Here is a 57671-nt window from a genome sequence, read left to right as displayed (position 1 = left end):
AGTTAGACCTCCTTGCCAAAGCCAACGATATACCGTTAATTGTTGATAATGCTTACGGGCTACCCTTCCCTGACATTATTTTTGCTGACGTTGCACCGATGTGGAATGACAACACCGTGTTATGCATGAGCCTATCTAAGCTTGGCCTACCCGGTTTACGCTGCGGTATTGTGATTGCCTCTGAAGAGATCACACGAGCGCTCACCAATATTAATGGCGTGATCAATTTAGCGCCCGGCAGTGTCGGCCCTTTAATTGGTCATGAGCTCATTAAATCTGAGCAGCTGTTAGCATTGAGTGCCGATGTCATCAAACCCTTTTATCAGCGTCGCAGTCAGTTTGCTCTGACACGTTTGCAGCAGCAAATCCCAGACCCACGTTTTCGCGTTCATAAACCTGAGGGCGCTATCTTCTTGTGGCTTTGGTTTGATGAGTTACCAATAACCAGTCAAACCCTTTATCAACGCCTCAAGCAACGTGGCGTATTGATTGTACCTGGTGAGTATTTCTTTATCGGCATCGATGACCCCAATTGGCCCCACCGTACACAATGCTTACGCATGAACTATGCCCAGGATGAAGACGTGCTAACCGCAGGAATTGATATCATTGCTGAAGAAGTTAACCGCGCCTATCGTGAAGGCTAACTGTTTCACGTGAAACACGAGCCGAACAGCATGAGCGTCGGCTCGTTGCCTAAGCCTTATCTAAGCTATCACGACGACTCCCCACCCTCATTGTAATTTTCAGCCCGCACAACGTGTTTGAAAATTGTCCCATTCATCCAATATGCTGCCAAAATCCCAGCCCAGATAACTCAGTACAACGGTGCAGATTTAAATCTGTACGGTGTCACGTTTAGCGACTAATTGGCGCTATACCACAACACTAACCATCGAAAAGCTACCACCGTAAAGCAGACGACGTTTCACATGAAACACTCTCTTCACGAAGAGCACTTCGCTGTGACAGCAGCGAACCGACTCTGTCACTGCTATATTTCTAATCACTTAGCAGAACGCAAAAAAACGCCCACTCGAGGTGGGCGCTATGACTCAGTACAACGGCACTATTTACAATGACAAGAATACCATGCCAGCGTGTTACTCTTTATTTTCAATCAGCTCACCACTGCCAATACTAATTTTCCGTGGTTTCATCTCTTCTGGAATTTCGCGTTCCAAATCGATGTGCAATAACCCATTCTCCATATTGGCACCCACCACATTGACGTGATCGGCTAACTGGAACTTACGCTCAAAATTACGATCGGCAATACCTTGATAGAGGAAATGACGTTCGTTATTCAACGCTGCTGCTTTATTGCCTTTTACTATTAGGGTGTTTTGTTGCTGAGTGATATCCAACTGAGCTTCAGCAAAACCGGCTACCGCCATGGTAATCCGATAGTGATTCTCATCCTGCTGCTCAATGTTGTAAGGTGGGTAGCCACCGTTAGCATTTGGCGCATTGTTTTCGACCAAGTTGAACAGGCGATCAAAGCCAATTGCACTGCGATATAGCGGGGAAAAATCGATGTTACGCATAGTTATCATCCTTCTTAGAAGCAATAATGTTTAAGGTTGAGTGCACCCGCTCGACGTGAACAGTATGAGATGACCCCTCAGGCATCATCCTCACTCATTATCAGATCTAAGGTTTAAATTTTGCTTTCCAACCCCTAACACGCGTTTTTTATATAAAAAAAACGCCGCATAATGCGGCGTCTTATAACTGACTTAATAATTCAATCTATACGTCAAGATTGGCAACGTTCAGTGCATTAGACTCAATAAACTGACGACGCGGTTCAACGTGGTCGCCCATCAAGGTCGTAAACAGCTCATCAGCCGCCACTGCATCGTGCACGGTTACTTGCATCATACGACGGCTTTCAGGATCCATGGTGGTTTCCCAAAGCTGCTCTGGGTTCATCTCTCCTAGCCCTTTATAGCGCTGTAGAGAGAAGCCACGACGCGATTCTTTACCTAGCCAAGCTAACGCTTCAGCAAAGCTCTTCACTGGCTGTCTGCGCTCACCACGCTGCACATAAGCCGTTTCTTCTAGCAAACCGTTAAGGGTTTCACCCAGTTGTGCCAGTTTGTTGTACTCTTTCGAGTGCAAGAAATCGAACGAGATTACATATTCGTAATTTACGCCGTGTGTACGTACGGTGATTTTTGGAACTCGTACGTCATTCTCTTCGTCGCGAATCAGCTCGAAGTCATACTCGCTCTCACCCGATTGCTTGTCATTCAGGCCAGCAACCAAGGCCTCAGTCCACTGCTCCAATTCGGCTTCGTTGCCTAACATGGACTCAATCAAACGTGGCGCGTGAGTCAGTTCGTTCAATAGCAAACTAGGATAACGACGGCTTAGGCGTTCAATCAGCTTCAACGTGCTGTTGTATTGCTTAACGATATCTTCTAACGCTATCCCCGAAATCGCAGGCGCACCCTCTTCGGTATATAACGCCGCATTGTCTAACGCTAATGCGATTTGGTACAGCGCCATATCTTCATCATCTTTGATGTACTGCTCTTGCTTGCCCTTTTTCACTTTATACAGTGGTGGCTGAGCAATGTAGATGTGACCGCGCTCAATCAGCTCTGGCATTTGACGATAGAAAAAGGTCAATAGCAGAGTACGAATGTGCGAACCATCGACATCGGCATCGGTCATGATAATGATATTGTGATAGCGCAACTTGTCAGGGTTATACTCATCACGTCCAATCCCACAGCCCATGGCTGTAATCAAAGTCGCGACCTCTTGTGAAGAGAGCATCTTATCGAAGCGGGCTTTTTCTACGTTTAGAATCTTACCTTTCAATGGCAAGATAGCCTGATTCTTACGGTTACGTCCTTGCTTCGCTGATCCGCCTGCAGAATCACCCTCCACTATGTAGAGTTCAGACAAGGCAGGATCTTTTTCCTGACAGTCAGCAAGTTTACCCGGTAGTCCCGCTAAATCGAGCGCTCCTTTACGACGCGTCATCTCACGCGCTTTACGCGCAGCGTCACGTGCTCGAGCCGCATCAATAATTTTTGAGCAGACAATTTTCGCATCACCTGGGTTTTCTAACAAAAACTCGCTGAGTTTTTCACCCATTGCCGATTCAACGGCTGATTTCACTTCACTAGACACTAGCTTATCTTTAGTCTGGCTAGAGAACTTAGGATCCGGCACTTTTACCGATACAACGGCTGTCAAACCTTCACGTGCATCATCACCTGAGGTCGTGGTCTTCTCTTTCTTCGAATAGCCTTCTTTATCCATGAAGTTATTCAAAGTACGAGTCAACGCACCACGGAAGCCTGCCAAGTGCGTTCCACCGTCGCGTTGTGGAATGTTATTCGTAAAGCAATAGATGCTCTCTTGATAACTATCACTCCACTGCATAGCCACTTCTACTGCGATGCCATCTTCTCGTTCGAAATTAAAGTGGAACGCTTTCGGGTGAATCGGCGTCTTATTGCGGTTTAAGTGTTGAACAAAGGCTTGGATACCGCCTTCATACATGAAGTGATCTTCTTTTCCATTTTCACGCTTATCAATTAAACGAATCGACACGCCTGAATTCAGAAACGATAGCTCACGCAGTCGCTTGGCCAAAATATCATATTGGAAAACAACATTAGTAAACGTCTCTTCGCTCGGCCAGAAGCGAATAATTGTGCCTTGCTTGCTCGTTTCACTAACAACAGCAAGCGGCGCTTGGGGCTCACCATGATGATAAGTTTGTTGGTGTGTTTTACCTTGGCGATGAACAGTAAGTTCAACTTTTTCAGACAGGGCGTTAACAACTGACACCCCAACGCCGTGCAAACCACCAGACACTTTATATGAGTTATCATCAAACTTACCACCAGCGTGCAGAACGGTCATGATAACCTCTGCTGCAGACACGCCCTCTTCTGGGTGAATTTCAGTTGGGATACCACGTCCATCATCACTGACAGAAACCGAGTTATCCTCATGAATCGTTACCACGATATCTTCACAATGGCCAGCAAGAGCTTCGTCAATTGAGTTATCAACGACCTCAAAAACCATATGGTGTAAGCCTGTACCATCATCGGTATCACCGATATACATCCCTGGGCGCTTACGTACCGCATCAAGGCCTTTTAGTACCTTGATACTTGATGAATCATAATTGTTGGACATTGAGTTACTCTCGCTATATTTATCCTGCGGTTATTTTACCGTTTTCCACATAAAACATCTTGCCATTTTCGTTGTTCATCTCCGCAATTTGCGCTGGGTTTATTGCACTAATAAACACCTGAGCATCAGTTTGCGACAGACAACGAGCCAACAAGCCGCGCTTCTCACTGTCGAGCTCGGACGCGAAGTCATCGATCAGGTATAAACACTGTTTTCCGGTCTGCTCAGTAAGATGAATCCCCTGAGCTAAACGCAGTGCACATACCATGAGTTTTAACTGCCCGCGCGACAGCACGTCTTCTACCGGTATTGTACCTATCTTAAGCCGCAAGTCTGCTTTATGAGCACCACTGACGGTATAACCTAACTGGCTGTCTCGCTCAAAATTATCAGCAAGAAGCTGTCGATAGTCACTAGCTTTATCCCAACCCCGGTAATAGCTGAGACGAATATCAAACTCTGGTAAGAAGTCCTGGCAAATCTGTAACGCCTTGACTGATATAGCGCTGACATAAGCCTGTCGCCACACATCAATTTGCTCACATAACATTGCTAGTTCGTTGTCCCAATAAGCGACATCACGATAACTGCGTGCACGCTTTAATTGGGCATTGCGTTGCCGCGTTAGTCGCTTTAAACGACTCCACGCGGTATAAAATTCGGGATGAAGATGAAAAACGCCCCAATCAATGAATGCGCGACGAAATTTAGGGCCACCAGTCAATAACTCAAACCCTTCTGGGGTAATCAGTTGCATCGGTAGCACTTGGGCCAATTGCGCCAACTTCTGATTAGCTTGGCCGGCTATTTTTACGTCCGTCTCGCCATCGCGAGATTTACTGATCCCAACCGGAAGCACGGTAGTGTCCGCTGCGGCTATACGACCATGCACAAACAAGGCGGGTTGCTCGTAACGAATAACCCGCTTAGTTAAATGGCTACGGAACGAACGGCCATGTCCTAGAAAGTGCACCGCTTCAAGCAGACTGGTTTTACCGCTTCCATTGGTGCCAATTAAATAATTAAAACTACGACTGAGCGTTAAGTCGCAATCAGCAAGATTACGAAAATCTTTAATGATTAAACGTTCTAGAAACATGTCAGACCAATTATAGCCTGATCGGCATCACTACGTAGCTAGCGTCGTCATTAGCAACGTCTTCTACGAGCGCACTGGCGTTCGCGTCTGTCATTAATATCTTCACTTGATCACACTTCAATGTGTTTAATACATCTAGCACGTAACTCACATTAAAGCCGATTTCAATGATGTCACCTTGATAGTCGACATCGAGGAATTCTTCCGCTTCTTCTTGCTCAGGGTTATTGGCAGAAATTCGCATCTGCCCCTGCTCTAAATTAACTCGCACACCACGGAACTTCTCGTTCGACAAAATGGCCGCACGAGAGAAAGCTTGTTTTAGTTCGTCACAATCGGCAATCAAGGTCTTGTTACTACTTTGTGGCATCACACGACGATAATCAGGAAAGCGGCCATCAACCAACTTTGAGGTAAACACAAAGCCATTGACCGTTGTACGAATGTTAGCACCGCCAATCTGTAACAAGACACGCTCTTCAGACGCTTCTAATAAGCGCACCAATTCTTGCACCCCTTTACGTGGCACTATCACTTGTTTTGCACTCATCGCTTGCTCAAGTGTCGCCTGACAGACCGCCATACGGTGTCCATCGGTTGCCACTGTGCGCACCACATTACCATCGGTCTCAAACAACATGCCGTTAAGATAATAGCGGACATCCTGATTCGCCATTGAGAACTGTGTGCTCTCAATTAAGTGGCGTAATGACGCTTGAGACAACGAAAATTCGACGTCACTTTGCCAATCTTCGATATTCGGAAAGTCGCCCGCGGGGAGCGTCGCCAAAGAGTAACGACTACGACCGGAACGAATGATCAATCGCTCTCCTTCGAGCGTCAACGTAATGTTGGCAGTGTCTGGTAACCCCCGAATAATATCGAGAAATTTCCGTGATGGGACGGTGGTAGCACCTGCGATAAACTCACTTTCTAGCTGCACCTGCCCAATAAGCTCCACTTCCATATCAGTGCCAGTCAAAGACAACAACCCCTGTGGGCTGACCTCAACAAGTACATTACCAAGAATGGGTAAGGCCGGACGCCCCCCTAATGCACCAGACACTTGCTGTAAGGGTTTTAATAATCGCGAGCGCTCAATGGATAATTTCATATTATGATGACAAGGTCCGAATCAAGTTAGAATAATCTTCTTTAATATCATGGCTTTCTTCCCGTAGCTGTTCGATTTTACGACAGGCATGCAATACTGTTGTATGGTCTCTTCCGCCAAACGCATCGCCAATTTCTGGCAAACTATGGTTAGTGAGCTCTTTCGCCAGCGCCATCGCCAATTGACGTGGACGCGCCACCGAACGAGAACGGCGTTTTGACAGCAAATCAGCCAACTTAATTTTATAGTACTCAGCCACGGTTTTCTGAATATTATCAATCGTGACAAGCTTTTCTTGCAGCGCCAACAAATCACGTAACGCTTCACGGACAAAATCAATGGTAATCGCTCGCCCGGTAAAGTTGGCGTTGGCGATCACACGGTTCAGCGCCCCTTCCAACTCACGCACATTCGATCGTAAGCGCTTAGCAATAAAGAACGCCACTTCATCGGCTAAACGGATATTATGATCTTCCGCCTTCTTCATCAAAATAGCGACACGTGTTTCTAACTCTGGCGGCTCAATCGCCACGGTAAGTCCCCAGCCAAATCGGGATTTCAGACGATCCTCTACCCCATTAATCTCTTTCGGGTAACGATCCGAAGTTAAAATGATCTGCTGATTACCTTCCAGCAATGCATTAAAAGTATGGAAAAACTCTTCCTGTGAACGCTCTTTATTTGCAAAAAATTGAATATCATCGATCAACAACGCATCAACACTGCGGTAATAACGCTTAAATTCTTCAATTTGGTTATTTTGCAATGCCTTAACCATATCTTGCACAAAACGCTCAGAGTGCATATAAATAACTCGAGCATTCTGCTTACGCGCCATAATGGCGTTACCAACAGCATGCAATAAGTGCGTTTTACCTAAGCCTGTACCGCCGTATAAAAATAGCGGGTTATAAGCGGCACCTGGATTATCAGCCACTTGACGTGCTGCGGCCAATCCAAGCTGGTTTGATTTACCCTCAACAAAGTTATTAAACTGGTGCTTAGGGTTAACATTTGAACGGTAGTTGGCCGCTGGCTGCACCGGTGAAGGCGCAGGCTCCCATGGCTTACGAACAGGCTCATTCTGCACCGTAGCAGGTTGTGCAGAGGGGCTTGTAGCAGGCTTTGGCGCAGGAGCGACAGGTCGGCTCCCCACCTCAAATCGCAGCATCGGAACATTGTTACCGCAAAATTCATGCAGCAAACGGTTAATATTATTTAAGTACTTATCTCTTACCCAATCGAGTACAAATCGATTCGGTGCAAACAGGGTTAGCGTATTTTCGTTGAGCTCAGCCTGTAACGGGCGAACCCACATACTGAATTCGGTCGCTGGTAGCTCTTCCTGTAAGCGTTCCAGACACTGGTTCCACAGCGAAGATGACACGTCTCACTCCACAATATTGATTCTGCTACTAAGGGGGATCGATTTTACCTGTGCCGCTGCCGGATCGCCAGCACAAGATCATGTTAACGGTGAATAAGATCGAAGTTATTCACAACGATCCCACAAACAAGCCGCAGATCAACACAGGAATTCAGCCAGTTAATCCCATAACCATCCACATTTCCACAGCTTATAAAGGTGTCAATGCAACACGCATTTAGTTATTAGCCATAACCGAATAGTATTTATTATCAAACCGCTCAACAGCGTAAACTCGCTCTACAACATTATCCTCTTATAACCAAGGAGATTGTAAAATGAACAACTGGGTTACACGCATAATTGCAGTCGTCGTATTTAGTCTTACTGCTAGCGCGAGTTTTGCGGCGACAGATGTAAAAGTCGGCATGTCTGGACGCTACTTTCCGTTCACGTTTGTGAAGCAAGGCGTATTACAAGGATTTGAAGTCGACCTTTGGAACGAAATTGCCGACCGCAATGATTATAAGGTGGAATTTGTTACCGCTAATTTTTCCGGTCTATTTGGCCTGTTAGAAACGCAACGGATTGATACCATTTCAAATCAGATAACAATGACGGCAGAACGCCAAGCCAAATACTTGTTTTCTGAACCGTATGTGATTGATGGTGCACAAATCACCGTGCGTAAAGGAAATGATGCGATTCAAACACTTGATGACCTTAAAGGTAAAACCGTCGCGGTAAACTTAGGCTCAAACTTTGAACACATCTTACGCCAACAGCCTTTTGCGGCTGACATAGATATCAAAACCTACGACACTGGTATTGAGCATGATGTGGCACTAGGCCGTGCCGATGCGTTTGTCATGGATCGCCTTTCTGCCCTGCAACTGATTCAAGAATCAGGCTTACCGTTACAGTTGGCAGGTGAACCATTCGAGACCATCCACAATGCTTGGCCATTTGCTAACAATGCTCGTGGACAGCAATTGCAACAAGAAGTGAACACCACACTACAAGCGATGCGTGAAGATGGCACACTGAGCAAAATCGCCACCAAGTGGTTTGGCGCCGATATCACCCAATAATCCTTACCATCCATCCCCGCCATGCCACTAGGCTGGCGGGTTCTTCGTTTAATCCTATGCTGTACAGTAAGTAATGACTTACTAATGATGAGTTATCTAACCATGGCTTTTGATTTTCACTACATGCTATCGCTGCTTCCCGTGCTACTTCGTTACCTATCAACAACGATGGAAATGGCATTATGGGGCTTGGTCTTCTCTCTTATTTTGGCATTAACGTTAGCCGTCATCCGTGTATATCGGCTCTGGGGATTGAATGCCTTAACTCAGCTCTATATCAGCTTCTTTCGTGGCACACCGTTACTCGTCCAGCTCTTCTTACTTTATTACGGCTTACCGCAGATCATGCCTATTTTTATCGGTATGAATGCATTCACTGCTGCTGTCATCGGCCTCACCTTACATTTTGCGGCGTATATGGCTGAGTCTATTCGTGCTGCGATTATCGGCATCGACTCAAGTCAACGCGAAGCGGCACTCTCTATCGGAATGACAGAGAACCAAGCCATGCGCCGCGTCATTCTACCGCAGGCAGCACGTGTTGCCCTGCCTTCATTAATGAACTATTTCATTGATATGATTAAATCAACGTCTCTCGCCTTTACGCTAGGTGTGGCTGAAATTATGGCCACGGCGCAAATGGAAGCCTCCTCGAGTTTTAAGTTTTTTGAAGCATTTTTAGCCGTCGCCCTTATCTACTGGGGCATGGTCGTCGTCCTAACACGACTACAACTTTGGGCTGAGCAACATATGAATAAGGCGTACCAACGATGATTAAATTGACACAATTAACTAAACGGTTTGGCGACCAAACCATTTTCTCCAACATTGATTTAGCGATTGAGCAGGGGGAAATTGTTGTCATTATTGGTCCATCTGGTACTGGAAAATCGACCCTCTTGCGTAGTATTAATCAACTAGAGCAAGCGGATGGCGGCATCATAGAGCTAGATAACCTCCAAGTTGATACCATTCGTGCCAGCAACAAAGAGAAACTCGCATTACGCCGAAAAACGGCTTTTGTGTTTCAAAATTATGCCCTTTTTGCTCACAAAACGGCGGCTGAGAATATTGCCGAGGGCTTGATCACCGTACATGGCTGGCAAAAATCGGCTGCGATGCAAAAAGCACACACAATCTTGAGTGATATTGGCTTGGCAGACAAAGCAGACAGTTACCCGGCAGCATTGTCAGGTGGGCAACAACAACGTGTCGGGATTGGACGCGCGATGGCTCTGCAACCTGAATTGCTCTTATTTGATGAACCGACCTCAGCGCTCGATCCTGAGTGGGTAGGCGAGGTGCTACAACTGATGAAAAAATTAGCCACAGCCCATCAAACCATGCTGGTGGTCACACATGAGATGCAATTTGCACGAGAAGTGGCTGATCGTGTTATTTTTATGTCTGATGGGGGAATCGTCGAACAGGGCAAACCTGAACAACTGTTCAAAAGTCCGCAAGATCCTCGTTTACAACGCTTTTTACGCCAAGTAGGGATCCAATAAGATCATCAGAATGATCTTGCACTTCTCTTTCGGCTACGTATAATTCGCCACCCAGTGTAAGGAATACGCATCAATCATTGACTCTTGTGTGACCAATGATTACAATTCCGCCTCTTTTGATATGCGGTTTGTGTGCAAATTGTCACTACACTGGGTATCAAAACTTAAAAACTGATCAGTAAATTTTTTAAGGTACAACCATGAAACGCACTTTCCAACCTTCTGTTCTTAAGCGCAAGCGCTCTCACGGCTTCCGTGCACGCATGGCGACAAAGAACGGTCGTAAATTGATTAACGCACGTCGTGCTAAAGGTCGTAAGCGTCTAGCTTGCTAATAATCCCAGAGATTATTTGTGAGTAACTTCGCTTTCCTTCGGGAGTTACGTCTGTTAACTCCCGAACATTACCAACATGTCTTCCAGCAAGCTCATCGTGCTGGCTCTCCCCACTTAACTATTCTGGCTCGAAAAAACACTCTTGGACATCCTCGTCTTGGACTTGCCGTGCCAAAAAAACAGATAAAAACTGCTGTTGACCGTAATCGTTTCAAGCGTGTTGTGCGTGAGAGCTTTCGTTTGCGTCAAAATCAATTACCAGCCAAAGATTTTATCGTAATAGCTAAGAAAAGTGCCAATGAGCTTAGTAACGAAGAATTAAATGCAGTGTTGGACAAATTATGGCATCGCCTGTCTCGCCCTTCGCGTGGCTAATCCTCGGGTTAGTTCGCTTCTATCAGCTTGCAATTAGTCCGCTGCTCGGACCACGCTGCCGCTTTACCCCAACTTGCTCTGAATATGCTATTGAAGCAATTAAATTGCACGGAGGGTTAAAAGGGAGTTGGTTCGCAGCCAAACGTCTATTAAGATGTCATCCTTTAAACAACGGGGGTTTTGACCCCGTTCCGCCAATAAAGCCAAAAAACAGAGATCAATAACGATGGATTCCCAACGCAATATTCTGTTGATTGCCCTACTTTTTGTCTCTTTCTTGCTGTATCAGCAATGGAATGTAGACAGCAACCCTCAGCCACAGGGTGTAGCGCAAACACAAATTAGTGGTGATGTGCCAACTCAGGGTGATGATGCAAGTTTAGCCAATGATGGCGAGACCTCTAATCAACTTATCACCATAACCACCAATGCACTGCAGCTCACTATCGATACGCTTGGTGGTGATATCATCGCCGCTGACTTATTAAAGTACGATGCCGAACTTGAGTCAGATGATCCATTCGTATTACTACAAAATTCACCTTCACATTCATTCGTGGCACAAAGTGGTTTGATCGGTAGTCATGGTGTGGATACCAATACTGGTCGAGCGCAGTATTCTGTCACTCAAGACGCCTTCACCTTAACAGATGGTGATAATGAGCTACGTGTGCCGATGTCACTGACCCAAAATGGCATCACTTACACCAAAACATTCATTGTTCAGCGCGACAGTTACGCCGTTGACGTCGAATACACCATCGATAACCAATCAATGGATATTGCCAACGTACAAATGTACGCACAGTTACGCCAAGACATGGAAAACCCAGACGGCAAAAGCCGTGGCATGGGCATGTCAGCCTACCGTGGCGCTGCTTACTCAAGCGATGATACGAAATATAAGAAATACAGCTTTGACGATATGGCGAAGCGTAATTTGAATATGACCATCACTGAAGGCTGGGCTGCCATGCTACAACATTACTTCACTGTCGCTTGGATTCCTCGCAGTGAAGACAGCTCAAACTTATTTACACGTGTTGCCAATGGCCAAGGCTATGTTGGTCTTCGTATGCCAGCAATCAGCATTTCTCCTGATTCTACTGCCACAATGACAGCCACCCTATGGGCCGGCCCTAAATTGCAAAAAGAGATGCAAGCTGTCGCTAAGAACTTAGATCTTACCGTTGATTATGGTTGGTTATGGTTCCTAGCAAGTCCGATTCATAAGCTGTTGTCGTTCATTCAAAGCATCGTGGTGAACTGGGGTCTCGCGATCATTGTTCTAACCTGTATGATTCGTGGTGCGATGTACCCGCTAACGAAAGCGCAGTACACCTCAATGGCTAAAATGCGTATGCTGCAGCCTAAGCTGCAAGAGATGCGTGAGCGCTTTGGCGATGACCGTCAGCGCATGAGCCAAGCGATGATGGAGTTGTACAAAGAAGAGAAAGTAAACCCACTCGGTGGCTGTTTACCTATCTTACTGCAGATGCCTATCTTCATCTCGTTCTACTGGGCGTTGATGGAATCAGTGCAGCTACGTCACTCTGAGTTCTTCTTGTGGATTAACGATCTATCTGCACAAGACCCGTATTACATTTTGCCGCTTCTAATGGGTGGCTCTATGTTTATGATTCAGAAGATGAGCCCAACGACCGTTACGGATCCAATGCAGCAGAAAATCATGACCTTTATGCCGGTTATGTTCACCTTCTTCTTCCTATGGTTCCCATCAGGTCTTGTTCTTTACTGGCTAACCTCGAACATTGTCACCTTGATTCAGCAAACGCTAATCTACCGTGCTCTGGAAAAGAAAGGCCTGCATAGCAGCAAGTAATCAGCGCAAGCAACACTGACAAATAAAAGGCGGCGATAGCCGCCTTTTTTATTTGTTGTACAATATAAGTCATTTGATCCCTTATAAGTTGAAACCGGATATACATCATGAGCCAAGCTATTGATACTATCGTTGCTCAAGCAACACCTCCCGGCCGTGGTGGCGTCGGCATTATTCGCGTCTCAGGTCCGCTAGCCAACCAAGTCGCCCTATCTGTGGCTGGCCGAGCACTACGCCCTCGCTATGCTGAATATCTGCCTTTTAAAGCAGAAGATGGCAGCACCCTCGATCAAGGCATCGCACTGTATTTTAAGGGGCCACACTCATTTACCGGTGAAGATGTTCTCGAATTACAAGGCCATGGTGGACCCGTGGTTATGGATATGCTCATCAAGCGTATCTTAATGATTGACGGTGTGAGAACCGCTAAACCGGGCGAGTTCTCTGAACGCGCATTTATGAACGATAAGCTCGACCTAGCCCAAGCAGAAGCGATTGCTGACCTTATTGATGCCAGCAGCGAAGAAGCGGCTAAATCGGCGTTGAAATCATTGCAAGGCGCCTTTTCTGACAAAATCCACACCTTAGTTGAACAACTGACTCACTTGCGAATCTATGTCGAAGCGGCTATCGACTTTCCAGAAGAAGAGATTGATTTTCTCTCTGATGGCAAAGTGAGTGGTGACTTACATACCATCATTGAGCAACTCCAAGCGGTTCGTCGGGAAGCCAACCAAGGTGCCTTGATGCGTGAAGGAATGAAAGTCGTCATCGCCGGACGCCCTAATGCTGGTAAATCGAGCCTATTAAATGCCCTTTCAGGCAAAGACAGCGCCATTGTCACTGACATTGCTGGCACCACCCGTGATGTTCTGCGTGAACATATTCATATTGATGGCATGCCACTGCATATTATTGATACAGCGGGCTTACGCGAAGCGTCCGATGAAGTTGAACGTATTGGAATAGAGCGAGCATGGGAAGAGATAGTTCAGGCCGATCGTGTCCTGTTTATGCTCGATGGCACCACGACAGAAGCGACCGACCCAAAACTCATTTGGCCTGAATTTGTCGATCGCCTGCCAGAAGGCCTCGGTATCACTGTCATCCGCAACAAAGCAGAACTAACCGGTGAAGAGATCGGCATCTGCCACGCCAGTCACCCGACACTGATTCGTCTTTCTGCTCGCACAGGTGACGGGGTTGATAGCCTAAAACAGCACCTAAAAGAGTGCATGGGCTTTACTGGTACCACAGAGGGGGGCTTTATGGCACGTCGCCGTCATCTAGAAGCACTGGAACAAGCAGCTGTGCATCTCGACATTGGTCAACAACAACTCGAAGGCTATATGGCAGGAGAAATTCTTGCTGAAGAATTGCGCATAGCACAACAACACCTTAGTGAAATCACTGGTGAATTTAGCTCAGATGATCTTCTCGGTAGGATCTTTACGTCTTTTTGTATCGGCAAATAAATCGGCGCATGACCAATATTAGCCCTCAGCACTGTCTGGGGGCTTTTTTTTATCCCTCCACCCTTACCTCTATAAATGCTCTTTGATGCGCGTACAATAAGAGCCAGACTCATAGAAAGGACTATCTCGATGCATCTACATCTCATTACAGGCAGCACACTTGGTGCTGCGGAATACGTTGCTGATCACATCAATGATCTTTTAGAACAACACAATATCAGCGCAACCATCCACAATCAGCCAGATCTTTCTCAACTCGATCCAAATGCCCCATGGCTGCTAATTTGTTCAACTCACGGCGCTGGTGAATTACCTGACAATATCCAACCATTTTATTCACAACTACAACAACGCACCGATTTACGTCCCCTCCGCTATGGTGTTATCGGCTTAGGTGACTCCAATTACGACACCTTTTGTGCCGCTGCCTATCAGTTAGATGAGGTCCTTATTCAAGGCAAAGCTGCACGAATACTCCCCCAACTCAACATTGATGTTAGCCAACATCCAGTGCCTGAGGAGCAGGTTGAACCATGGTTATCCACTTTTCTATCTGCGCTTTGTGAATAACTAATACATGTAAAGTGTAAACATATCTATCCAAATGCCGTTTTTCATCTGTGGATAAGTATAGTTAAAACCAGTGATCAACCTATAGTTATCCATTGAATAGGTTTAGGTGTATTCTTGGCCTGTGCATAAGTAGCCATTTTGATCCCAGTTTATACGGAGTTAGATCCATACGTTCGCACAGGAAACGATCCTCCATAACAGCATGATCATGTTGATCATTTAACACTTATCCACACGATCGGGCGATCCTAATAAAAGATCTAATAGAAGATCTATCTAAAAGATCTTATATATATTTAAGTAGCCATGGATCAAAACTAATGATCCTTGAACGTTTCTCAAATGTGCAGAAAAGGGCTAAAATACGCCTCTTTGCAATCATCCATCTTTGGTCAGAGTTAAACCTAAGGTCATTCCATGTTTTATCAAGATTCATTTGATGTCATTGTTGTCGGCGGAGGCCATGCTGGCACAGAAGCTGCGTTGGCAGCTGCACGTATGGGTCAACAGACACTGTTGTTAACCCACAATATTGATACCTTAGGGCAAATGTCCTGTAATCCAGCCATTGGTGGCATTGGCAAAGGGCATCTCGTCAAAGAGGTCGATGCACTGGGCGGTCTAATGGCGAAAGCCATCGACAAGGGTGGCATTCAATTCCGAACCTTGAATGCATCAAAAGGGCCAGCCGTTCGAGCAACTCGCGCTCAGGCTGACCGTTTATTGTACAAAGCCGCAGTACGTGAAACGTTAGAAAATCAACCGAACTTGACGTTATTCCAACAGTCCGTGGATGATTTGATCGTCGAGCAGGATCGCGTGACTGGTGTGGTAACGGAGATGGGTCTCAAGTTCCGAGGCAAAACCGTAGTTCTGACTGTGGGGACGTTCTTAGGTGGACGTATTCACATTGGGTTGGAAAACTATCATGGTGGCCGTGCCGGCGATCCTCCGTCCATTGCACTTGCTCAGCGTTTACGTGAATTGCCGTTGCGTGTTGAACGTCTTAAAACCGGCACACCACCTCGGATTGATGCACGTACCGTAGACTTTAGTCAGCTAGAAGTTCAGCATGGCGATAATCCAACACCGGTCTTTTCGTTCATGGGATCGCGACAGGATCATCCTCGCCAGATCCCGTGTTTTATTACTCATACCAATGAGCGTACCCATGATGTGATCCGCAATAACTTGGATCGCAGCCCGATGTACGCTGGTGTGATTGAAGGGATTGGACCACGCTACTGTCCATCGATCGAAGACAAAGTGATGCGCTTCGCCGATAAGAGCAGCCACCAGATATTCATCGAACCTGAAGGGTTAACCACCCATGAACTCTATCCAAATGGCATCTCAACCAGCTTGCCATTTGATGTACAGATGAAAATCGTGCAGTCAATGCAAGGTTTTGAAAATGCAAAAATTATTCGTCCTGGTTATGCGATAGAGTATGATTTTTTTGATCCACGAGATTTAAAATCCACCTTCGAGAACAAATTTATAGCTGGTTTGTTCTTTGCTGGACAAATCAACGGGACAACCGGTTACGAAGAGGCCGCAGCTCAAGGACTAATGGCGGGCATGAATGCTGCGTTGCAAGCACAGGGCAAAGAAGGTTGGTGTCCACGTCGTGATCAAGCTTACATGGGTGTGCTAATCGATGATCTTTCCACGATGGGGACCAAAGAACCTTATCGCATGTTTACATCACGTGCGGAGTATCGTTTGTTACTGCGTGAAGACAATGCAGATCTACGCCTAACAGAAAAAGGCCGCGAGCTTGGTTTAATCGACGATGAGCGCTGGGCGCGTTTCAATCAGAAAGTCGACAATATTGAACAAGAGCGTCAGCGACTTCGTGGCCTTTGGGTGACACCTAGCAGTGATGACGTGGCCAGTGTGAATGCCATTGTGAAAAGCCCATTAGTGCGTGAAGCAAACGGTGAAGATTTATTGCGTCGCCCAGAAGTTAACTATGAACAGTTAACTGCCCTGCCACAATTTGCGCCGGCGATAGATGATGTTCAGGCACGAGAACAAGTTGAAATTCAAGTGAAATACCAAGGGTATATTGATCGTCAACGTGATGAAGTGGAAAAATCACTTCGTCATGAAAGTACAAAATTACCGTTGGACATCAACTACAGCGATGTGAAAGGTCTCTCTAATGAAGTGATCGTGAAGCTCAATGATGCAAAACCAGAAACGATTGGCATTGCCTCTCGGATTTCAGGTATTACGCCAGCGGCAATTTCGTTGCTACTGGTTTATCTCAAAAAACAAGGCATGTTGAAGAAAGGCGCATAGCAGTGAAACAACGACTAAGAGAATTAATCGATCAGACGGATTTGGTCGTTTCAGAGCAACAATTAGATCAATTAGTGGGCTATGTTGCTCTGCTAAATAAATGGAACAAAGCATACAACCTGACGTCGGTACGCGATCCTCGTGATATGCTCGTTAAACATATTATGGATAGCATCGTAGTTAGCCCAATGCTGGACATGGAGCGATACATCGATGTTGGCACAGGACCTGGGCTACCTGGGATTCCGCTCGCTATTATGTGCCCAGAAAAGTCATTTGTCTTGCTTGATAGTTTAGGTAAGCGTATAAGATTTATTCGACAGGTCACGCATGAATTGGGCATAAAAAACGTCACGCCAGTCCAGAGCCGAGTGGAAGAGTACGATCCTAAAGACGGTTTTGACGGGGTGCTAAGCCGCGCCTTTGCGTCCATTTCTGATATGGTCAATTGGTGTCACCACTTGCCGGCGGCAAAGCATGGACGTTTTTTGGCACTTAAAGGCTTACTTAACCAAAATGAGCTGGATGAGTTACCGGAATGGTGTCATGTCGATGCTGTGCACGTGCTAGATGTACCTGAACTGGAAGGTGAACGTCATCTGGTAGTTCTGAAAAAGTAACAGTGAGGTCTTGTTGTGGCAAAAATAATTGCAATTGCGAATCAAAAAGGTGGGGTAGGAAAAACCACCACCACCATTAATCTGGCTGCATCCTTGGCTGCCACTAAACGTCGGGTGTTGGTGATAGATCTTGATCCGCAAGGTAATGCCACAATGGCCAGTGGTATCGATAAATATCAAGTAGAAGCATCAGCTTATGATCTTTTGGTTGAAGAAACGCCGGTTGAGCAAGTGGTGATTGATGCGACGGAATGTGGCTATCATTTAATCGCTGCCAATGGCGATGTAACCGCAGCAGAAATCAAATTGATGGAGGTCTTCGCGCGCGAAGTTCGCTTACGCAATGCGCTGGCTCCTATCCGTGATAACTATGATTTCATCTTTATCGATTGTCCGCCAGCCTTAAACCTCCTTACAATCAACGCTATGACCGCTGCCGATTCAGTATTGGTACCAATGCAATGTGAGTACTTTGCATTGGAAGGGTTAACAGCGTTGATGGATACAATTAGTAAGTTGACTGCGGTGGTTAATGCCGACTTAGAGATCGAAGGTCTGCTGCGTACAATGTACGACCCACGAAATCGCTTAGCTAATGAGGTATCAGATCAGTTGAAAAAACACTTTGGTGACAAGGTGTTCCGCACTGTGATACCACGAAATGTTCGGTTAGCTGAAGCGCCGAGTCATGGTCAACCTGCAATGTATTACGATAAATACAGCAGTGGCGCGAAAGCATACCTAGCATTAGCTGGAGAAATGCTTCGTCGTCAAGAAGTTAACCCACCTGTACACGCTTAAGGTCTATAAATGAGTAAAGTTAACCGCGGACTGGGACGTGGTCTTGATGCGTTACTTGCGACAAGTGCGCAAGCGCAAGCCAAACAACAACCAGCAGCATCGACACAGCATGTAGAGCCAAAAAGCGAATTGCAAAAGCTCAATATTGCTTTATTGCAACCTGGGCAGTACCAGCCTCGTAAGGATATGTCTGAAGAGGCGTTAGCTGAACTAGCAGATTCCATTCGTGCACAAGGGATCATTCAACCGATCGTGGTACGAAGTGTTGCCCAAGGCCGCTATGAAATTATTGCTGGTGAGCGACGTTGGCGCGCATCAAAGCTGGCTGGTTTACAGCAAGTTCCATGTCTGGTTAAAGAGGTTCATGACCGTGCGGCTGTTGCGATGGCTTTAATCGAGAATATTCAGCGTGAAGATTTGAATGCGATCGAAGAAGCACAAGCGCTAGAGCGCTTACAGCAAGAGTTTAGCTTGACCCATCAACAGGTCGCCGAAGCGTTAGGAAAATCGAGAACAGCGGTCAGTAATCTGTTGCGTCTTAATCAATTAGATGAAGGCGTAAAACAGTTTGTTATTAAAAAACAATTGGACATGGGGCACGCCCGTGCATTACTGACGTTGGATCTTTCACAGCAGGCTGAGATAGCCCAGCAGATAGTTAGTCGTTCACTGACTGTAAGAGAAACCGAGAAGTTGGTCCGTAAGCTGCTAGAGCCACCAAAGCCAGTAGCAGAGAAAGTGATTGATCAGCAAGCTGAGCAATGGCAGGACTCGCTAAGTGAACAACTGGGTACACCTGTTGTGATAAACCGTCAAAAAAGCGGTCGTGGCAAAATTGTTATCAATTTTGATGAAAATGAAAAACTACAGCAAATTCTCGCAATACTAAACAAAACAGTGTGATCTGACTCGCATTTAGCTTTAGGTTGTTGTTTGCGCGGCATGATAAAGTTACTGTCTTGTAAAATCATTGCCACTTTTTTGCTATCAAATCATTGCATTCACCCCTGTTCGTCGTATAATTTTGATGTTTTCCCCACATATTGTTTATGTGCTGTGGAATGGAATCGAGGAACAGAATACATGGAATCGACGCTGGTACAGCCAGGACGCCGCATGGCGAAACGGTTACTGCTTTTGCAATCTGGCGTCGTACTCGCAACGGCATTGTTAGCAGCCTTGGCTGTTAATGTTGACTGGGGAACTTCTGCATTGATTGGTGGCGGTATCTGTATCATCGCCAACGCTGCGTTTGCAGCATGCGCATTTCTCTATGGTGGAGCTCGAAAAGCCAAGCTTGTTATGCTGTCATTTTTTGGCGGTGAAGTGCTTAAGATTCTACTAACTGTCCTCTTATTTGCCCTTGCTTACCTGTATGTTGGGGTGGAAATCCTTCCCCTCATTCTGACCTATCTACTGGCGCTTGGTGTCAATCTCCTTGCTCCGGTTTTATTTATTAACAATAACAAATAGGAAGCGTTATGGCTGCGTCAGGTGAAGCGCTCACACCGTCCGGTTATATCGATCACCATTTAACCAACTTATCTACGTATAAGTTGGGTCTATCTGGTGATGGATTCTGGAATATTCACATTGATAGCCTGGTCTTTTCAGTGCTGACCGGCATGCTGTTCTTATGGTTGTTCCGTCAAGTCGCGAAAAAGGCGACCTCCGGGGTACCCAGTAAGTTGCAGTGTTTTGTCGAAATATTGGTGGAATTCGTTGATACCAATGTTAAAGACACGTTCCATGGTCGTAATCCACTGATTGCTCCGCTGGCCTTAACCATTTTCTGTTGGATATTTTTGATGAATGCGATGGATTTAATTCCCATCGACTTCCTCCCTTATCCTGCTGAGCATTGGTTGAATATTCCTTATTTGAAAGTCGTTCCTACCGCTGATGTCAACATTACCATGGCGATGTCACTCGGGGTGTTTGCTTTAATGATCTATTACAGCATTAAGATTAAAGGGGTCGGAGGCTTTGCAAAAGAGCTGGCACTACACCCGTTTAATCACCCCGTAATGATTCCGTTTAATTTACTGCTCGAAATCGTCTCTTTGGTGGCGAAACCAATTTCGTTAGGTATGCGTCTGTTTGGCAACATGTTTGCAGGCGAGGTGGTGTTTATTCTTATTGCGGCACTACTGCCGTGGTGGGCTCAATGGTTGGGATCAGTTCCGTGGGCTATTTTCCACATTCTGGTTATTACCATCCAAGCGTTTGTTTTCATGATGCTAACGATTGTTTATCTCTCGCAAGCCCATGAAGACGCAGATCATTAATCGTACATTGGCAACGAAGCCGACAACAATAAACTGGAGATAGTAATGGAAACTTTACTCAGCTTTTCTGCAATTGCCGTAGGTATTATCGTAGGCCTAGCATCATTGGGTACTGCGATTGGTTTCGCCTTGCTAGGCGGTAAATTTTTAGAGGGAGCTGCTCGTCAGCCCGAAATGGCGCCAATGTTACAGGTAAAAATGTTCATCATTGCCGGCCTGCTTGATGCGGTTCCGATGATCGGTATCGTTATTGCCTTGCTATTCACATTCGCAAACCCATTTGTTGGCCAGCTAGGTTAATTGAATAACGGATCCCAGTGTAACCCTTTAAAGGAGATGCCGTTGTGAATATGAATGCAACTCTATTGGGTCAGGCGATCGCGTTCTTTTGCTTCGTGGTGTTCTGCATGAAATATGTGTGGCCGCCAATTATAGAAGCGATTGAAGAGCGTCAGAAGAAAATTGCAGATGGCTTGGCGGCTGCTGACCGTGCTGCAAAAGATCTCGACCTGGCCAAAGCAAATGCTTCTGAGTCACTAAAAGAAGCAAAACTCGTTGCTGCGGATATCATTGAGCAAGCGAATAAACGTAAAGCCATGATCGTTGAAGAGGCCCGCGCGGAGGCAGACGCCGAGCGAGCGCGTATTGTCGCGCAAGGGCATGCTGAGATTGATGCTGATCGTATTCGTGCTCGAGATGAGCTTCGTCAGCAAGTGGCAATGTTGGCCGTGGCTGGTGCCGAGAAAATTCTTGAGCGTTCTGTTGATGCAGAGGCGCACAAAGATCTTCTTGAAAAAGTCACTGCGGAACTTTAATCGGAGGGGCTAACTATGTCGGCAATGACAACCATCGCCCGTCCATATGCTCAGGCAGCGTTTGATCTGGCGGTTGATACCAATACATTGGCTCAGTGGGAGGCAATGCTGAGGTTCCTCGCCGAGGTCACGTGTGACGAACGCATAGCGGCTTTGTTAACTGGCACGATGGCACCAGATAAGTTGGCGGAATTATTGATTGCAGTCTGTGAAGAGCAGATTGATCAATACGGTCAAAATCTGATACGCGTTATGGCTGACAATAAACGTCTGCAAGCATTGCCGGAAGTCTTGGCGATGTTTTTGACACTAAAAGCTAGCCATGAAAAGAGCTTAGAGGCCGAAGTGATATCAGCCGTTGCTCTTAATGAGCAACAGCAGGCGGAGATTAGCGCCAAATTGGAGCAGCGTTTAGCGCATAAAGTGAAGCTGAACTGCACTGTAGATGAGAGCCTGATTGCGGGTGTGATTATCCGCGCAGGCGACATGGTTATTGATAATTCAGCTCGAGGCCGCTTAGCGCGCCTGAGTGACACATTGCAGTCTTAATTGGGGAATTGGAGCATGCAACTTAATTCCACGGAAATAAGCGATCTGATCAGACAACGAATTGAAAAATTTCATGTTGTTAGTGAGGCGCAAAATGAAGGTACCATCATCTCAGTGAGTGACGGTATTATTCGTATCCATGGCCTTGCTGAGATAATGCAAGGGGAAATGATTGAATTGCCAGGTGGTCGTTTTGCATTAGCATTGAACCTGGAACGTGACTCAGTAGGTGCTGTTGTCATGGGGCCTTATACCGATCTGCAAGAAGGCATGAAGGTAAAGGGAACCGGGAAAATACTCGAAGTACCAGTCGGTCCTGCTCTACTAGGTCGTGTGGTTAACACCTTGGGTGAGCCGATTGATGGTAAAGGGCCGATTACGACTGAACACTCGTCACCCGTCGAAGTGATCGCCCCTGGGGTTATCGATCGTAAATCTGTCGATCAACCGGTACAAACCGGTTATAAAGCTGTCGACTCAATGATTCCAATCGGGCGAGGTCAACGTGAGTTGATTATCGGTGACCGCCAGACCGGTAAAACAGCACTGGCCATTGATGCCATTATTAATCAGCGAGACTCCGGCATTTACTCTATTTACGTTGCGATTGGGCAGAAAGCCTCGACCATTGCTAACGTGGTACGTAAGCTGGAAGAGCATGATGCACTGAAAAATACCATTGTTGTTGTGGCATCCGCATCAGAATCTGCGGCACTGCAGTACTTGGCCCCCTACTCTGGTTGTGCCATGGGAGAGTACTTCCGAGATCGTGGTGATGACGCACTGATTGTCTACGATGACCTCTCTAAACAGGCGGTTGCTTATCGGCAAATATCGCTGTTGTTGCGTCGTCCCCCTGGCCGAGAGGCTTTCCCGGGCGATGTCTTTTATCTTCACTCGCGCTTATTAGAGCGTGCAGCACGGGTTAATGCGGACTATGTCGAGCGCTTTACCAACGGTGAAGTTAAAGGCAAAACGGGTTCATTAACCGCACTACCTATTATTGAAACCCAAGCTGGTGACGTGTCGGCGTTTGTACCAACCAATGTTATATCGATTACCGATGGGCAGATCTTTTTGCAGACTGAGCTGTTCAATGCGGGTGTGCGTCCTGCTGTCGACCCAGGCATTTCGGTGTCTCGAGTTGGTGGTGCAGCACAAACTAAGATCATTAAGAAACTCTCCGGTGGTATTCGAACCGCACTGGCCCAGTACCGCGAACTGGCTGCATTTGCGCAGTTTGCGTCCGACCTTGATGAAGCCACCAAGAAGCAGCTTGACCATGGTCAGAAAGTGACCGAGTTGATGAAGCAGAAGCAGTACGCACCAATGACCGTGTTTGAACAAGCGATGGTCATTTTTGCGGCCGAAAAAGGTTATCTCAGTGATGTTGAAATAACCGTTTTAGGCAGCTTTGAGTCAGCATTACTTTCTTATGCCAAGACACATCATGCGGCGTTAGTCAGCACGATCAATGAAACGGGGAGTTACAACGATGATATTGAAGCTGAGCTTCATAAAGTCGTTGAGGACTTTAAAAAGACCCAGACTTGGTAAACGTGGGTGGCTGTGAGCCACCCTTGTAACGGAGAGTGAATGATGGCTGGCGCGAAAGAGATTCGTAATAAGATTGGAAGTGTGCAGAACACACAGAAAATCACCAAGGCGATGGAGATGGTCGCGGCATCCAAAATGCGAAAAACCCAGGATGCCATGGCTGCATCACGTCCCTATGCCAGTACTATGCGTAAGGTAATAGGTCACATTGCCATGGGGAACTTGGAATATCGACACCCGTATTTGGAAGATCGTGATGTTAAGCGAGTTGGCTACATTATCGTATCAACTGATCGGGGTTTGTGTGGTGGCTTGAACATTAATTTGTTCAAACAAGCCATTGCTGACATGCAAGAGTGGAAAGATAAAGGGGCTGAACTTGATTTGGCGTTAGTGGGAGCAAAAGCAACCGCGTTTTTCCATAACTATGGTGGCAATGTTGTTGCACAAGCATCGGGCTTGGGGGACTCCCCTTCTTTGGCTGAGTTGATCGGTACAGTTGGGGCGATGTTGGAGCTGTATGACCAAGGCAAATTGGATCGTCTGTATCTGGTATATAACAAATTTGTGAATACCATGACGCAAGAGCCTTTGATTGACCAGTTATTGCCATTGCCAAAGTCTGACGAAGAAGCAATGCGACGTAATCATGCTTGGGATTACGTTTATGAGCCAGAACCACAGGTGTTGCTGGATACTTTATTGATTCGTTATATCGAATCACAGGTATACCAAGGTGTGGTAGAGAATCTCGCTTCAGAGCAAGCGGCTCGCATGGTGGCGATGAAGGCAGCGACAGACAATGCTGGCAGCCTTATCGACGATTTGCAACTGGTATATAACAAAGCCCGACAGACGGCGATTACGCAGGAACTGTCAGAAATAGTTTCTGGGGCCGCAGCGGTTTAGGTATAGATAAACAGAATAGAGGATTAACGATGGCTACAGGTAAGGTCGTACAGATCATCGGTGCGGTAGTCGACGTAGAGTTTCCACAAAGTTCAGTGCCGCAGGTATATGATGCATTGAATGTGAAACGAGATGGAGAGCGTCTGGTGCTGGAAGTTCAGCAACAGCTTGGTGGCGGTATCGTTCGAACGATAGCCATGGGTTCTTCAGATGGTCTGCGTCGTGGTCTAGAAGTAGAAAATTCCGGTCACCCGATTAAAGTGCCAGTGGGTAACGCCACATTGGGCCGTATTATGAATGTATTGGGCGATCCGATAGATGAGCGTGGTGAGATAGGTGAAGATGAACGCTATGAAATTCACCGTTCTGCGCCAAGCTATGAGGAGCAATCTAGCGCGACAGAGTTGTTAGAGACCGGCGTTAAGGTTATTGATCTCATTTGTCCCTTTGCCAAAGGCGGTAAAATCGGTCTGTTTGGGGGGGCGGGTGTGGGTAAAACCGTCAACATGATGGAGTTGATCAATAACATTGCCTTGAAGCACTCCGGATTGTCAGTCTTTGCTGGTGTAGGAGAACGAACCCGTGAAGGGAACGACTTCTATTATGAGATGCAAGAAGCTGGGGTGGTGAATTTAGAGCAACCTGAAGAGTCCAAAGTGGCCATGGTCTATGGTCAGATGAACGAGCCTCCGGGTAACCGTCTTCGCGTTGCGTTAACGGGTCTGACAATGGCAGAACGTTTCCGTGATGAAGGGCGTGATGTCTTGCTGTTTATTGATAACATTTACCGTTATACCCTTGCCGGTACAGAGGTTTCTGCTCTATTGGGTCGAATGCCGTCTGCGGTAGGTTATCAGCCAACATTGGCCGAGGAGATGGGGGTGTTGCAAGAGCGCATCACATCAACCAAGAAAGGTTCGATCACATCGGTTCAAGCGGTATATGTCCCAGCCGATGACTTAACCGATCCCTCGCCAGCAACGACGTTTGCTCACTTGGATGCAACCGTGGTGTTATCACGTCAAATCGCGTCGCTGGGCTTGTATCCCGCGATAGACCCATTGGATTCAACGTCTCGTCAACTTGATCCGTTAGTGGTGGGTCAAGAGCACTATGACATTGCCCGTGGTGTGCAATCGGTGTTGCAGCGTTACAAAGAGCTCAAAGATATCATTGCTATCTTAGGCATGGATGAACTGTCTGAAGAAGACAAGCAGACGGTATCTCGGGCCCGTAAGATTGAGCGTTTCCTTACGCAGCCTTATCATGTCGCAGAAGTCTTTACCGGTGACCCTGGCATCTATGTTCCACTGTCAGATACGCTGCGTAGTTTTAAAGGGTTACTGTCTGGAGAGTATGACGATATTCCAGAGCAAGCCTTTATGTATTGCGGTGCCATTGAAGATGTTATTGAAAAAGCACAGAGCTTTTAATCTGAGGAGGCAATATGGCTGCGATTACGTTTAAGCTTGACGTTGTCAGTGCAGAAAAACAGCTGTTCTCAGGCCTTGTTGAGTCTATTCAGGTGACGGGAAGCGAAGGGGAACTGGGTGTTTTTGCCGGACATACGCCGCTACTTACGTCGGTTGTGCCAGGCATGATTCGTATTGTGAAGCAGCATGGACATGAAGAGATCATTTATCTCTCTGGTGGCATGTTGGAAGTCCAACCCAACGCTGTCACTGTGTTAGCCGACACTGCTATTCGTGGTGAAGAGCTCGATACCGCTAAAGCTGAAGAAGCGAAGCGTCAGGCTGAGGAGCAGATTCAGCATCCACATGGTGACATTGACTTTGCACAAGCAGCCAGTGATCTTGCAAAAGCGATTGCACAGTTGCGAGTGATTGAATTAGTAAAACACTCTAATTGATGGTGTCATGTTGAATAAAAAGGCCTGATTGTTCAGGCCTTTTTTGTATGTTGCACTTGGTGGGTGGATCAAGTGATGATTAAAATGAAGTAATTTGCAGTGTAATGGACAGAAAAAGGCTAATTGCCACTAAAATAACTACCTTACTAGTGACTTTTACTCGGCCTTCTCGCTACTATTCTACCTACAAAATTACACGCCATATTCGTAAAAATATATTGGCTAGGCATAAAAAGGGATTCATTCATGGCTTTTAGCGCAGTGATTCTAGCGGCGGGTAAAGGGACCCGCATGTATTCAAACTTGCCGAAGGTACTCCATACCTTGGCGGGTCGTCCGATGGCGAAACATGTTATCGATACTTGTGTCGATTTGGGTGCCAAAGACATCCACTTGGTTTATGGCCATGGTGGCGAGACAATGCAGGCAATGTTGAAAGATGAGCCTGTAAACTGGGTACTACAAGCGGAGCAGTTGGGTACCGGTCATGCTGTTAACAGCGCAGCTGACGGTTTTCGTGATGATGAGCAGGTCTTAGTGCTGTATGGCGATGTCCCACTCATCAGCCAGCAAACCCTAGATAACCTATTAGAAGCACAACCCACTGACGGTATTGCGCTATTAACGGTGGTGTTGGATAACCCAACGGGCTATGGGCGCATTATTCGACGTAATGGTCCGGTTGTGGCGATTGTTGAGCAAAAAGATGCGACTGAGCAACAACAACTCATTAAAGAAATTAACACTGGCGTTATGGTGGCCAACGGTGGCGATCTGAAGCGTTGGTTAGCTCAGGTGAAAAACGAAAACGCACAAGGTGAATACTATCTAACCGATATTATTGCCATTGCGCATCAAGAGGGACGAGCGGTTGAAGCTGTACATCCTGAGCGCGCGATTGAAGTTGAAGGGGTGAACAACCGTATTCAGCTCGCACGTTTAGAGCGCGCGTATCAGGCGCATCAAGCTGAGCGCCTGCTTGAGCAAGGCGTCATGCTACGCGACCCAGCTCGCTTTGATCTGCGCGGTCAATTGCAGTGCGGCACCGATGTTGAAATTGATGTGAATGTGATCATCGAAGGACAAGTGACATTAGGTGATAACGTTTTTGTTGGTGCGGGCTGTATTTTGAAAGACTGTGTCATCGATGACAATACGGTAATTCGCCCGCATTCTATTGTCGAAGATGCCATTGTAGGCGAAGACTGTACCGTGGGTCCGTTTGCGCGCTTGCGCCCAGGCACAGAGCTGGTGGGAGATTCTCATGTTGGTAACTTTGTTGAAGTAAAAAAAACCCGCCTAGGGAGAGGCTCAAAAGCCAATCACTTAACCTATTTAGGGGATGCTGAGATTGGGGATCGCGTAAATATTGGTGCGGGAACCATTACCTGTAACTATGATGGCGCGAATAAGTTCAAGACTGAGATTGCTGATGATGTCTTCGTTGGTTCTGACTCACAATTGATAGCACCCGTTAAAATTGGTGCGGGGGCGACAATTGGCGCTGGCGCGACGATTAATAAGGACGTCGCAGCAGACGATCTTGTTATAACACGCGCACCAGCCCGAACCATTAAAGGCTGGAAGCGCCCAGTTAAACAACGCTAAACCACATTTTAGTAAACTAGATAAATAAAAAGGGGCATTTCGATGCCTCTTTTTTTGTGCGCAAAATGCAATTGTGTTAATTGCATTTTGCAGAAACGGGAGAATGGACGTTCTAAAAAGTTAGGCAAAATAGAAATCAAACTGTATCAGTTATTAAACACTAAATAGCAAGGTGTTGATCCTATTGGTGATTAATTGTGCCCGTAAAATTGGCGCGCCTTATGCACTATTTTTGTCATCTATCCACTGTTTCATTTGGGAGTTGTTATGACAGATATGAAGAAAGACATTGCAGCACGGATTAAAGAGGCGCGCGAGTGGAAGGGACTGACTCAAGTTTATATGGCAAAAACATTGAATGTTGCACGTCAAACTTATCTTGATCTCGAAACGGGCAAGACAGAACCAAAGGTGCGTTTATTGTCGGAGATTGCCACGTTGACTGAGCGTCCGTTGACGTGGTTTATCTACGGTGATCAGGGCTTAGAGATTATTGAAAGTGAGTACAAGCAAGAGATTGAAACATTGTTGCGCCACTTCAACCGTTTGCCAAACGTTGCCCGTACAGCAGTACTCGATCAAAGTATTCGCATGGCCGAATTTATGGCGGATTACACCTATTCGTTAACGAAAAAGCAGTAGTGCCGATGGTAGTTGTAATTTTGCAGCTTGTTGCATATCTGTGCGATGTATATCACTTAAGGCACTTTTTTGATAACCTGTCGCTATATTTCGTCATGCTGGTATTGGCTTCACAGATTATTGCTAACAGCAATGCGTTGCCTAATTGAGTGGGCATAATTTGGTTGAGTACTAACTGTGTAGTCTAAGCTGTATATGTGTTGATAATTTAGTTGATAGAGGTGTAAGGATATGGATGTATCGCGTGCTGACATTGCAGTCCGAATAAGGGATGCGCGGGAATGGCAGAATATCACACAAGTCGCGATGGCAAAGAGTTTGGATATCGCCCGTCAAACCTATCTAGATTTAGAAACTGGCAAAACAGAGCCAAGGATTTCTGTGTTATTGAAAATAGCGGAATTGACGCAGCGTCCGATATCGTGGTTTTTATATGGGGATAACGAACAGGGCTTAGATCAAATGGAGCAGGACAGTATTCAACGAATGCTACAACTGCTGGCGGAGCTACCAAGAGATATGCGTCAGACGCTACTGACACAGAATATTCAGCTTTTTACCTACTTAAGTGAATATCATGATATGCGGGTTGCACCGATAAAATTTGAGCCGAAATTAGCCTAATAAAAAAGCCTCTACGGAGGCTTTTTTATTGGTGGTACACAGAGCAACGCTTTTAGTGAGCCAAAAAGAACTGAAAGGCAGGGTTATCGGTTTCATCCTTCCAGTGATAACCTAGCTCACGTAAGTGACTGGTGAACGAGAGCAGGTCATGATCATCCAGTTCAAAACCGCACAATACACGACCATAATCGGCACCATGATTGCGGTAATTAAATAGACTAATGTTCCAGTGTGTACCTAATGTGGTTAGGAACTTGACTAATGCACCAGGGTATTCTGGAAATTCAAAGCTATATAAACGCTCTTTCATCGCTTTTGATGGGCGTCCACCTATCATATAACGAATATGCTGTTTCGCCATCTCATCATCACTGAGATCGACGACGGGATAACCGCCTTTGCGTAGGTCTTGAATGATGCTATCGCGCTCGGTTTGCCCTTGCTGAAGGCGAATACCGACAAAAACATTTGCCAAGTTGTCGTCACTGTAACGGTAGTTAAATTCGGTGACGGCCCGTCCACCAATTAAACGGCAAAAGTCTAAAAAGGCACCTGGGCGCTCGGGTATCGTAACGGCCAATAATCCTTCACGTTTCTCACCAAGTTCACAGCGTTCAGACACATAGCGTAAGCCGTGAAAGTTAAAGTTGGCACCGGATAAGATGGCAGTCATTTGCTTGTCGGCCAGTTGGTGTTGACCCGCATACTTTTTTAAACCAGCTAACGACAGTGCCCCTGAAGGCTCTGCAATGGCACGGGTATCTTCAAAAATATCTTTCATTGCCGCACAAATCTCATCACTGCTAACCGTGATGGCATCATCAAGATACTGATCGCAGAGGCGAAATGTTTCAGTGCCAATATGTTTAACAGCAACCCCATCAGCAAACATGCCCACTTGATTGAGAGAGACGGGCTCCCCAGCATCTAGGGCTGCACGTAGACAAGCAGAATCTTCAGCTTCAACGCCGATCACTTTAATGTGTGGCATGAGCTGTTTGATCAGCAGTGCAATACCGGCAGCAAGTCCACCGCCGCCAACGGGAACAAAAATATAATCGAGATGGCTGTTTTGCTGTAATAGCTCCATGCCAATGGTCCCCTGCCCTGCAATAACCATGGGGTGATCAAAAGGAGGAACATAGGTGAAATGACGCTGTGCAGCTAATGCTTCTGCGTGCGCTTTCGCCTCATCAAAGTTATTGCCATGCAGTAATACTTCGCCGCCAAAGCTTTTCACTGCCTCTACTTTGATGCTAGGCGTAATCAGCGGCATGACGATAACGGTTTTTACGCCGAGTTTGGTGCCAGAAAGTGCCAACCCTTGGGCATGATTGCCTGCTGACGCTGTAATCACCCCTGCCCGTTTTTGCTCTGGGCTAAGCTGAGCCATCATGTTGTAAGCGCCACGTAGCTTAAACGAGTGAACAGGCTGACGATCTTCACGCTTTAACTGAATATGGTTGTTGAGTCGAGCAGAGAGGCGCGACAATGGCTGCAAGGGGGAGACGACAGCAACTTCGTAGACCGGGGCACGCAAGATTTCTCGTAGGTAGTCAGCCCCACTAAGTGGGGCATCCTCCGCTGTCAGTTGTAAATTCGTATCAGACATACAGCTTACTCCTCAAGCAGGCGTTTATCACGCACTGCTCCTTTATCTGCGCTGGTGGCCATGCTGGCGTAGGCTTTAAGCGCAAAAGAGACTTCGCGCTGACGGTCTTTGGGTTTCCAGCCACGCTGTTCCACTTGTTCGCGACGTGCGGCTAACACGCTATCATTCACCTTCAACTCAATCCGTCGCTCAGGGATATGGATGGTGATGGTATCGCCACTTTCCACTAAGCCGATAGTGCCGCCATTGGCGGCTTCTGGAGAAACATGGCCAATCGATAACCCGCTGGTACCACCGGAGAAGCGACCATCAGTAATTAGGGCGCAGGCTTTACCTAGCCCCATGGATTTAAGGTAAGTGGTAGGGTACAGCATCTCTTGCATACCAGGGCCCCCTTTCGGGCCTTCATAGCGGATAACCACCACATCACCGGCTTTGACTTGCCCACCCAGTATGCCTTCAACAGCGCTCTCTTGGCTTTCATAAACAACCGCAGGGCCTTCAAAGACCAAACAGCTTTCATCTACACCGGCGGTCTTAACAATACAGCCATCCAACGCGATATTTCCGGATAGGACAGCAAGCCCCCCGTCTTGGCTATAGGCATAGTCTTTCGAGCGAATACAGCCCTTTTCACGATCGTTATCTACCGTATCCCAGCGGCAATCTTGCGAGAAGGCTTCGGTCGTTCGAACACCAGCAGGGCCAGCACGGAAGAAGGTATCAACATCATTATCATCACTCAATGCGATATCGTATTGTGCGAGCGTCTCTTTTTGGGTTTGACCTAGTACGTTGTAGCAGTCGCTATTTAATAAGCCGGCACGATCCAGTTCACCAAGGATACCGATCACCCCACCCGCTCGGTGGACATCTTCCATGTGGTATTTTTGCGTTGAAGGTGCCACCTTACATAAGTGAGGTACGCGACGCGACATCTTGTCGATGTCTTCCATGTTGAAGTCGATGTCCCCTTCTTGTGCCGCCGCTAAGAGATGAAGAACGGTATTGGTCGAGCCGCCCATGGCAATATCGAGAGCCATGGCATTTTCAAACGCGGCTTTGTTGGCAATGTTGCGTGGCAATGCCGATTCGTCATCTTGCTCATAGTAGCGCTTGGTTAGCGCCACAATGCGTTTACCAGCATTAACGAATAGCGAACGTCTATCGGCATGGGTCGCCAGCATTGAGCCATTGCCTGGTTGGCTTAAGCCTAATGCTTCGGTTAAACAGTTCATTGAGTTCGCGGTAAACATACCAGAACAAGAGCCACAAGTTGGACAGGCGGATCGTTCGATCTGTTCGCTCTCTTCGTCAGACACATGAGGATCTGCGCCTTTCATCATGGCATCAACAAGATCAAGTTTAATTAATTGATCCGATAGCTTCGTTTTGCCGGCTTCCATTGGACCGCCAGACACGAAAATGACCGGGATATTAAGGCGTAAAGAGGCCATCAACATGCCGGGGGTGATTTTGTCGCAATTGGAGATACATACCATGGCGTCAGCACAGTGGGCATTGACCATATACTCAACGGAGTCAGCGATCAGTTCACGTGATGGCAGGGAATACAACATGCCACCATGCCCCATCGCGATGCCATCATCGACAGCAATAGTGTTAAATTCTTTGGCAATACCACCAGCTGCTTCTATTTCGCTAGCGACGAGCTGACCGAGATCTTTAAGGTGAACATGACCGGGAACAAATTGGGTAAACGAGTTAACCACGGCGATGATTGGTTTGCCGAAGTCTTCGTCCTTGACGCCAGTCGCACGCCACAAGGCTCTCGCCCCTGCCATATTTCGTCCGTGAGTGGTGGTTGCTGATCTGTATTTAGGCATTGTGCATATTTCCTTATTTTGCCGCGTCTGCAGGGTATACGTAGTCTAACCAGCCCCACTTGTCTTCCGTGGTACCATCGAAGAGTCCAAAATAGGCGGCTTGCAATTCTTTAGTGATCGGGCCGCGCTTGCCACTACCAACATCAATTTGATCAATGGTGGCGACAGGCACGATTTCCGCTGCTGTGCCAGTCATAAAGACTTCGTCAGCAAGATAGAGTGCTTCTCGAGCAATATTGGCTTCACGTACGTCATAGCCCTTATCGCGAGCGATGATCATGATCGAATCACGCGTGATACCCGGTAAAATTGCGCTAGTGGCTGGTGGTGTGGTGATTACGCCATCTTTGACAACAAAGATGTTCTCACCAGCCCCTTCAGACAAATAACCGTCCACACTTAAAGCGATGCCTTCATCGTAGCCATTGCGACGTGCTTCGCCACCCACTAAGAGTGATGACAAGTAGTTACCGCCCGCTTTAGCTGCCGTTGGAATAGTGTTGGGTGCCGCGCGATTCCAGCTCGAAATCATCGCGTTCACGCCATTCTCAAGTGCCTCTTCACCAAGATAAGATCCCCAAGGAAAGGCCGCGATGATTAAATCCATCTCTGTATCGGCAGGAGGACACACGCCCAACCCCACATTACCCACAAACCCGAGTGGGCGAATGTAAGCACTCTCGAGCTTATTTTGGCGCAGCGTTTCTCGGGTCGCTTCCATGATCTCTTCCACTGAGTAAGGGATTGGGAAGCGGTAGATTTTGGCTGAATTTTTAAGACGCTGCGCATGTTCGCGGTGGCGGAAGACAATCGGACCCTTCGGAGTGTTATAGCAGCGAACCCCTTCAAACACAGAGGTACCGTAGTGCATTGCATGAGTGAGTACGTGAACATTGGCGTCAGCCCAGGGAAGCATTTCGCCGTTGAACCAAATGTAGTCTGCTGTTTTTGTTGCCATCATTGCCTTCCTTATGCGCAAATTTTTTGTTGTAAGTTGTTGTTTGGGAGTGAATCGTTGGCGATTCGGGTAACATCCACTGTACGTACATCCCAGAGTTTTTCTATTTGATTGGTCAAAAATGAGATCGGTCGATCGCTGTCGACGATGATTTCTACGCTGGCAACCTTACTGTCATGATTTTGTGTGCCAGCGACTTGTCGAATGATAAAGCCGCGGTGGCGGACAACACGCAGAACACGTTCCAGTAACACAGGCTTATCGTCAGCTTTAATGTCGATTAAGTATCTTTGCATTTTATGTGTTCTCCAGCATTTCGTTGTTGGAGGCGCCTGGCGGTACCAGTGGCCATACGTTCTCTTCTTCATCGATCAAAACATGCAGTAAGTAAGCGGTTTTACTCTCTAACAGTTCTTTTAGCGCGGGTTCAACCTCTTCTTTCTTCGTTATGGTTTTACCCGGGATATCAAACGCTTTTGCTAACATCACAAAATCGGGGTTGTCATCTAAGATCGTCTCACTATGGCGGCCATCAAAGAACAGCGATTGCCACTGGCGAACCATGCCGAGGCGGTGGTTATTAAGCAAGACGATTTTTACTGGGATTTGACGACGCTTTAAGGTACCAAGCTCTTGGATATTCATCATAAACGAGCCGTCGCCAGTGATCAGAATCGACTGGTCATTGGGTCTAGCTACCGCGGCGCCCATCGCAGCGGGTAGACCGAACCCCATGGTGCCTAGCCCTGCCGAGGTGATGAAATTCTGTGGTTCTCGTGGTTGGATATGTTGTGCTGCCCACATTTGATGCTGACCGACATCGGTTGAGATAATCGATGTGTCAGGCATCATATCGGATAATTGTTTCAATAAACCGGGCGCATAGATAAGCTCGCCTGGGTGATCATAGCGCCACTTAAAGCTGCTGCGTAGGCTTTCGCTATGCTCCAGCCAAGCCCCGATCTCTTGTTGCAAGGTTAATTGCGGTAATGCTGCTGGGATGTCACTGCGTACCGGTGCGTTTGCATGGCGTAGTTTGTGGATTTCGGCTGCATCAATGTCGATATGAATCACTTTGGCATTTGGGGCAAAGGTATCCAGTCTGCCGGTAACACGGTCATCAAAACGTGCACCAACAACAATGAGCAAATCGCACTCTTGGACAATTAGGTTGGCCGCTTTGGTACCATGCATGCCGAGCATGCCAAGAAAATGGGGGTCATGGCGTTCAATTGTCCCTAAGCCTTTTAAGGTACAGACTGATGGCATGGGATTGTGACGTAAAAATTCTCGAACGGTTTCGGTCGCATGACCAAGTTGTACCCCTCCTCCCACGTACAAGACAGGGCGCTCGCTTTGCGAAAGAAGTGCTTGTGCTTTGGCAATGTCGTCCTTTGTCGCGGTCGGTTGGTTGAATACGGACGGTGCGCAGATACTGTTGAGGTGGGCGGGCACTTGTGCGAGTTGAACATCTTTGGCGATATCGACCACAACAGGCCCTGGACGACCAGACTTTGCAACCTCAAACGCTTCTGATAATGTTGCGGCGAGATCATTGATATCGGTAACGAGGTAGCTGTGCTTGGTACAAGAGAGTGACATGCCAATCACATCCATCTCTTGGAAGGCGTCGGTGCCGATATGAGAGCTGGCAACTTGGCCAGTGATCGCTACCAGTGGAATGGAATCTAAAAAGGCATCCGCCAGTCCGGTCACTAGATTCGTTGCCCCAGGACCAGAGGTAGCCATACAAACAGCAACATCTTGCGTTGCTCTTGCCATCCCAATGGCTGCTATGACGGCACCTTGTTCATGACGGCATAAAATATGCTCAACATCACCATCATACAAAGCATCATAAATAGGCATGATTGCGCCGCCAGGGTAGCCAAAGATTGTGTTAATACCGTTTTTATGCAGCGTTTCTACTACTAACTCTGCCCCTGTCATTATTATCTCCTTGCCTATTTTCGTGTGATTATTACGGTCACAATGAATTTTTATGCACCATTCCATCAATGCTCATAGTATGAAAAAGCCCCCGAACCTTTCAGTGCGGGGGCTAGTGCGTTTGTTTGTTGCTCCTTACTCTGCGCCTGTTAGCCCCCGTTGCGGTAATATAATCACCACAATAATTTCAATAATGAGGACGAGCAAGCGAGCAGTAAGGTTCATTGACTGTCTATCCAGTAATCTTGGTTAAAAACGCTATTTTTATGTAGTTGTGTTGCTTATCTCTAGGAGTAACACAGACACAGGTCACATGACAAGTAAAAAGTGCAAAAAACTTGTTCGCGATGAAGGTGTATTTCGTTAACTCTGTGTGTTTGATTTGTAATATTCAGAGGGCGAATAAAACGATGGCATTGGCGATAGTACACAGTCGAGCCTGCGTTGGGGTTGATGCACCACAGGTGACGGTAGAGGTGCATATCAGCAACGGTATGCCTGCATTTCAATTGGTCGGCTTGCCAGAAACTACGGTAAAAGAAGCCAAAGATCGCGTTCGTAGCGCCATTATTAATGCCAATTTTGAATTTCCAGCCCGAAGGATTACGGTGAACTTAGCCCCTGCCGACCTACCCAAAGAGGGGGGACGGTTTGATTTGCCCATCGCGTTGGGCATTTTGGCGGCATCAGCGCAAATTCCCGATACTTTGCTGTCTAGTTGTGAGTTTATTGGTGAGTTGGCGCTATCTGGGGAGTTACGTGGCGTCAAAGGTGTTCTTCCCGCAGCGGTTGCCGCGTTACAGTGCCAGAGAACATTGGTGGTGCCAGATTGCAATGCTAGCCAAGCAGCATTAGTGGGTAAGGCGCAGCACAAATCGGCGTCAGGTTTGCTTGCTGTGTGCGCATTTTTGGCGGGTCAGCAAGCCTTATCGCTTGCTGAGCCCGATATACAGCTACCAACAGAGTCGGTGCCAGAGCGCGATTTGCAAGATATCATTGGTCAACAGCAAGGGAAGCGAGGGTTGGAAATTGCAGCGGCAGGCGGACACAATTTGCTGTTCATGGGCCCGCCAGGTACTGGAAAAACCATGCTTGCCTCGCGACTGTGTGACCTTTTGCCCCTCATGACGATTGCAGAGGCAATGGAGACGGCGGCAATCGCGTCTTTGACTCATCAAGACATTCATGAAGGAAATTGGCGCTATCGCCCGTTTCGCTCTCCGCATCACTCTAGCTCGATGGCGGCGCTAGTTGGTGGGGGCTCCATTCCTCGCCCTGGTGAAATTTCGCTGTCACATAATGGGGTATTGTTTTTGGATGAAATGCCTGAGTTTGAGAGAAAGGTGTTGGACTCATTGCGAGAGCCGCTGGAGTCTGGGGAAATTGTCATATCTCGAGCAAGCAGTAAAACTACGTTTCCTGCGCGCTTTCAACTGCTAGGTGCGTTGAACCCAAGTCCAACAGGCTACTATGATGGCGAGCAAACACGCACGAATCCGCAGATGATCTTACGTTATCTGAGTAAGTTATCAGGGCCGTTGTTGGATCGCTTCGATATGTCGTTGGAGATCCCCTTATTGCCGAAAGGAATGCTGGCCGAAGGCGGTGAGCGGGGGGAGTCGACAGCACAAGTGCGACAGCGTGTCGCACAGGCAAGAGAAAAGATGTTATCTCGTTCTGGCAAGGTGAACGCTCTGCTGACTGGGCGAGAAATTGATCGCCATTGCCCACTGCATAAAGAGGATGCGGCGTTTTTGGAAACGGCGTTGCATCGCTTGGGCCTGTCTATTCGTGCCTATCATCGGCTGATTAAGGTTGCCCGCACAATTGCTGATTTGCAGGAGACGAAAAAGATTGAACGGGCACACCTTGCAGAGGCTTTGGGTTATCGTGCAATGGATCGTTTATTAAAGCAATTGTCGCAACAGGTGAGTTAATGTGGGTTTACACGTTATTCCCGTAGAGACATCATTGCAAGGGACTATTTTTCTGACCCTAGATTTAAGCGCCAGTTTCCAGCTTGGTTGCGTCATCGCTGGCAGTGTAAGGGTGGCTATTTAGCTTCATTAATGGCAGCGACCAGGGCGTCCAGTTCGTGTTCAGAAAATACCTGAATACCTGCGTTTAGGAGTGCCAATGTGGTCATGCCATGACCAGAAATTTTGCTGCCGTTAAATTGGCCGTCATAAATATGATGGCGACCACAAGAAGGGCTGTTCTCTTTTAGGACGGCAAAGCGGATATTGTGTTGGTGGCACAACGTCAGTGCATGCAGTGCCCCGCGCTGAAATGCGGCAGTAACATCACCACCCACAATGGTACAAACGCGACCATCTGGCTGGATCTCAGCGGGCAGTCGAGGAATGGGTAAGCCGCCCTGCACTTCGGGGCACAAGGGGACCCAGTATGGCTTCCATTGCTCAATGATGGGATGTGTCGAGAGATTATTGTCACCGTCATAACGTACTCTTTCGCCAAGTAGGCAGCGACTAATTAGTATTTTTTCCATGTTTATATCCCAATAAAAAAGGCCCGTTGCGGGCCTGTTTTTATTATGCGATAGCCATACTATTTTGTCAGCAAATAGTTAATTAGCTCAATGTACTCTTCGTTAGAGCTAAGTTCGCTTGTTAATACATGGTATTGGTTATTAACGATAATCGCGGGTACGCCGCGTAAGCCGCTGTCAGTGAAGTGCTTATCATAGCGATTGACCATTGAGTTGACAGCAAAGCTGTTGAAGGCGCCATCGAATTTACTGGCCTCTACACCCTCATCGATAAAAATTTGTCGAATCTCTTGCTCATTACGTGGTGGCGTATTTAAAACGTGAACACGTTGAAACAGTGCAGGAACAACTGACTCTTCGGCTTTTAGTGCCACAGCCGTTGCGTACGCTTTGCTCATTGACATGCCCATATTTCCACCCATGAAAGAGACATGGTTTTTTTGGAATTTAGCATTGTCAGGCAAGCTATCTTTCACTTCCTTCATTAATGGTTCGAAGCGAAAGCAGTGTGGGCAGTAGAATGAGAAGAACTCAGTAACTAAGGGAGATGATGACTTATCTAACTGTGATAGCACAGTGTAGTGCGCGCCCTCTTTGAAATTAGCGGCTTGCACCGATAGCGTCATGCTAGCGGCAGCGAGTAGGGTCAGTATCTTTTTAAACATTAAACTCTCCTTTTGAAAAAATCTTATTGTTATATATTCGTTGTTTACCATTGTGGCATTAGGCTCAGTGGTGGCTCGCGTAATACGGAAATTTGCTCTTTAAAGCTGAGTACCTGCTGTTCCCAATATTTGTTGTCTGCAAACCAAGGAAAGGCCAGCGGAAATGCGGGGTCTTCCCAACGGCGGGCAAGCCATGCCATATGATGCACCATACGTAGACCACGTAAAGGCTCAATAAGTTGCAACTGGCGTGTATCAAAGGGACAAAACTCTTCATAACCGTTCAATACTGTATCCAGCTGTACCAGTTTATCTTGTCTGCTACCACTTAGCAGCATCCAAAGGTCTTGCACGGCAGGTCCATTTCGAGCGTCATCTAAATCCACAAATAACGGTGAATCACGCCAGAGGATATTGCCGGGATGGCAATCGCCGTGTAAACGTAGCGCCGCCCAGTCAGTGTGCCATTGAGACTCAATCTCTTTGATTAATAAGTTTAAATCAGAGAAAAAGGTATTTTTCAGATGATCGGGAATGAAGTCAATATTGTGTAATGTCTCTCTTGCTTGGTAGAGGTACTCATCTAATCCGATGGTCGGTCGTGAGGTAAAGCATTTTGCTTTTCCCGTTTGGTGGATGCGGCCCATATAGCGCCCTACCCACTCCAATTGTTCTAGATTATCGACTTCAAACTGGCGCCCTCCAACACTGGGATAGAGGGTAAAGCGATAGCCTTGGTGATGATGTAAAGTCTGGTTATTCAGTTTTAATGGAGCGATAAGAGGCACTTCAGCGGCGGCAATTTCTAATGCAAATTCATGCTCTTCTTCGATTTGTTGATCACTCCAGCGTTGGGGGCGGTAAAACTTTACGACGTAACGTTGCCCATCTTCTGCGCCAAATTGGTAAACCCGATTTTCATAGCTATTGAGAGCCAACAAGCCGGTTTCTGCATGGATGCCAACGCTATCTAGCGCATCGAGTTGGCGATCGGGGGTAAGTTCAGAAAAACTGAATGACGACATGAATATATCCATTTTATTTGGGTCAACCTATCTTAGCTGAGGGGGGAGAAAAGCAAAAGGCGCAAGCGGCGCCTTTTTCATTGGCTGACTATAGGCCGCTGATAAAGCGGCTTTCGGTCTCGATGGGAGTGCGTGTTGGATCGGTATCGCTGTAGAGAATAAACCGAATCGTGACAATGCTCTGTTCTAGCTGGTCAGCATCGACGGCTAAACTGATCGGAACATTGGCAACTCCGCCTGCTGCCACGCTGAGTTGTTGTGGTCCATGCCAAGCGATGTTAACTGGGCCTTTCACGCCGAGGTGGTAGCGTTGCGTTTGTTGGCTTTTGTTGAGAACTTTCAAGGTGTATGTGTTCTCGATAACCCCGTCCTGATTAACTTTAAATAGCTGATTGCGATCTCGAAGCACATCTAAGCCCATGTTTTCGACTGTGGTTAGGCTATACAAAAAGAGCCCTATCATCGCCAAGATGACAATACCATACCCGACTAATTTGGGGCGCAGAATATCGGTCTTTTTACCCGCGAGTTTGTGCTCTGTGGTATAGCTAATTAGGCCTGTTGGATAGCCCATTCGTGTCATTGTTTGATCGCATGCATCGACGCATGCCCCACAGTTGATGCATTCATACTGTAAGCCATCACGTATATCTATCCCCGTGGGACAGACTTGAACGCATAGGTCGCAATCAATGCAATCGCCAAGGCCTTGCTGTCGATGATCGGTTTTTCGTGAGCGAGGTCCACGAGGCTCACCTCGCTCAGGCTCGTAACCGACAATAAACGTATCTCGGTCAAACATGGCAGATTGAAAGCGGGCATAGGGGCACATATGCAGACAGACAATTGAACGCATCCAGCCCGCATTGGCATAGGTACACAGAGTGAAAAAAAGGATCCAGAAGGTACTGGCAAAACTGCTACTGAGGGTGAAAAAGTCAATCACCAAGTGTCTAATGGGGACAAAATAGCCGACAAAGCTAAGCGCGGTTACTAAGGCGATGGCTATCCATGCAAGGTGCTTTAATGCTTTGCGTCGAATTAAGTTGGCGGTTAGTGGTTGGCTGTCTTGTTTTCGCCGTTTATTCGCATTGCCTTCCAGCTTCTCTTCGCACCAGATATAGATAAAGGTCCACACGGTTTGTGGGCAGAGATACCCGCACCAGACGCGACCAAAGAAAGTGGTGGCAAAAAAGAGCCCAAAGGCGGCAATCATAAAAATCAGTGCCAGCAAGGTGAGATCTTGTGGCCATAGGGTCAGACTAAAGAAGTGATACTGTTGGCTCGCAATATCTAACAAGATGGCCTGACGGCCTTGATATGACCACCACGGGGTTCCTAAGAAAAGCAACATGAAGAACCAGCCCATATGGCGCCGCAAGCGTTGAAAGCGCCCTTGCATGGCCCTGACATAGATTCGCTTTGAAGGATTGAAGCGATCTTGGTTGTTTTTATGAACGCTGGCGTTCGCTGTATCTCTGGCGTGTGGTTTGGTGCGTTCCTTGCTCATGCTTTTTCTCTGTCATCATACACTACGCTGATTATAACCAATGTTTCTGTAGCATTTTGATAACAAGCGCATAAACTGTGCAGAGAGTTGCGTGGTCTTGAGGATGCGAGAGGTGGCTGGTGATTTATCACCAGCCTTAAAGGTTAGTCGATAACACCACGTGCTTTGAGTAGAGCGGTTTTGAAGTCGGTCTCACAATCTTTGGCTAAGCCAGGAATCATGGCTTTGTCATCGCTATTACGCATCTTAAGGTGGTAAATCAGGACGTCGTCCGTAAGGTCGGCCAACTTACCGTCATAGCCAGCTTCTTTGGCGAGTAAAGTTAAAAATGCGGCGAGGTTTAGCTCATTGTGTTTGTGCCACTCCGGTTGAAGGAGTTCGATCAGTTCATTGATTCGATGACATTGCATAGTAAATCTCTTTTTAGGCTGAAGTTAAATCATTGTGTTTTTTATCTGCCTAAGGTAACAAAATCGTCGGAGAAAGGTAATAGAAAAGCAGGAACAAAGAGATGAAAAAGCAGTGCACTGGGCACTGCTCGATACCAAGTACAGGCTTAATCTGTTTGCTGGCTCGGTTTGGTTGGAACAAAGCGAGGAGCAAAACTGGATGGACGAGCACGAGATGGGCTACGTGGCGTCGGCATGTACCGGGGAGTAGTTGCAAGCATTGATGAAGTAACTCTATACAGGCATTCCCTAGCGAATAAAACAAACGCTATACAGGCCTCTTACTGGCTAACCGTCCAGCCTGTGAGCGCGAATTTTGTGCGCAATTTAGCAGCAATTTTATGCTAAGTCGATCTGTTTATTACACTTTTTCGTGTGACATATTTCAGCTTACACATGTGCGCTTAAATATGTCATACTGTACAGGATGTTAGTTTATTAGTGAGAAATGATCAGTGGGAAAGCACGCATTACCGAGTTACTCAATCGCTGAAGAGGTCGCGAACAGTATTACGCATGGCGTAGGGGTGTTATTTGGCATCGTTGGCTTAGGTTTGCTGTTAAATAAGGCCATTATGCTCGAAGGGGACGCATTATCTCTGATGAGTTTTGTGATTTATGGCAGCAGCATTATTGTCCTCTATCTCGCATCAACGCTATATCATGCCATCCCTTTTCAGCAAGCAAGACGTTGGTTGAAGACATTTGATCACTGCGCCATTTATCTATTGATTGCAGGGACATATACCCCCTTTATGTTGATGAGCCTTCGCACGCCTTGGGCGATGGGTTTAATGGTGCTGATCTGGGGCATTGCGATAGCAGGGATTGTTTTTAAGGTGAAGTTTGTCCATCGCTTTAAGCGTCTCTCTTTGGCGGTTTATTTGATGATGGGATGGCTGTCGGTCGTGGCGTTATATCCATTGAGTCAAACGTTGGAGGGCAGCGGCATGCTATTGTTGGCTGCTGGCGGGTTAACCTATTCGGCAGGGGTGGTGTTTTATGTGATGAAACAGATCCCCTTTAATCATGCCATTTGGCACCTGTTTGTCTTAGCAGGCACGGCGTGTCATTTCGCCGCTATTTATGGTTATGTGGCTGTCATTTAACAACACCTTACTGTATCCAGTATGACGTGATCGATGTTAGCTGCGCCAATAGGCAGGGTAAAACAGTACCAGTACAGTAATTATCTCTAACCGTCCCATTAGCATGGCAACACTGAGAATCCATTTCGCCATGGCTGGCAGAGAGGCAAAATTACCACTCGGGCCTATCGTCGATCCTATCCCTGGGCCAACGTTGGCTACAGCGGTAATGGCGCCGGATAGGCTCGTGGTGGCATCAAGCCCTAATATCGCCAGCAGCAAGGCCGTAACCAAGACAGTGACAAAAAAGACCAGAGCAAAGGCAATGACCGAACGCACAATACTCTCTGTTACTTTGGCACCATTGTAGCGTTGAATAAACATACCGGAAGGATGGATCAGTTGCATCATGTGCTTATTGAATAGCGCGATAGCGACTTGAAATCGGAATAGTTTTACTCCCCCAGATGTCGATCCAGAGCAAGCCCCCGTGAGCATTAAAAAGGCAAACACGACACTCATTGCTGGCCCCCAATGCGTAAAATCTCCAAGCCCAAAGCCCGTGGTGGTCATAACCGAGACAACATTAAACAGACCAACCCGGAGTGCATCTAGCCATTGATAATGATTTTGGTAATGTAAACTCACCGCCACAATCGCACTGACAAAGAGAGTGAGTTTGGCAAAGCCACGCACTTGTGCATCAGCCCATAGGGGTTGCCATGTTTTTCTTTTCAATGCGCGTACAAACAGTAAAAAAGGTAACCCACCGGCAAACATAAACACAATCGCATTCCAGTGTGCTAACGTGCTAAAGCCATTCATTGAGCTATCTGAGGTAGAGTAGCCGCCAGTTGAGATGGTGGTTAGTGCATGGTTGATGGCGTCAAAAAGATCCATTCCAGCAGCAAGGTAACCCATAATGCATAGCATGGATAAGCTGACATACACTTGCACAATATGCAGGGCCACTTGCTTTGTGCGTGGCGCACTTTTTTCCGACCAGTCAGAGGACTCCGTCTGGAACAATCGCATGCCGCCAACATTTAGCATTGGCAAGATAGCCACTCCCATCACAATAAAGCCGATACCCCCTAACCACTGCAACAGTGAACGCCACAATAAGATGCTCGGTGCCATGTCATCGAGCCCACTCAAGACCGTTGATCCTGTTGTGGTTAGCCCTGACATGGTCTCAAAATAGGCATCACTAAAGCTAATATGGTTGATAAACACAAAGGGAAGCGCAGCAAAGGCACTGGCAATTCCCCAGACAAGTGTGGTGATCAGGAACATGTCCCGCACCCCAAGTTGGAAAGTGTTACGTCGACCATAAGCTAGCAAGCCAAAGGCGCAACTATGGGTAATTATAATGGCAGTGCCGAACTCCCAAAAACCATGACTTGCGGTAACGAATGCCACGATGGCAGGAATGTACATAAATAGGGCTAGTTTGGATAACACTAGCCCTATAACAAATAGAATGGCAGGGGTATTGAGTAGCAGCATCGATTTAGAGGAAAAACGGACTTGGTTGGAATAAGCGCTCTACATCAGGGATGTATTTTTTATCGACGAGGAACATCACCACATGATCATCTTGTTCAATAATGATGTTGTCATGGGCGATCAGTACCTCTTCGTGGCGAACAATGGCACCAATTGTCGTACCAGGAGGCAGTTTGATTTCACCGATAGCACGTCCAACAACTTTTGAGGTGCTTTCATCACCGTGTGCAATGGCTTCAATGGCCTCTGCAGCGCCGCGACGCAGGGAGGATACATTGACGATATCCGCTTTACGTACATGGGTTAGCAAGGCTGAAATTGTCGCTTGTTGCGGTGATACGGCAATATCAATCGTGCCGCCTTGGACCAAGTCGACATACGCCCCTCGCTGAATCAGCACCATGACCTTTTTGGCGCCCATACGTTTGGCCAGCATGGCGGACATGATGTTGGCTTCATCATCATTGGTAACCGCGATAAAGACGTCGACTTGATCAATGTGCTCTTCGCTAAGAAGCTCTTGATCTGAAGCATCACCACAAAAGACGATGGTATTTTCCAGCATCTCTGACAGACGCTCCGCTCGAGATTGGTTGCGCTCAATCAGTTTGACGCTGTAGTGCTGCTCTAGGCGTCGAGCAAGGCCAGCACCAATATTCCCTCCCCCTACAATCATTAAGCGTTTATAGGGCTTTTCCAGACGCTGTAGCTCACTGATCACCGCGCGAATATGGTGGCTAGCCGCGACAAAGAACACTTCATCATCGGCTTCGATAATGGTGGTACCTTGAGGACGAATCGGTTTGCCTTGACGGAAAATTGCCGCTACTCGAGTGTCGATATGTGGCATGTGTTCACGCAGCGCTGATAATGCGTTGCCGACTAACGGTCCGCCATAATAGGCTTTGACAGCCACCAATCCGACTCGGTTATCAGCAAACTCAACCACCTGCAGTGCGCCGGGATAATCAATTAAGCGCTGGATATATTCAGTTACTAACTCTTCTGGTGCGATAAGGTGATCAACGGGTACGGCATCGGTTTGGAATAAGTTTTCTTTTTCACGGAGATACTCAGGTGAGCGAATGCGTGCCACACGGTTGGGGGTATTAAACAGCGAAAAGGCAATTTGACAGGCAATCATGTTGGTTTCGTCTGAGTTGGTGACGGCAACCAGCATGTCTGCATCTTGTGCTCCCGCTTCACGCAGTGTTTTGGGGTGGCTCGCATATCCCTGTACAACGCGCAGATCATATTTGTCTTGCAAGTCACGCAGGTGCTCACCATCTTTGTCGACGATGGTGATGTCGTTGTTTTCGCCGCTGAGGTTTTCAGCTAACGAGCCGCCGACCTGTCCGGCACCAAGAATAATGATTTTCATCGTTAGTCCTGCTTAATGCGTCCTTGCGGGCGCCTTGATGATTATAGGTTGGCTCAGTGACGGATGATGAACACCGAGCCAACGGTTCAGGGTTATGCTGGTTGTTTGGTTAACACTGCATAGTAAAACCCATCCATAGCCTCTTCGCCAGGCAGAATCTGTCTTCCCGGTAGCGTACTGCTGCCATTATCAATAGACAACTGTGTACTTGGTACTAATTCTGCATCCTTAGTTCTCGCTAAGAAGGCACTCACTTGGTCGACGTTCTCTTGTTGCGTTACTGAGCACGTGGCATAGACCAAGGTACCGCCAGGTTTTAACTGTTGCCACATTGCATCAAAGATTTCACTTTGTAGCTCGGTCAGTGCCGCAATGTCGTCTGCTCGGCGTAGCCATTTGATGTCGGGGTGGCGGCGAATAACGCCAGTGGCTGAGCATGGCGCATCTAATAGAATGCGATCAAACTGTTCACCTTGCCACCAGGCCTCAGGCGTACGTGCATCACCACATTTCACATCCGCATTGACGTTTAAGCGCTCGAGGTTTTCATAGACGCGTTTAAGACGGGCTGGATCCGCATCGACCGCAACAACATTGGCATCAGGTTGACGCTCGAGGATATGGACCGTTTTACCGCCCGGAGCGGCACAACAGTCAAGGATCAGCTCACCTGCTTGTGGACGTAAATAGTCGACCGCGAGTTGGGCAGCAGCATCTTGAACGGAGACCCACCCTAAATCAAAACCAGGCAGCGTGGTGACATCGCAAGGTGAGAGTAGACGTAAGGCATCGCTCGCTTCGGGATGAATATCGGTTGCAATACCGCTCTCATCCAGTAACGCACGGTAGGCATCACGATGATGATGTTGACGGTTAACCCGCAGCCACATTGGAGCCTTTTGGTTATTGGCATCAACAAGGCTTTCCCATTGTATTGGGTAGCTTTTTTTCAATAGATTAAGTAACCAACCTGGGTGACCATAGCGTCCTGCATCGTGGCTTAGGGCGGCTTCATCCAGTGCTTCTTGTTGGCGTTGGTAGTTTCTTAAAATGGCATTAATTAAGCCACGTAGCTGCGGCTTTTTGAGATTCTTGGTGGCATTAACGGTTTCAGCCACAGCGGCATGGGCTGGAATGCGCATTTGGCTCAGTTGATACAAACCAACAAGAATCAGGTGATGGAATACGCGCTGTTTCCCTTTCAGCGGTTTATCCATTAGTGTCTGTACGCTCGACTCTAGGCGAGGCAACCAGCGTAATACGCCATAACAGATCTCTTGTAACAACGCCTGATCTCGTGGGGCGACAGTTTGTTGCGCTGGCGGCAATACCGTAGAAAGTGATTGGCCTTGATCGACAACTTGGTAGATCACTTTCGCGGCAACGGCTCTCACATTCATGATGTGTGTCCTGTAAAAAAAGAGGCCAGTGATACTGGCCTAAATAAACGGTAAGTATTAGGCAAGTTGGTGGCCAATATCGAACCACTCGCGGCGAGAGTTAAGCAGGTCGCTGACCGGCATCGCCTTTTTGCCTGGAGGTTGCAGGGAAACAAGGCGTATTGCTTCGTTGCCAGTCGCGACAGTAATTCCTTGCTTATCGGCACTCAGAATCGTACCTGGCACAGCTTGATGATCCACCTGAATGATATCAGCCTGCCACACCTTAATATTTTTTCCGTCCACCTCAAAATAGCTCATTGGCCACGGATTAAAGGCGCGAATACAGCGCTCAATCGCAACAGCATCCATTGTCCAGTCGATACGTGCTTCATCTTTGCTGAGTTTTTTCGCATAGTTGGCAAGCGCATCATCTTGTGGTGTCGCGGTGGCGTTGCCTGTTGCGACATCTTGCAAACACTCAACTAAGGCTTGTGGCCCGAGTTGTGCCAATTTTTCATACATCGTCGCACTGGTGTCATCGGCAGCGATGGGTAACGTTGCAATGGATAACATGTCACCAGTATCTAAGCCTTCATCCATTTGCATGATGGTGACGCCGGTTTCTTCATCTCCGGCCCAAATTGCACGCTGAATTGGGGCCGCACCACGCCAACGAGGCAAGATAGAACCGTGAACATTCATGCACCCTAAACGCGGCGTATCTAGTACGACTTTAGGCAGCAGTAGACCATACGCTACGACGACCATCAGATCGGCATTGAGGGCTGCCAGTTGCTCGACTGCGTCGCCTTCTTTGAAGTTTACTGGCTGATACACAGGGATATCATGCTCAAGGGCGAGCGCTTTTACTGCGCTGGGGGTCAGTTTTTTTCCTCGTCCAGCAGGGCGGTCTGGCTGCGTATAGGCAGCAACAATTTCATGCTCAGAATCGATTAATGCCGCCAAGTGGCGGGCTGCAAAATCGGGTGTTCCGGCAAAAACAATGCGCAAAGGGGTCGTCATCATTAAGAATTCTTCTGGTTAAAACGTTTGAGCTTTTCCATCTTTTGTTTGATGCGTTGGCGCTTTAAAGGCGACAAGTAGTCAACAAACAATTTGCCATCGAGGTGGTCCAGTTCGTGTTGAATACAGATGGCAAGTAAGTCATCGGCATCAAGTTGGAAGGCGTTACCTTCGCGATTGAGTGCTTTGATTGTCACTTCAGCGGCACGAGGCACAAGACCACGCGCACCAGGTACGGACAGGCAGCCTTCTTCGATGCCGTCTTCACCACGCTTTTCAATGATCTCTGGATTAATCAGCACCATTGGTTGGTCACGCTCTTCAGAGAGGTCGATCACCACGATACGCTGATGGATATCAACTTGGGTCGCGGCAAGGCCAATCCCCTCTTCTTCATACATGGTTTCCAGCATGTCATCGACAATTTGCTGGATCTCTTTTGTTACAGCCTCTACCGGCTGTGCAACGGTGCGTAAACGCTCGTCGGGAAAGGTTAATACTTGTAATACTGACATACTGACTCAAAAAAAGATGAAGTGTGCCGAAACACACAAGACTTAGTTGGTTCAATTCTAGACATTTTCAAACCCAAATGACAGCATCAGCCAGCAAAGACTGCGAAGGAAGGGGCAGAAAATGGCACAAACGTGGCGACGCTACAGTCAATTATTTATTACATTACTATTCACCGCATTGATTTCGTGGTCAGCATCTGCGCTGACATTGAAGGATGGGCACCCAACTCAATACGTCGTTAAAAAGGGGGATACCCTTTGGGATATTTCGGCGTACTTTTTAGATAGTCCGTGGCTATGGCCACAATTATGGCAAGCTAATCCAGCGATAGAGAATCCACATTTAATTTATCCCGGTGACATACTGCATTTGATATGGGTGGATGGCCAGCCTCGCTTAAGTTCAAAAAGGCTTACCAAATTGTCGCCAACCGCCCGTGTGAGTGAGATAAAGCAGCCTATTACGGTATTGGATGATCAGCTCTTGTTACCGTTTATGGCACAGGATCGCCTGTTAGATACCAAGGCGCTATCTCTGCTGCCTCGAGTGGTAGGTAGCCAAGATGGGCGTACTTACTTAACTAGCTTTGATGATATTTTTGTTGACCAACCATTGGCAAAACAGAGTCGTTGGGGGGTTTACCGCGTGATGGAGGCCGCAGTGCGTACTGATAGCGAAGAGAAGGTTTTCCCTCTTCGTCACATTGGCAATGCTGAAATTGTGCAGCGTTTTGATAAACAGAGCATTTTAAACTTGCAGGCATCGGGGCGAGAAATACAGCAGAATGACGTTTTGCTGCCGTTAGCCTCTGAAAATGCAGAGAACTTTTTTGAACAGATGACCTTTGCGCCAGCACCATCTCCTGAGGGATTAAAGGGGCGTATTGTCGCGGATATGGATGGTTTTAATTATCAAGCGCATTATCAAGTCGTCGTCCTAGACCGGGGGTATGAGGATAACTTGGTGGCCGGGCATATTGTTGAAGTCAATGAACCGGGAGCCTTTGTGCGCAACACCAATAAAGGCTATAAATATCAGTTACGACCATCAAAGCTTAAGACCAGTGGTGAGCCATTGGGTGAGCGAGCGTTAGGGGAACTGATGGTGATCCGCCCGTATGCACACTTTAGCCTTGCTGTCGTGACGCGAGCACCTGCTCCTATTCAGGTGAATACGGCGTTCTCATCGCCTCTTTCTCGTGACTGACGCTGAATTTTGGATACGTTTGTTGGGGGTGCCACGCCTTGGTGGGCGAGGCATTCTCCGCTTGTGTCAGCGTTTATCGGAAGCGGAGTTATATCAGGCAGATGACTCTGTCTGGCTGTCAGTCGGCATGAGTGCTCTTCAAGTACAGGCCTTTCGACGTCCATTACACGCATCTCAAGTGGCTGCCTTGCAGTGGTTGAAATCTCCATCTCATCACCTTCTTCACCTCCTCCACCCTGACTACCCTTATCTATTACGGCAAATTTCTTCTCCACCTCCGGTTTTGTTTATTGATGGTGATGTTGATGCTTTAAAGCAACCACAAATTGCCATGGTGGGAAGTCGTCAAGCGAGTATAGATGGGCGCGAAGCGGCTGCTCAGTTTGCGGCTGGGCTCGTTACCGAGGGGTATGTGATAACGAGTGGGCTGGCATTGGGAATCGATGGGTATGCGCATACGGGGGCATTGGAAAACGGTGGAAAAACGATTGCAGTGTTAGGCAGTGGGTTGGCATCTATCTATCCTGCTGCACACCGCCACTTAGCGGCACAAATTCGTGAGCAAGGCGCCTTGGTGTCTGAGTTTCTGCCCAACACTCCACCGCGACCGGGTCATTTTCCACGTCGAAATCGCATTATCAGTGGCCTCTCTGTGGGCGTGTTTGTGGTTGAGGCGGCAGAAAAAAGCGGTTCTCTTATTACGGTAAAATATGCCTTAGAGCAGAATCGTGAAGTGTTTGCGCTGCCGGGTTCGGTTTTTAATCCACAAAGTCATGGCTGTCATAAGCTGATCCAAAGTGGTGCTAAACTGGTGCAAACGCCGGTCGATATTATTAACGAAGTCGGAGCACTGACGGGTTGTGCAATAAATCATCACTCGGGGGGCGATATGGACGGGAAGGTGAATGAGGAATTGCCATTTGTCCCACTGTTAGATAACGTAGGGAGTGATGCAACACCCGTTGATGTGATTGCAGACCGAGCTCAGCTGCCAGTACATGATGTTATGACGCAGTTATTAGAGCTTGAACTTCAAGGGCTGGTAACCACCGTGCCTGGGGGGTATGTTAGAACGAGGAGGGGTTGATTATGATGGATATTCTGATGTATCTGTTTGAGACTTACATCCACAGTGAAGTCGAGCTGCAGGTTGATCAAGACACCTTGTCTGATGAATTGTCTGGTGCCGGATTTCCTCAGGAGGATATCCATAAAGCTCTAAATTGGCTGGAAAAATTGGCAGCATTACAAGAGTCTCCAGAATCATCCTTTCAAAACGGTGCATTGACTTCAATGCGTGTATACACCGAGCTTGAGATGCAGTATTTAAACACGCAATGCCGCGGCTTTCTGCTGTTTTTAGAGCAAGTGCATGTACTGGGCGCTGAAACCCGTGAAATGGTTATCGAGCGAGTTATGGAACTCGAAACCAGTGAGTTCTACCTTGATGACTTGAAATGGGTGGTATTGATGGTGCTATTTAATGTACCGGGTCATGAAAGTGCATACCACCAAATGGAAGACTTGCTATATGAGAGCGAAAACGGCCTGCTTCATTAATTATCTTTTCAATTTGTCATGCCATCGTGGCATTGGATTATTAGCAGTGCAGCATGAACAATAAAGTTTCCCAGCCTCTTTTTTCGGCTCATGAGCATGCGCTTGATGAGCCTTGTCCTCTATGCCAACACAAGCTCGAGATGCGCTTTGGTAAGCATGGTCCTTTTTTGGGCTGCACTCACTACCCGGCTTGTGACTATGTTCGACCACTACAGCAGCACGATGGTCATGTGGTCAAAGAGCTCGGCATGCCCTGCCCCGACTGTGGTGAGGACTTGCTTCTGCGCCAAGGTCGATTTGGGATGTTTATCGGTTGCCGAGGTTGGCCTGCATGTCGCTACATAGCATCTCCCGATAAAAAAGCGGAAGAGACACACCTTGCTTGTCCGTTATGTCGTGGTGGCCACTTGGTGGAGCGACAGTCGCGTTACGGTAAAACCTTTTATGCGTGTGATGGGTACCCAAAGTGTAAGTTTGCTGCCAACAGCAGGCCAATCAAGGGGTGGTGTGAGCAGTGCGGCTTTGCTTTGCTGGTCGAGAAAAAGACCGCTAATGGAGTGAAGCGTCAATGTGCCGATCGGCGTTGTGGCTTTATTCAGCCAGACTAAAGATTTGTGCTGCGAACGGGATAGAGAAACGCCAACAGAGATGTTGGCGTTTTTTGTTGTTAACGTGGTAGTGCTGGAAATGCGTCGGCATCTAAATGCGTCCCGAGCCAGGCTAGGGTGTGCTGCAACGCATCCATATCTGTGGCACAGACATTGATATGACCCATTTTTCTCCCGGCACGTTTCTCTTTGCCGTACCAGTGAACATGGCTTTCGGTCTGCTGCAGCACGGCGGTTGGCAGTGTGTCTTCACCGAGAATATTGATCATCGCCGTCGGGCGAATTAACGTGGTTGCGCCAAGCGGAAGTCCACAGACTGCACGTAGATGGTTCTCAAATTGACAGGTTTCAGCGCCCTGCTGAGTCCAATGACCTGAATTATGTACGCGAGGCGCTATTTCGTTGACCAGCAGCTTGCCATTAACTTCAAAGAATTCGATAGCGAGCACGCCGACATAATCAAGCGCATCGGCAACAGCGCTGAACATTTCACTGGCTTGCTGCTGAACATTGTGTTGAGTGGGCTGTGCAATGGAGAGGTTTAAAACGCCATTCACATGGACATTTTCAGTGATAGGATAGACGCGAACGTTACCGTGTTTATCACGAGCCCCTACCAATGACACTTCACGACAAAACGGTACAAATTCTTCAGCAACAATTGCCTGGTTCGGTGTTTGTTGCAGAAATGCTTCGATCTCTTGCCAAGTGTCGTCGATTTGTTCTGCTGATTTTAGACGCCACTGCCCTTTGCCATCATAACCACCGAGCGCACTTTTCAGCACGAGGGGTAAACCAATGCTCTCTGCTGCTTCGATAAGATCTTGCCGAGCAGCAATGACTTGGTATTTAGCATTTGCCACATTGGCACGATCGAGCAGTGCCTTTTCAAGGCGGCGATCACCGCCGGCTTTAATGGCATCAGTGCTTGGTAAGAACTTACCGTGTTCCTCACACAGTTCCAGTACATCGTGTGGGATATGCTCAAACTCCGCCGTAATGACGTCAACGGCCTCTATTGCAGCCTCTAATGAATACGGCAACAGGTGTTGTGTTAAGGGGTGAACCACCTTTTCTGACCCAACATCATACGCGATAACGTCAATGTTAAGTGGGGCCCCCGCGAGAGACATCATTCTAGCGAGTTGGCCTGCCCCGAGTACCAATACTTTCATTACGCATCCTCTGCTGGATTAGGATGTGCAAGTACAGTATCAGTCTGCTCCTGACGGAAAGCATCGATTTTTGCCATAACATCCGCATCGTTAGTACCGATGATTTGAGCGGCCAATAATCCAGCGTTTGCTGCACCAGCATCACCGATAGCAAGCGTGCCGACAGCAACGCCTTTTGGCATTTGCACAATGGAAAGCAGTGAGTCCATTCCTTTAAGGGCACGGGATTGAACAGGAACGCCTAATACCGGTAGGCTAGTAAAGGCTGCTGTCATGCCAGGTAAGTGCGCGGCACCACCTGCGCCAGCAATTATCACTTTAAGGCCTCGCCCAGCGGCATTTTCGGCATATTCGGTAAGAAGATGTGGGGTGCGGTGGGCAGAAACGACGGTTGTTTCGTATGGAATATTGAAACGATCTAGCATATCCGCTGCATGTTGCATGGTTGGCCAATCTGACTTTGACCCCATAATAATTCCCACTTTCATCCCAAACTCCTTAAAAACATATCTGTGCATAAAGACAATCTGTGCGCATTATACGGAGATTTCGCCATAAGGAAAACGTTTGCGTACGGAAAGAATTCGCATATTTATGGAGTCATTATGCGGTAATCGCTACACTAGGCTCTGGGTGTAAACGAACAGAGGGCAGTGATTTTGGATAAGCTATTGCAAGCAGTTGATGCATTACACAAAGGACAGGTTATTGCTTATCCGACTGAGGCGGTATTTGGGGTTGGCTGTGATCCTGATTGTGGCAAGGCAGTACAGCGTTTGCTGACCTTGAAACAGCGCTCGGTTGATAAGGGGTTAATACTGATTGCGTCAGATTATGCGCAGTTAAAGAATTATGTTGATGATAGTGCCCTGTCAGAGCAACAACGAGAGGCGATATTTGCCACTTGGCCAGGCCCTGTAACTTGGGTGATGCCAGCAAAGCCATCTGTCCCTTCTTTTCTTACTGGGCGGTTTGATACGATCGCGGTGAGAGTGAGCGATCATCCACTAGTGCAGGTCTTGTGTCGAACCTACGGTAAACCGATCACTTCAACCAGCGCCAACCTGACTGGGGAGCCTCCTTGCCGAACGGCGGCTGAGGTGCAAGCGCAGCTTGGTGATAAGGTCGTACTCTTGAATGGGGAAACTAGCGGACGGTTAAATCCCTCGGAAATACGGGATGCGTTAACTGGTCAATTATTTCGACAAGGATAGATAATAAATGACAACCTCAGTAGATAAAGCGGCAGTTAAGGATTTTTTACTTTGTCTTCAAGATGAAATTTGTCACGCGTTGGCCGCTCAAGATGGCGTAAAATCGTTTGAAGAAGATGCGTGGCAACGAGGGCCAACTGAGAAACTGGGCGGCGGCGGTCGCAGTCGGGTTTTAAGGGATGGCGGGGTTTTTGAGCAAGCTGGCGTAAATTTCTCTCATGTATTTGGCGATCAAATGCCATCTTCTGCCACGGCTCATCGGCCCGAGTTGGTGGGACGCCGCTTTGAGGCGATGGGGGTTTCGTTAGTCATACACCCGCACAATCCCTACATACCAACATCTCATGCTAATGTCCGCTTCTTTGTTGCGGAAAAAGAGGGCGAAGACCCAGTTTGGTGGTTTGGGGGTGGCTTTGATCTGACACCGTTTTATCCTTTTGATGACGATTGTCAGCACTGGCATCAAGTGGCAAAAGCACTTTGTGCGCCATTTGGTCATACGGTTTATTCCGAGCATAAAGCATGGTGCGATAAGTACTTCTATCTCCCCCATCGTGACGAAACGCGCGGTGTGGGTGGTTTGTTCTTTGATGATCTCAATCAATGGGGCTTTGCGACGTGCTTTGATTATATCAAAGCAGTTGGTCAGGGATACATCGAGGCTTACACGCCAATTGTTGAGCGACGAAAATCGTTAGCTTATGGTGAGCGTGAGCGACAGTTTCAACTATATCGGCGTGGACGTTATGTGGAATTTAATCTTGTCTATGATCGCGGCACCCTGTTTGGGCTACAAAGTGGTGGGCGAACCGAATCTATTCTGATGTCGATGCCTCCTTTAGCGCGCTGGGAGTATGCTTACCAACCGATTGAAGGTAGTGAGGAGGCGCGGCTTTATCAAGACTACTTAAAGCCTCGAGAGTGGTAAGTCGAGATAAGCAATGTTAGTGTCATGGTATTGAATAAGAACAGGACGTTAACATGGATCTTTATCGGGTATACGGTAACCCCATCACACAAAGTAAATCCCCTTATATTCATACTCTGTTTGCTCGGCAGACTGGGCAAGCAATGCAATATGAGGCAGAGCTAGCTGAAGATAAATCTACATTTATTCGCTCATTAGATCGTTTTTTTGCTGCAAATGGCAAAGGGTGCAATGTCACTGCACCATTCAAAGAAGACGCATTCGAGTATGCCACTCAGCTAACTTTGCGTGCCCAATTAGCTGGCGCAGTGAATACGTTAAAGAAATTGGATGATGGCGGTATCCTTGGTGATAACACGGATGGTGAAGGGTTGGTTCAGGATCTCATTAATCACCATGTTGACTTACAAGGACGACGAATCCTTCTGTTAGGGGCTGGAGGCGCAGCGAGAGGCGTGGTATTGCCGATGTTGAATCAACACCCCGAATCAATAACGATTGCCAACCGTACCGAAGAAAAAGCCCATGTGTTAGCCAAACTATTTGCTGAGCACGGGCCGGTTCAGGGCTGTGGCTTGGCCGCATTGTTAAAGCCAGAGTTTGATATCATTATTAACTCTACCTCTGCGGGACTGTCTGACAGTATTCCAGCGATCAGTGATTCCCTCATCCATCCCAAAGTTGTTTGTTACGATATGGTCTATCGAGCGGAGCCTACGGCATTTAACCAATGGGCGACTAATCTTGGTGCAGCGAAAACCATTGATGGCTTAGGGATGTTGGTTGGTCAGGCTGCAGAAAGCTTTTTAATCTGGCGAGGGTTACGACCAGGGACAAAGCAAGTGTTACGAGAGTTACGTCGTTTACTACAGTGTTAATTGAGATATAGAAAATGAACCAGTCGATATTATTTCCAGATATTCAGTCGTATGACTCCGAGATAAAAGCGGTACGCTTTCCTGCTCAACAGCAAGGCGCATTGATTGAATGTTGGGTGAGTTTGCGTTGGCTAGAAAAGGCGTTAGGTCAACCTTGCGCAGGGGAAGCCGCAATTATGGCGGCTTTCAATGCGTTGCGCTTCGATATAGAAGAAGAAATAGAGGCATTAATCGAAGAAGAGGCCTACAACGCAAAAGGCGAGGTTGCTTTAGCCTGACGCCTCGTTGAGATACTCATCTTTTAGTACTACGTAGTTATTTGCTGACTGACGAAGAAAGGTTAACTCTTTATCAGTTAAAGCGCGCGCTGGCTTTGCAGGGCTACCCACATAGAGAAAGCCGCTAGTGAGAGTTTTCCTTGGTGGAACGAGGCTCCCTGCTGCCAGCATTACATCATCTTCGATGATTGCTCCATCGAGGACGATAGATCCCATGCCAATTAAAATACGATTCTTCAATATACAGCCATGTAGCGTGGCATGATGCCCAACGGTAACATCATCGCCAATATATAAAGGGAAACCTTGGCTATCCTCTTCGGATGTTCGCGTTACGTGTAAGATGGAACCATCTTGGATATTGCTGCGTTGACCTATCGTGATGCAATTAACATCGCCTCGGATAGAAACTAATGGCCAAATGCTGCTGTCATCCCCTACCCTGACTTGTCCTATAACAACGGCACTACTATCAAGGTATACACGCTGGCCAAGTAGTGGATAGTTATTTTTATAAGGTCTTACGTTTGTTTCCATGCCTATTCCCTCCATTTTTTTAGGTTTATATAATCAAAAATAGCATTTTTAGCCTATAAATCTAGCATAGTGAGCGAAATGTATTCGAACGAACCAGTGTTTTATCAAAAGGTGTGAAAAACGCTTGCCAGTGTGATTTTGATCTCTATAATGCCGCCTCATCGACACGGAATGCAGCTTTAGAAGCAAGTCATTATGTCGATAAGCAGTTTGGTAACATTGAAAATTAAATTGATAAAGTGTTTGACACAACAGTTTAATTGTATAAAATGGCCAACCTGTTCGAAACAAGAGGTGAAAGCCTTGAAAGCAAAAGTTTCGACA

General features: G+C 47.3%; 59 protein-coding genes (1 of these 59 running past the window's edge). 36 read left to right on the top strand and 23 right to left on the bottom strand.

Annotated features, from left to right (window positions below; genetic code table 11):
- On the top strand, positions 1-647 hold the 3' portion of the coding sequence (locus ACKLNH_RS18290) for a valine--pyruvate transaminase (RefSeq protein WP_413113694.1). It extends 607 nt beyond the left edge of the window; only the last 647 of its 1254 coding nucleotides appear in the window; its start codon lies off the left edge, out of view; it ends in the stop codon at positions 645-647.
- A gap of 456 nt (positions 648-1103) precedes the next feature.
- On the opposite strand, the gene ibpA is transcribed toward ACKLNH_RS18290, so the two are convergent.
- The 5 genes from ibpA to dnaA form a co-directional block, all read right to left on the bottom strand.
- Positions 1104-1547 carry a small heat shock chaperone IbpA gene (ibpA, locus tag ACKLNH_RS18285; protein WP_413113693.1) on the bottom strand — a complete coding sequence of 148 codons (444 nt, stop codon included), beginning with the start codon at positions 1545-1547 and terminating at the stop codon, positions 1104-1106.
- Between the two features lie 205 nt (positions 1548-1752).
- A complete protein-coding gene (gene gyrB, locus ACKLNH_RS18280; RefSeq protein ID WP_413113692.1) occupies positions 1753-4170 on the bottom strand; it encodes a DNA topoisomerase (ATP-hydrolyzing) subunit B in 2418 nt (805 codons plus the stop codon).
- A 19-nt stretch (positions 4171-4189) separates the two neighbouring features.
- Complete coding sequence (gene recF, locus ACKLNH_RS18275; RefSeq protein WP_413113691.1) at positions 4190-5269, bottom strand: DNA replication/repair protein RecF; 1080 nt, start codon at positions 5267-5269, stop codon at positions 4190-4192.
- Positions 5270-5279: 10 nt separating this feature from the next.
- Positions 5280-6383: a DNA polymerase III subunit beta gene (gene dnaN, locus ACKLNH_RS18270; protein WP_413113690.1), complete on the bottom strand. Its 1104-nt coding sequence runs from the start codon at positions 6381-6383 to the stop codon at positions 5280-5282.
- Between the two features lies 1 nt (position 6384).
- Positions 6385-7770, bottom strand: coding sequence for a chromosomal replication initiator protein DnaA (gene dnaA / locus ACKLNH_RS18265; RefSeq protein ID WP_413113689.1), 1386 nt, complete (start codon positions 7768-7770; stop codon positions 6385-6387).
- A gap of 317 nt (positions 7771-8087) precedes the next feature.
- Here dnaA and ACKLNH_RS18260 point away from each other — a divergent pair, with 317 nt between their 5' ends.
- The 25 genes from ACKLNH_RS18260 to ACKLNH_RS18140 all read left to right on the top strand — a co-directional run bounded on the left by ACKLNH_RS18260 (position 8088) and on the right by ACKLNH_RS18140 (position 29539).
- Entirely contained in the window at positions 8088-8840 is a 753-nt protein-coding gene (locus ACKLNH_RS18260; RefSeq protein ID WP_413113688.1) for an amino acid ABC transporter substrate-binding protein, read from the top strand.
- A gap of 102 nt (positions 8841-8942) precedes the next feature.
- A complete protein-coding gene (locus ACKLNH_RS18255; protein ID WP_413113714.1) occupies positions 8943-9614 on the top strand; it encodes an amino acid ABC transporter permease in 672 nt (223 codons plus the stop codon).
- Positions 9611-10348 (top strand): amino acid ABC transporter ATP-binding protein, encoded by a 738-nt coding sequence (locus ACKLNH_RS18250; protein WP_413113687.1) that lies wholly within the window; start codon positions 9611-9613, stop codon positions 10346-10348. Before ACKLNH_RS18255 ends, ACKLNH_RS18250 begins: the two co-directional genes overlap by 4 nt.
- A gap of 200 nt (positions 10349-10548) precedes the next feature.
- Positions 10549-10683, top strand: coding sequence for a 50S ribosomal protein L34 (gene rpmH, locus ACKLNH_RS18245; protein ID WP_086937702.1), 135 nt, complete (start codon positions 10549-10551; stop codon positions 10681-10683).
- 18 nt (positions 10684-10701) lie between these two features.
- Positions 10702-11058 carry a ribonuclease P protein component gene (gene rnpA, locus ACKLNH_RS18240; protein ID WP_413113686.1) on the top strand — a complete coding sequence of 119 codons (357 nt, stop codon included), beginning with the start codon at positions 10702-10704 and terminating at the stop codon, positions 11056-11058.
- Complete coding sequence (gene yidD, locus ACKLNH_RS18235; protein ID WP_413113685.1) at positions 11025-11282, top strand: membrane protein insertion efficiency factor YidD; 258 nt, start codon at positions 11025-11027, stop codon at positions 11280-11282. The genes rnpA and yidD overlap by 34 nt, the downstream gene beginning before the upstream one ends.
- A 2-nt stretch (positions 11283-11284) precedes the next feature.
- Positions 11285-12901, top strand: a complete 1617-nt coding sequence (gene yidC, locus ACKLNH_RS18230; RefSeq protein ID WP_413113684.1) for a membrane protein insertase YidC — start codon at positions 11285-11287, stop codon at positions 12899-12901.
- 107 nt (positions 12902-13008) lie between these two features.
- Entirely contained in the window at positions 13009-14376 is a 1368-nt protein-coding gene (gene mnmE / locus ACKLNH_RS18225; RefSeq protein ID WP_413113683.1) for a tRNA uridine-5-carboxymethylaminomethyl(34) synthesis GTPase MnmE, read from the top strand.
- A gap of 129 nt (positions 14377-14505) precedes the next feature.
- Positions 14506-14946: an FMN-binding protein MioC gene (gene mioC, locus ACKLNH_RS18220; protein WP_413113682.1), complete on the top strand. Its 441-nt coding sequence runs from the start codon at positions 14506-14508 to the stop codon at positions 14944-14946.
- Positions 14947-15366: 420 nt separating this feature from the next.
- On the top strand, positions 15367-17256 hold the full coding sequence (gene mnmG / locus ACKLNH_RS18215; RefSeq protein WP_413113681.1) for a tRNA uridine-5-carboxymethylaminomethyl(34) synthesis enzyme MnmG: 1890 nt from the start codon (positions 15367-15369) through the stop codon (positions 17254-17256).
- 2 nt (positions 17257-17258) lie between these two features.
- Positions 17259-17876 carry a 16S rRNA (guanine(527)-N(7))-methyltransferase RsmG gene (rsmG, locus tag ACKLNH_RS18210; protein WP_413113680.1) on the top strand — a complete coding sequence of 206 codons (618 nt, stop codon included), beginning with the start codon at positions 17259-17261 and terminating at the stop codon, positions 17874-17876.
- Positions 17877-17891: 15 nt separating this feature from the next.
- The gene (locus ACKLNH_RS18205; protein ID WP_413113679.1) at positions 17892-18677 is read left to right on the top strand and encodes a ParA family protein; all 786 of its coding nucleotides are present in this window, start codon (positions 17892-17894) and stop codon (positions 18675-18677) included.
- A 9-nt stretch (positions 18678-18686) separates the two neighbouring features.
- Complete coding sequence (locus tag ACKLNH_RS18200) at positions 18687-19580, top strand: ParB/RepB/Spo0J family partition protein (RefSeq protein ID WP_413113678.1); 894 nt, start codon at positions 18687-18689, stop codon at positions 19578-19580.
- Positions 19581-19760: 180 nt separating this feature from the next.
- Entirely contained in the window at positions 19761-20150 is a 390-nt protein-coding gene (locus ACKLNH_RS18195; RefSeq protein ID WP_413113677.1) for a F0F1 ATP synthase subunit I, read from the top strand.
- An 8-nt stretch (positions 20151-20158) separates the two neighbouring features.
- Positions 20159-20965, top strand: coding sequence for a F0F1 ATP synthase subunit A (gene atpB, locus ACKLNH_RS18190; RefSeq protein ID WP_413113676.1), 807 nt, complete (start codon positions 20159-20161; stop codon positions 20963-20965).
- Between the two features lie 45 nt (positions 20966-21010).
- Positions 21011-21265, top strand: coding sequence for a F0F1 ATP synthase subunit C (gene atpE, locus ACKLNH_RS18185; RefSeq protein WP_002540812.1), 255 nt, complete (start codon positions 21011-21013; stop codon positions 21263-21265).
- 44 nt (positions 21266-21309) lie between these two features.
- Complete coding sequence (gene atpF, locus ACKLNH_RS18180) at positions 21310-21780, top strand: F0F1 ATP synthase subunit B (protein ID WP_413113675.1); 471 nt, start codon at positions 21310-21312, stop codon at positions 21778-21780.
- A 15-nt stretch (positions 21781-21795) separates the two neighbouring features.
- Positions 21796-22329, top strand: coding sequence for a F0F1 ATP synthase subunit delta (gene atpH / locus ACKLNH_RS18175; protein ID WP_413113674.1), 534 nt, complete (start codon positions 21796-21798; stop codon positions 22327-22329).
- Positions 22330-22344: 15 nt separating this feature from the next.
- Positions 22345-23886 (top strand): F0F1 ATP synthase subunit alpha, encoded by a 1542-nt coding sequence (gene atpA / locus ACKLNH_RS18170; protein WP_413113673.1) that lies wholly within the window; start codon positions 22345-22347, stop codon positions 23884-23886.
- Positions 23887-23928: 42 nt separating this feature from the next.
- Positions 23929-24795, top strand: a complete 867-nt coding sequence (gene atpG, locus ACKLNH_RS18165; RefSeq protein WP_413113713.1) for a F0F1 ATP synthase subunit gamma — start codon at positions 23929-23931, stop codon at positions 24793-24795.
- Between the two features lie 29 nt (positions 24796-24824).
- Positions 24825-26228, top strand: coding sequence for a F0F1 ATP synthase subunit beta (gene atpD / locus ACKLNH_RS18160; protein ID WP_413113672.1), 1404 nt, complete (start codon positions 24825-24827; stop codon positions 26226-26228).
- Positions 26229-26242: 14 nt separating this feature from the next.
- Entirely contained in the window at positions 26243-26665 is a 423-nt protein-coding gene (locus ACKLNH_RS18155; RefSeq protein WP_413113671.1) for a F0F1 ATP synthase subunit epsilon, read from the top strand.
- Between the two features lie 246 nt (positions 26666-26911).
- On the top strand, positions 26912-28273 hold the full coding sequence (glmU, locus tag ACKLNH_RS18150; protein ID WP_413113670.1) for a bifunctional UDP-N-acetylglucosamine diphosphorylase/glucosamine-1-phosphate N-acetyltransferase GlmU: 1362 nt from the start codon (positions 26912-26914) through the stop codon (positions 28271-28273).
- Between the two features lie 267 nt (positions 28274-28540).
- Positions 28541-28915: a helix-turn-helix transcriptional regulator gene (locus tag ACKLNH_RS18145; RefSeq protein ID WP_413113669.1), complete on the top strand. Its 375-nt coding sequence runs from the start codon at positions 28541-28543 to the stop codon at positions 28913-28915.
- Positions 28916-29146: 231 nt separating this feature from the next.
- Positions 29147-29539, top strand: a complete 393-nt coding sequence (locus ACKLNH_RS18140) for a helix-turn-helix domain-containing protein (protein ID WP_413113668.1) — start codon at positions 29147-29149, stop codon at positions 29537-29539.
- 52 nt (positions 29540-29591) lie between these two features.
- On the opposite strand, the gene ilvA is transcribed toward ACKLNH_RS18140, so the two are convergent.
- Genes ilvA through ilvG form a run of 5 tightly spaced genes read right to left on the bottom strand, consistent with a single transcriptional unit; the run spans position 29592 to position 35906 of the window.
- The gene (gene ilvA, locus ACKLNH_RS18135; protein WP_413113667.1) at positions 29592-31151 is read right to left on the bottom strand and encodes a threonine ammonia-lyase, biosynthetic; all 1560 of its coding nucleotides are present in this window, start codon (positions 31149-31151) and stop codon (positions 29592-29594) included.
- A 5-nt stretch (positions 31152-31156) separates the two neighbouring features.
- The gene (gene ilvD, locus ACKLNH_RS18130) at positions 31157-32998 is read right to left on the bottom strand and encodes a dihydroxy-acid dehydratase (protein ID WP_413113666.1); all 1842 of its coding nucleotides are present in this window, start codon (positions 32996-32998) and stop codon (positions 31157-31159) included.
- A gap of 13 nt (positions 32999-33011) precedes the next feature.
- Positions 33012-33956 (bottom strand): branched-chain amino acid transaminase, encoded by a 945-nt coding sequence (locus ACKLNH_RS18125; protein ID WP_413113712.1) that lies wholly within the window; start codon positions 33954-33956, stop codon positions 33012-33014.
- 11 nt (positions 33957-33967) lie between these two features.
- The gene (gene ilvM / locus ACKLNH_RS18120; RefSeq protein ID WP_413113665.1) at positions 33968-34252 is read right to left on the bottom strand and encodes an acetolactate synthase 2 small subunit; all 285 of its coding nucleotides are present in this window, start codon (positions 34250-34252) and stop codon (positions 33968-33970) included.
- 1 nt (position 34253) lies between these two features.
- On the bottom strand, positions 34254-35906 hold the full coding sequence (gene ilvG, locus ACKLNH_RS18115; protein ID WP_413113664.1) for an acetolactate synthase 2 catalytic subunit: 1653 nt from the start codon (positions 35904-35906) through the stop codon (positions 34254-34256).
- A gap of 410 nt (positions 35907-36316) precedes the next feature.
- On the opposite strand from ilvG, the gene ACKLNH_RS18110 reads away from it, so the two are divergent.
- The gene (locus ACKLNH_RS18110; RefSeq protein WP_413113663.1) at positions 36317-37843 is read left to right on the top strand and encodes a YifB family Mg chelatase-like AAA ATPase; all 1527 of its coding nucleotides are present in this window, start codon (positions 36317-36319) and stop codon (positions 37841-37843) included.
- A 116-nt stretch (positions 37844-37959) separates the two neighbouring features.
- Here ACKLNH_RS18110 and ACKLNH_RS18105 read toward each other — a convergent pair whose 3' ends face one another.
- The 5 genes from ACKLNH_RS18105 to ACKLNH_RS18085 all read right to left on the bottom strand — a co-directional run bounded on the left by ACKLNH_RS18105 (position 37960) and on the right by ACKLNH_RS18085 (position 42025).
- Positions 37960-38415, bottom strand: coding sequence for a 2-thiouracil desulfurase family protein (locus tag ACKLNH_RS18105; protein ID WP_413113662.1), 456 nt, complete (start codon positions 38413-38415; stop codon positions 37960-37962).
- Between the two features lie 59 nt (positions 38416-38474).
- A complete protein-coding gene (locus tag ACKLNH_RS18100; protein ID WP_413113661.1) occupies positions 38475-39080 on the bottom strand; it encodes a thiol:disulfide interchange protein DsbA/DsbL in 606 nt (201 codons plus the stop codon).
- A 44-nt stretch (positions 39081-39124) separates the two neighbouring features.
- Positions 39125-40111 (bottom strand): serine/threonine protein kinase, encoded by a 987-nt coding sequence (locus ACKLNH_RS18095; RefSeq protein WP_413113711.1) that lies wholly within the window; start codon positions 40109-40111, stop codon positions 39125-39127.
- Between the two features lie 82 nt (positions 40112-40193).
- Positions 40194-41615: a cytochrome c oxidase accessory protein CcoG gene (gene ccoG, locus ACKLNH_RS18090; RefSeq protein WP_413113660.1), complete on the bottom strand. Its 1422-nt coding sequence runs from the start codon at positions 41613-41615 to the stop codon at positions 40194-40196.
- Positions 41616-41758: 143 nt separating this feature from the next.
- Entirely contained in the window at positions 41759-42025 is a 267-nt protein-coding gene (locus tag ACKLNH_RS18085) for a YihD family protein (protein ID WP_413113659.1), read from the bottom strand.
- Positions 42026-42519: 494 nt separating this feature from the next.
- On the opposite strand from ACKLNH_RS18085, the gene trhA reads away from it, so the two are divergent.
- Positions 42520-43173 carry a PAQR family membrane homeostasis protein TrhA gene (trhA, locus tag ACKLNH_RS18080; protein WP_413113658.1) on the top strand — a complete coding sequence of 218 codons (654 nt, stop codon included), beginning with the start codon at positions 42520-42522 and terminating at the stop codon, positions 43171-43173.
- A 36-nt stretch (positions 43174-43209) separates the two neighbouring features.
- On the opposite strand, the gene ACKLNH_RS18075 is transcribed toward trhA, so the two are convergent.
- The 5 genes from ACKLNH_RS18075 to def form a co-directional block, all read right to left on the bottom strand.
- A complete protein-coding gene (locus ACKLNH_RS18075) occupies positions 43210-44661 on the bottom strand; it encodes a TrkH family potassium uptake protein (protein ID WP_413113657.1) in 1452 nt (483 codons plus the stop codon).
- A 4-nt stretch (positions 44662-44665) separates the two neighbouring features.
- Positions 44666-46042, bottom strand: coding sequence for a Trk system potassium transporter TrkA (trkA, locus tag ACKLNH_RS18070; protein ID WP_413113656.1), 1377 nt, complete (start codon positions 46040-46042; stop codon positions 44666-44668).
- A gap of 92 nt (positions 46043-46134) precedes the next feature.
- Complete coding sequence (rsmB, locus tag ACKLNH_RS18065; protein ID WP_413113655.1) at positions 46135-47442, bottom strand: 16S rRNA (cytosine(967)-C(5))-methyltransferase RsmB; 1308 nt, start codon at positions 47440-47442, stop codon at positions 46135-46137.
- A gap of 57 nt (positions 47443-47499) precedes the next feature.
- A complete protein-coding gene (fmt, locus tag ACKLNH_RS18060) occupies positions 47500-48447 on the bottom strand; it encodes a methionyl-tRNA formyltransferase (protein ID WP_413113710.1) in 948 nt (315 codons plus the stop codon).
- Positions 48448-48449: 2 nt separating this feature from the next.
- Positions 48450-48962 (bottom strand): peptide deformylase, encoded by a 513-nt coding sequence (def, locus tag ACKLNH_RS18055; protein WP_413113654.1) that lies wholly within the window; start codon positions 48960-48962, stop codon positions 48450-48452.
- 121 nt (positions 48963-49083) lie between these two features.
- Here def and ACKLNH_RS18050 point away from each other — a divergent pair, with 121 nt between their 5' ends.
- Genes ACKLNH_RS18050 through ACKLNH_RS18035 form a run of 4 tightly spaced genes read left to right on the top strand, consistent with a single transcriptional unit; the run spans position 49084 to position 52337 of the window.
- Positions 49084-50169, top strand: coding sequence for a LysM peptidoglycan-binding domain-containing protein (locus tag ACKLNH_RS18050; RefSeq protein WP_413113653.1), 1086 nt, complete (start codon positions 49084-49086; stop codon positions 50167-50169).
- Positions 50162-51256, top strand: coding sequence for a DNA-processing protein DprA (gene dprA / locus ACKLNH_RS18045; RefSeq protein WP_413113652.1), 1095 nt, complete (start codon positions 50162-50164; stop codon positions 51254-51256). The genes ACKLNH_RS18050 and dprA overlap by 8 nt, the downstream gene beginning before the upstream one ends.
- Complete coding sequence (locus ACKLNH_RS18040) at positions 51256-51729, top strand: DUF494 family protein (protein WP_413113709.1); 474 nt, start codon at positions 51256-51258, stop codon at positions 51727-51729. Before dprA ends, ACKLNH_RS18040 begins: the two co-directional genes overlap by 1 nt.
- Positions 51730-51782: 53 nt before the next feature.
- Positions 51783-52337, top strand: a complete 555-nt coding sequence (locus ACKLNH_RS18035) for a DNA topoisomerase family protein (protein WP_413113651.1) — start codon at positions 51783-51785, stop codon at positions 52335-52337.
- Between the two features lie 59 nt (positions 52338-52396).
- Here the strand turns inward: ACKLNH_RS18035 and ACKLNH_RS18030 are convergent, their stop codons facing one another.
- Together ACKLNH_RS18030 and purE are read right to left on the bottom strand one after the other, a co-directional pair.
- On the bottom strand, positions 52397-53512 hold the full coding sequence (locus ACKLNH_RS18030) for a 5-(carboxyamino)imidazole ribonucleotide synthase (RefSeq protein WP_413113650.1): 1116 nt from the start codon (positions 53510-53512) through the stop codon (positions 52397-52399).
- Positions 53512-54000 (bottom strand): 5-(carboxyamino)imidazole ribonucleotide mutase, encoded by a 489-nt coding sequence (gene purE, locus ACKLNH_RS18025; protein ID WP_413113649.1) that lies wholly within the window; start codon positions 53998-54000, stop codon positions 53512-53514. The genes ACKLNH_RS18030 and purE overlap by 1 nt, the downstream gene beginning before the upstream one ends.
- A gap of 171 nt (positions 54001-54171) precedes the next feature.
- Between purE and tsaC the strand changes: the two genes are divergently transcribed.
- The 4 genes from tsaC to ACKLNH_RS18005 are packed head-to-tail and all read left to right on the top strand — an operon-like array spanning position 54172 to position 56810.
- Complete coding sequence (gene tsaC / locus ACKLNH_RS18020; RefSeq protein WP_413113648.1) at positions 54172-54726, top strand: L-threonylcarbamoyladenylate synthase type 1 TsaC; 555 nt, start codon at positions 54172-54174, stop codon at positions 54724-54726.
- Positions 54727-54733: 7 nt separating this feature from the next.
- Positions 54734-55654 (top strand): oxygen-dependent coproporphyrinogen oxidase, encoded by a 921-nt coding sequence (gene hemF, locus ACKLNH_RS18015; protein ID WP_413113647.1) that lies wholly within the window; start codon positions 54734-54736, stop codon positions 55652-55654.
- A 53-nt stretch (positions 55655-55707) separates the two neighbouring features.
- Complete coding sequence (gene aroE, locus ACKLNH_RS18010; RefSeq protein WP_413113646.1) at positions 55708-56532, top strand: shikimate dehydrogenase; 825 nt, start codon at positions 55708-55710, stop codon at positions 56530-56532.
- Between the two features lie 14 nt (positions 56533-56546).
- Complete coding sequence (locus tag ACKLNH_RS18005; RefSeq protein ID WP_413113645.1) at positions 56547-56810, top strand: DUF1488 family protein; 264 nt, start codon at positions 56547-56549, stop codon at positions 56808-56810.
- Here the strand turns inward: ACKLNH_RS18005 and ACKLNH_RS18000 are convergent.
- On the bottom strand, positions 56802-57347 hold the full coding sequence (locus ACKLNH_RS18000) for a gamma carbonic anhydrase family protein (protein ID WP_413113644.1): 546 nt from the start codon (positions 57345-57347) through the stop codon (positions 56802-56804). The two genes, ACKLNH_RS18005 and ACKLNH_RS18000, sit on opposite strands and share 9 nt — an antisense overlap.
- Positions 57348-57671: the final 324 nt, after the last annotated feature.

This window comes from Thaumasiovibrio clandestinus (assembly GCF_047250365.1).
In the GTDB taxonomy this organism is placed as follows: Bacteria; Pseudomonadota; Gammaproteobacteria; order Enterobacterales; family Vibrionaceae; genus Thaumasiovibrio.
The sequence above is the reverse complement of the archived record's forward strand: the minus strand, read 5'-3'. Positions and strand labels throughout refer to the sequence as shown.

Coding starts and splice junctions, on each gene's coding strand:
- ilvM (WP_413113665.1), bottom strand. CDS start 34,252: ATGCAAAGATACTTAATCGACATTAAAGCTGACGATAAGCCTGTGTTA.
- ilvD (WP_413113666.1), bottom strand. CDS start 32,998: ATGCCTAAATACAGATCAGCAACCACCACTCACGGACGAAATATGGCA.
- rsmB (WP_413113655.1), bottom strand. CDS start 47,442: ATGAATGTGAGAGCCGTTGCCGCGAAAGTGATCTACCAAGTTGTCGAT.
- atpD (WP_413113672.1), top strand. CDS start 24,825: ATGGCTACAGGTAAGGTCGTACAGATCATCGGTGCGGTAGTCGACGTA.
- gyrB (WP_413113692.1), bottom strand. CDS start 4,170: ATGTCCAACAATTATGATTCATCAAGTATCAAGGTACTAAAAGGCCTT.
- fmt (WP_413113710.1), bottom strand. CDS start 48,447: ATGACGACCCCTTTGCGCATTGTTTTTGCCGGAACACCCGATTTTGCA.
- trkA (WP_413113656.1), bottom strand. CDS start 46,042: ATGAAAATCATTATTCTTGGTGCCGGACAGGTCGGCGGCTCGTTAGCT.
- ACKLNH_RS18140 (WP_413113668.1), top strand. CDS start 29,147: ATGGATGTATCGCGTGCTGACATTGCAGTCCGAATAAGGGATGCGCGG.
- recF (WP_413113691.1), bottom strand. CDS start 5,269: ATGTTTCTAGAACGTTTAATCATTAAAGATTTTCGTAATCTTGCTGAT.
- mioC (WP_413113682.1), top strand. CDS start 14,506: ATGCATCTACATCTCATTACAGGCAGCACACTTGGTGCTGCGGAATAC.
- ACKLNH_RS18005 (WP_413113645.1), top strand. CDS start 56,547: ATGAACCAGTCGATATTATTTCCAGATATTCAGTCGTATGACTCCGAG.
- atpH (WP_413113674.1), top strand. CDS start 21,796: ATGTCGGCAATGACAACCATCGCCCGTCCATATGCTCAGGCAGCGTTT.
- yidC (WP_413113684.1), top strand. CDS start 11,285: ATGGATTCCCAACGCAATATTCTGTTGATTGCCCTACTTTTTGTCTCT.
- ACKLNH_RS18100 (WP_413113661.1), bottom strand. CDS start 39,080: ATGTTTAAAAAGATACTGACCCTACTCGCTGCCGCTAGCATGACGCTA.
- ACKLNH_RS18255 (WP_413113714.1), top strand. CDS start 8,943: ATGGCTTTTGATTTTCACTACATGCTATCGCTGCTTCCCGTGCTACTT.
- glmU (WP_413113670.1), top strand. CDS start 26,912: ATGGCTTTTAGCGCAGTGATTCTAGCGGCGGGTAAAGGGACCCGCATG.
- ACKLNH_RS18110 (WP_413113663.1), top strand. CDS start 36,317: ATGGCATTGGCGATAGTACACAGTCGAGCCTGCGTTGGGGTTGATGCA.
- ilvG (WP_413113664.1), bottom strand. CDS start 35,906: ATGACAGGGGCAGAGTTAGTAGTAGAAACGCTGCATAAAAACGGTATT.
- atpB (WP_413113676.1), top strand. CDS start 20,159: ATGGCTGCGTCAGGTGAAGCGCTCACACCGTCCGGTTATATCGATCAC.
- ACKLNH_RS18195 (WP_413113677.1), top strand. CDS start 19,761: ATGGAATCGACGCTGGTACAGCCAGGACGCCGCATGGCGAAACGGTTA.
- ccoG (WP_413113660.1), bottom strand. CDS start 41,615: ATGAGCAAGGAACGCACCAAACCACACGCCAGAGATACAGCGAACGCC.
- ACKLNH_RS18085 (WP_413113659.1), bottom strand. CDS start 42,025: ATGCAATGTCATCGAATCAATGAACTGATCGAACTCCTTCAACCGGAG.
- ACKLNH_RS18075 (WP_413113657.1), bottom strand. CDS start 44,661: ATGCTGCTACTCAATACCCCTGCCATTCTATTTGTTATAGGGCTAGTG.
- atpA (WP_413113673.1), top strand. CDS start 22,345: ATGCAACTTAATTCCACGGAAATAAGCGATCTGATCAGACAACGAATT.
- ACKLNH_RS18050 (WP_413113653.1), top strand. CDS start 49,084: ATGGCACAAACGTGGCGACGCTACAGTCAATTATTTATTACATTACTA.
- ibpA (WP_413113693.1), bottom strand. CDS start 1,547: ATGCGTAACATCGATTTTTCCCCGCTATATCGCAGTGCAATTGGCTTT.
- mnmG (WP_413113681.1), top strand. CDS start 15,367: ATGTTTTATCAAGATTCATTTGATGTCATTGTTGTCGGCGGAGGCCAT.
- ACKLNH_RS18125 (WP_413113712.1), bottom strand. CDS start 33,956: ATGGCAACAAAAACAGCAGACTACATTTGGTTCAACGGCGAAATGCTT.
- hemF (WP_413113647.1), top strand. CDS start 54,734: ATGACAACCTCAGTAGATAAAGCGGCAGTTAAGGATTTTTTACTTTGT.
- ACKLNH_RS18145 (WP_413113669.1), top strand. CDS start 28,541: ATGACAGATATGAAGAAAGACATTGCAGCACGGATTAAAGAGGCGCGC.
- dnaN (WP_413113690.1), bottom strand. CDS start 6,383: ATGAAATTATCCATTGAGCGCTCGCGATTATTAAAACCCTTACAGCAA.
- purE (WP_413113649.1), bottom strand. CDS start 54,000: ATGAAAGTGGGAATTATTATGGGGTCAAAGTCAGATTGGCCAACCATG.
- atpE (WP_002540812.1), top strand. CDS start 21,011: ATGGAAACTTTACTCAGCTTTTCTGCAATTGCCGTAGGTATTATCGTA.
- ACKLNH_RS18260 (WP_413113688.1), top strand. CDS start 8,088: ATGAACAACTGGGTTACACGCATAATTGCAGTCGTCGTATTTAGTCTT.
- ACKLNH_RS18155 (WP_413113671.1), top strand. CDS start 26,243: ATGGCTGCGATTACGTTTAAGCTTGACGTTGTCAGTGCAGAAAAACAG.
- ilvA (WP_413113667.1), bottom strand. CDS start 31,151: ATGTCTGATACGAATTTACAACTGACAGCGGAGGATGCCCCACTTAGT.
- rpmH (WP_086937702.1), top strand. CDS start 10,549: ATGAAACGCACTTTCCAACCTTCTGTTCTTAAGCGCAAGCGCTCTCAC.
- ACKLNH_RS18000 (WP_413113644.1), bottom strand. CDS start 57,347: ATGGAAACAAACGTAAGACCTTATAAAAATAACTATCCACTACTTGGC.
- mnmE (WP_413113683.1), top strand. CDS start 13,009: ATGAGCCAAGCTATTGATACTATCGTTGCTCAAGCAACACCTCCCGGC.
- atpG (WP_413113713.1), top strand. CDS start 23,929: ATGGCTGGCGCGAAAGAGATTCGTAATAAGATTGGAAGTGTGCAGAAC.
- ACKLNH_RS18105 (WP_413113662.1), bottom strand. CDS start 38,415: ATGGAAAAAATACTAATTAGTCGCTGCCTACTTGGCGAAAGAGTACGT.
- yidD (WP_413113685.1), top strand. CDS start 11,025: ATGGCATCGCCTGTCTCGCCCTTCGCGTGGCTAATCCTCGGGTTAGTT.
- def (WP_413113654.1), bottom strand. CDS start 48,962: ATGTCAGTATTACAAGTATTAACCTTTCCCGACGAGCGTTTACGCACC.
- ACKLNH_RS18250 (WP_413113687.1), top strand. CDS start 9,611: ATGATTAAATTGACACAATTAACTAAACGGTTTGGCGACCAAACCATT.
- ACKLNH_RS18035 (WP_413113651.1), top strand. CDS start 51,783: ATGAACAATAAAGTTTCCCAGCCTCTTTTTTCGGCTCATGAGCATGCG.
- ACKLNH_RS18200 (WP_413113678.1), top strand. CDS start 18,687: ATGAGTAAAGTTAACCGCGGACTGGGACGTGGTCTTGATGCGTTACTT.
- aroE (WP_413113646.1), top strand. CDS start 55,708: ATGGATCTTTATCGGGTATACGGTAACCCCATCACACAAAGTAAATCC.
- ACKLNH_RS18030 (WP_413113650.1), bottom strand. CDS start 53,512: ATGAAAGTATTGGTACTCGGGGCAGGCCAACTCGCTAGAATGATGTCT.